This is a genomic window from Janthinobacterium sp. GW823-FHT03B06 (assembly GCF_058796955.1).
This window is the reverse complement of the sequence record NZ_JBXAJE010000005.1, coordinates 395,129-436,765: the sequence shown is the minus strand read 5'-3', so window position 1 is coordinate 436,765 and position 41,637 is coordinate 395,129. Positions and strand designations below refer to the sequence as shown.

Genomic DNA, 41,637 nt, shown 5'->3' with positions numbered 1-41,637 from the left:
CTGGCGTCCCCAAGGGGATTCGAACCCCTGTACTCACCGTGAAAGGGTGATGTCCTAGGCCTCTAGACGATGGGGACCGCGGAACTTCCAAACAACATCTGCACCACTTCAACAAGCAACATCATTGCTGCTGGTGGAGGTAAGCGGGATCGAACCGCTGACCTCTTGCATGCCATGCAAGCGCTCTCCCAGCTGAGCTATACCCCCGTTGGTGCAGAAACAAGAGTATAGCAAAGAAGTTTCACTCTGCAAATACCCTTTTTCGTCTATGAGCAACTTTTCATAGGGGCGGTTTCCGCACGCTATTTTTACGGCTATTCCAGCGCTTATTTCAGAACAGCGATTACAGCCACTTTGCCAGGCGCGCCAGCACGGTGTCGCGGCCGAAAATGACCACCACCTGATCGATGGCCGGCGTCTGCAGCTGGCCCGTCAGAATCAGGCGCAAAGGCATGGCCAGCAGCGGCATCTTGATGGTGTTGGCGGCCAGCACTTCCTTGATCATGGCGGCCACGGCTTCCTTGCTCCACTCCACCGTGGCGATGCGCTCGGCAAACTGCGCCAGCACGGGCTTGATGGCATCCGTGATGTGCTGCGCTGCCAGTTCCGCTTCCGGCTGCGGCTCGCGGAAGAACAGCATCGAAGCGTCAGCCAGTTCATTGACCGTGTTGGCGCGCTCTTTCATCATGCCCAGCACTTGCGCCAGATCCGGCGCGCCTTCGAAGACGGCGCCGGCGGCGACCATGTGCGGACGCGCCAGGTCGGCCAGGCGGGTATTGTCGGCCTGCTTGATGTATTGGTTATTGAGCCACTTGAGCTTTTCCAGGTCGAACTGCGCGGCCGACTTGGTCAGGTGCTCGAGGTTGAACCACTCGCAGAACTGCGCCACCGAGAAGACCTCATCGTCGCCATGGCTCCAGCCCAGGCGCGCCAGGTAATTCAGCATCGATTCAGGCAGGAAGCCCTGCGCCGGGTAATCCATCACGCTGACGGCATCGCGGCGCTTCGACATCTTCTGACCGTCCGAACCCAAAATCATCGGCAGGTGGCCATACAGCGGCAGCGGTGCACCGATGGCGCGCAGGATGTTGATCTGGCGCGGGGTGTTGTTGACGTGGTCGTCGCCGCGCAGCACGTGGCTGATCTGCATGTCCCAGTCGTCAACGGCCACGCAGAAGTTATACGTTGGCGTGCCGTCCGGGCGCGCGATCACCAGGTCGTCCAGCTCGCGATTCGAGATCGTGATCGTGCCCTTGACCACGTCGTCCCACGTCACGTCGCCATCGAGCGGATTCTTGAAGCGCACGACGGGCTTGCGGTCCGCCGGCACGGCAGGCAGTGTCTTGCCCGGTTCCGGACGCCAGGTGCCGTCGTAGCGCGGCTTTTCGCCGGCGGCGCGCATGCGCTCGCGCATCGCTTCGACTTCTTCCGGCGACGAGTAGCAATGGTAGGCCGTGCCTTCGGCCAGCATCTGCGCCACCACTTCGCGGTAGCGGTCCATGCGCTGCATCTGATAGAACGGGCCTTCGTCGTGATCCAGGCCCAGCCACTTCATGCCTTCGATGATGGCTTGCACGGCTTCCGGCGTGGAACGCTCCACGTCCGTGTCCTCGATGCGCAGCACGAAAGTGCCGCCGAAGTGGCGGGCATACGCCCAGCTGTATAAAGCGGTGCGGGCGCCGCCCAGGTGCAGATAGCCGGTCGGGCTGGGAGCGAAACGGGTACGGACGGGAGTAGCGTTTGTGGTCATCGAAGTAATCAGGCTTGAATAAGTAAAACGCCATTTTACTCTGTTGACCGCCGCCGCTCCACAAGCGCCGTCACAGCTGCAGCAAGCGCCTTTTCACCTCGTCCGCCTGCGCATGCAGCGCCTGCTCGAACAGCGCCACCAGCTGCGACAGGGGCCGGTGCAAAGGTTTCACGAGATTCACCGTGAACGGCAGGGACACGGCAAAGCGGCGGATCTGCAAGCCCTGCCCCGCGTAGTCCAGCGCCGTGAGCGGATTGACGATGGCCAGGCCCACGCCTTCGCACACCATGGCGCACACGGAAGCGGCGCTGTGCGTGTCGAGCGCCATGCGCCGCTCCACGCCGGCCTGCGCGAAGATGGCGTCGATCTGCTGGCGGTAGGGGTCGACGGCGGCCAGGCTGATGAAAGGCTGGCCCGCGAAGTCCGCCGGCGCCAAGGTCATCTTGCCTGCCAATGGATGGCCGTCGGGCAGCACGCACACTTCATCGACGGACATCAGGGGATCGAGCGCGGTGCCCGGCGGCGCATTGCCCACTTCCGTCAGGCCGATATCGTGGCGCTGCGCCGACAGCCACTCTTCCAGCAGCGGCGATTCCTGCGGCGTGATACTGATGCTCACCTTGGGAAAATCGGCGACGAAACGCTTGCAGGCCTGCGGCAGCAAGGATTGGGAAAACACGGGCAGGCAGGCGATCGACAGCTGCCCCTGGTCGAACTGGCGCAGGGCCGCCGCCGTACTGACGATGCGCTCCAGGCCGAAATACGCGCGCTGTACTTCTTCGAACAGCTGCAGCGCCTGGGCCGTGGGGCGCAGCCGCCCCCGTTCGCGCTCGAACAGGGTCAGGCCCGTCAAATGCTCGAGGCGCGCCAGCTCGCGGCTGACGGTGGGTTGCGAGGTGTGCAGCATCGTGGCGGCGGCCGTCACGCTGCCCGTCGTCATGATGGCGCGGAAAACCTCGATATGGCGCAATGAGATGGTCATGCGCATATCATAAATGAATAAGGTCGCCTTAAATGGATATTTTATGTTTACACAGAAAAGCCGCATCATGGCCAGCATCGTAGGTCGGATTAGCGGGCAAAGCCCGCGTAATCCGACGCCACCTCCGACACCACCCATCACACGACAAAGACCACCACCATGAAACCAGTGCCAGACGCCACCCTCGCCCAACTCGCCCAGGAACACGGCACGCCCCTATGGGTGTATGACGCGGCCACCATCCGCGCGCGGATCGCGCAGCTGGCGCAATTTGACACCGTGCGCTTCGCGCAAAAGGCCAACTCGAACATCCATTTGCTCACCCTGATGCGCGAAGCGGGCGTGCACGTGGACGCCGTCTCGCTGGGCGAGATCGAGCGCGCGCTGCAGGCAGGCTTTACGCCGGCGCAAACGAACGGCGCCGCCGGCGTGGTGTTCACCTGCGACCTGTTCGACCGCGCCACCCTGGCGCGCGTGGCGGCGGCAAAAATTGAAGTCAATTGCGGCTCCGTCGACATGCTGCGCCAGCTGGGCCCCGTGTCGCCCGGTCACCGCGTCTGGCTGCGCATCAATCCCGGCTATGGGCATGGCCACAGCAACAAGACCAATACGGGCGGCGAAAACAGCAAGCACGGCATCTGGTACGAAGAGCTGCCGGAGGCGCTGGCCGTCATTCGCGCCCACGGACTGCACCTGGTGGGCCTGCACATGCACATCGGCTCGGGCGTCGATTACAGCCACCTGGAAACCGTCTGCGGCACCATGGTCGACCTGGTCAAGAACATGGGCCACGACATCGAAGCCATTTCCACGGGCGGCGGCCTGTCCGTGCCGTACCGCGAAGGCGAGCAGCCAGTCGACACGGACCACTACTTCCAGCTGTGGGATGCGGCGCGCAAGCAGATCGAGGCGCACCTGGGTCACCCCGTGCATCTGGAAATCGAACCTGGCCGCTTCCTCGTGGCCGATGCGGGCCTGCTGGTGGCCGAAGTGCGCGCCACCAAGCAAATGGGCGGCAAGCACTTCACCTTGCTCGATACGGGCTTCAATGAACTGATGCGCCCCGCCATGTACGGCAGCTACCATGAAATGTCGGTGATCGCGCACGACGGCCGCGCTCTCGATGAGCAGCACGCCACCGTCGTCGGCGGCCCCCTGTGCGAATCGGGCGACGTCTTCACCCAGCGCGATGGCGGCGTGGTGGAAACCCGGCAGCTGCCGGCAGCGCAGGTGGGCGACTATGTGGTCTTCGAAGGCGCGGGCGCGTATGGCGCGTCGATGTCGTCGAACTACAACAGCCGCCCGCATGCAGCCGAATACCTGGTCGATGGCGCCGATGATCAACACCCGTCGCGCCTGATCCGCCGCCGCCAGACGGTGGCCGAGCTGATCGCGCTGGAACAACTGTAAATCCTCGCCCGCGTGCGGGCATGCGCATCTGCTAACATCGGGGCAACTCGATGAAAGCCCGCCATGCCCGCCCAAGCACTTCCCTTCCGCAGCGCCACCCGGCTGCTTCTGCCGCTGCTGCTGTCCGCCGTCCTCGCCGGCTGCGCTTCCCTGCCCTCGCTGGACGGCCGCATCCCCTCCAGCGTCATCGCCGACACACAGCACACCCAATTGGCCACGGCCATTGCGCCCATGGTGGCGCAGCATCCCGGCGTGTCCGGCATCTATCCGCTGGTCGACGGGCGCGACGCCTTTGCTGCGCGCGCCCTGCTGGCCGCCGCCGCCCAGCGCAGCCTGGACGTGCAGTACTACATCTGGCACAAGGACATCACGGGCACCCTGCTGTTCGATGCCTTGCGCCAGGCGGCCGAACGAGGCGTGCGCGTGCGCCTGCTGCTCGACGATAACAACACGGCGGGCCTGGACCAGACCCTGTCCATGCTGGGCAAGCAGCGGAACCTGGAAATCCGCCTGTTCAATCCCTTCGTGCCCCGCGCGCCGCGCGCGCTGGCCTTCGCCACCGATTTTTCGCGCCTCAACCGGCGCATGCACAACAAATCGTTCACGGCCGACAACCACGCCACCATCGTGGGCGGGCGCAACGTGGGCGATGAATACTTCGGCGCGGCCGGCGACGTGCTGTTCGCCGACCTGGACGTGCTGGCCATCGGCCCCGTCGTCGGCGAGGTCTCGCAGGATTTCGACCGTTACTGGAACAGCGCCTCGGCCTACCCGGCCGCACTGCTGCTGACCAGCCCTGTCGATGGCGACGCGGCCACCATCGCCGCCGAGGCGGACCGCATCGACGACACCAGGGCGGCCGAAGAATACGTGCAGGCGCTGCGCACCTCGCCCTTCGTCAAGCAAATGATGGAACGCACCCTGCCCTTCGAATGGGCAAGGACGCGCATGGTCAGCGACGACCCGGCCAAGGTGCTGGACCAGGCCAGGCCCGGCACGGGCGTGGCGGAAAACCTGCAAAACCTGCTCGGTGTGCCAGAAAAGGAAGTGGACCTGGTGTCGCCGTATTTCGTGCCCGGCAAGACCGGCACGCAAGCCTTTGCCGACCTGGCGAAAAAAGGCGTGGGCGTGCGCATCCTGACGAACGCGCTGGAAGCGACCGACGTGGCGGCCGTGCATGCGGGCTATGCAAAATGGCGTAAACCGCTGCTGGAAGCGGGCGTGCTGCTGTACGAGTCGCGCCGCTCGTGGGAGGCCGGCGACGCGCGCGAACAGACGGGCCGCTTCGGCAGCTCCGCATCGAGCCTGCATGCGAAGACCTTTGCCGTCGACGACAAGCGCATCTTTGTCGGCTCGTTCAATTTCGATCCGCGCTCGATCGAATTGAATACGGAAATGGGCCTCGTCATCGACAGCCCCGCGCTGGCCAGCCAGCTGGGGCTAGCCATGCGCACCACCATCCCGCAGCGCGCCTACCAGGTGCTGCTTGACGACGACGGCGCGCTGTACTGGATCGCCCGCGACGCCAGCGGCGCCGCCACGCGCTACGACACGGAACCGGGCACCAGCGTGTGGAAGCGCATGGGGGTGGCGATTCTGTCGGTGCTGCCGATTGATTGGCTGCTGTAAGCGGTTTTGCCGACGATGTTGTCGGATGACGCGTGGCTGCGCCCCGCGTCATCCGACCTACGAGGTCATCGTAGGTCGGGTTAGCGCAAAGCGCGTAAGCCGACAAGCGCGCAGCACCGCCCTTAGCGCACCGCCTCCGTCAACACCCGCCCTTCCGACGCCGATGGCTGGCGTATGCGCAGCAGATGCGCCAGGGTCGGGGCGATGTCGACCACTTCCGCGTACTGGCCATAGGCGCCCGGCTTGATCCAGCGGGGGCCGAACACCATCAGCGGCACGTTGGTGTCATACGTGTACGGCGTGCCGTGCGAAGTGCCGCCGCTGCCCTTGCCGAAGTACCAGGCCGGTTTTGTGACGACCATCAGGTCGCCCGACAGCTGGCGGTTCCAGGCGCGGCGCATCAGGGTATCCATGCGCGTGGCCACGGCGCCTGTTTCCATCTGCGTGCGCGTATAGACTTGCGCCAGGCCGTCCTGCTGCAGCAGGAAGCGGGCCGCCGCGTCTTCCAGGGCGGCGCGATGGACGCCGCTCTTTTCCGCCAGCGCGTAATCGAGATAGATATTCGGCAGCGACGACGTCGTCACCAGTTTATCGATGCCCAGGCTTGTCGCCAGGTGCTGGTTCAGGCTTGCGACCAGCTTGTCGCCGTCGATGCGCTTGGCCGTAAAGCCGCCGCGCGCTTCCGTAAATTCCGGCACATTGGCAAAGCCATGGTCGGCCGTCAGCACCACCAGCACGTTGTCCATGCCGACTTTTTTATCGAGATCAAGAAAGAAGCCGGCCAGCATGCGGTCCAGGCGCTGCAGGTGGTCGTGCGACATCTTGCTTTCCGGGCCGTAGGCATGGTTCACGTAGTCGTGCGCGGACAGGCTCACGCCCAGGATGTCGGGCACGCCGGCCGGGTTGCGGCCCAGGTTCTCGCCGTCGATGGCGGCACGGGCAAATTCCAGGGTCAGTTCATCGAGGAAGGGACCGGACTTCAAGCGGCTGTAGTACTCGCCATCGAGCTTGCCGCTGTCGCTGTAATAGGCGAACGGGAAGGTGTTGCGCGTGCCCGGCTTGGCCGCCACCAGATCATCGCGCGCATCGTTGACATATGCCCCGTCGGCCAGCAGCGGCGTCCAGCTCTTGCCGTAATAACGGTCCTGCGGCCTGGCCGCCTGGTAGCGCTGCACCCATTGCGGATGCTGCTGCATGTAATAGGTGCTGCTGGCGAAATTGCCCGTCTTTTCCATGTACATATAGGCCGTGCCCGTTTTCCCGGCCAGCAGGATGGCGCCGCGGTCCTTGCCCGACACGGTGACGACCTTGGACTTGTCGCCCGTGGCATAGCGCAGCTCGTCACCGAGGGTGCTCACGCGCAGCTTGGTCGGCGCGGTACCGTCGTCCGGCTTCGTCTCTTCGCCGATGTAATGGAAATTGCCATCCTCGGTGCAGTACACGGACTTTTTCGTGAGGGGATCGATCCAGTTATTGCCGATCACGCCATGCTGGTAAGGATAAGCGCCCGACAGCACGGCCGAGTGGCCGATGGCGGTAACCGTGATGCCATGCGCCTGGTGCGCATCGCTGAACCACGCGCCCTGCTCCAGCAGGCGGCGGAAACCGCCCTGGCCGAACTGCTCGCGGTAGCGCGTCACCTGTTCCTGCGGCAAACCGTCGACCACCAGCACCACGACCAGCTTGGGCTGCGCCGCAGCCGAGGGTACGGCCTTGGCCGCATATGCCTGGCAAGCCGCCACGCTCGTCACCAGCAGCAGCGCATGCGCCAGTTGCCGGGAAAGGGAGAAATGTTTCGTCATATCCACTCATCAAAAGTTAGGCCACCGGGCAGCATACGCCGACTATATGACACAACAATGACAAGAAGCAACAATATGAAAAGGCCGGGCGCCATCGCTGGAACCCGGCCTTTGCCGACACAGACAATATATCTGACTTACTTGACCGTCACTTTGATGCTTTTGCTTAACTCCGGCCCATACGACTGGTGCGCGCCATTGGCGAACTGCATGGTGAGCGTGTACTGGCCCGGCGGCAAGGTGACGTCCGTTTCCGTTTGACCTTTACCGAAATGCAAATGCTTGTCATCCATGGGTATCATCTCGCCCGCCTTCATCGGCCCCGTATTGATGAGCAGATGATGGTGCCCCGTCTTGGCCGTCATGTCGCCGGCCGGCTTGACGTCCATGCCGCTGACGGCAAATTTCACTTTGAACGGGCTCGTCACCGTCGCACCATCGGCTGGCTCGACGAAGGAAACGGATTGGGCGAAGGCGCTGGCGGCCAGCAGGCTGCCGGCAAGCAGGACTGCGGCCTGGCGCAGAAATACGGTAGTCAATTGCATGATGTCTCCTCTTGTTAATAACAACACGGACTGCATGAAACCATATTCCTGCTGATACTGGCGCATGGGAGCGCGAAGTCCAACGTTTAATCGTTCTTGATGACGATGCTAGGGAACTTGCTGGTCATATCCTTCGCCTTTTCCGCCACCTTGATGGCGATGGTGCGGGCGATCTGCTTGTAGATCACGGCGACGGGGCCTTCCGGCTCGGCCACGACGGTGGGCGTGCCCGAATCCGTCTGCTGGCGAATCGCCATGGTCAGCGGCAAGGCGCCGAGGAATTCCACGCCGAAGTCCGCGCACATCTTCGCGCCGCCGCCGGCACCGAAGATTTCTTCCGCATGGCCGCAGTTCGAGCAGATGTGCGTGCTCATGTTTTCCACCACGCCGAGGATCGGAATGCCGACCTTCTCGAACATTTTGAGACCCTTGCGCGCGTCCAGCAGCGCGATGTCCTGCGGCGTCGTGACGATGACGGCGCCCGTGACGGGCACTTTCTGCGACAGGGTCAATTGAATGTCGCCCGTGCCTGGCGGCATGTCGACGATCAGATAATCGAGGTCGCGCCAGTTGGTCTGGTCCAGCAATTGCTGCAAGGCTTGCGTGACCATGGGGCCGCGCCACACCATCGGCTCGTCCGGATCGATCATGAAGCCGATCGACGACACTTGCAGGCCGTGGTTTTCCATCGGCTCCATGCTCTTGCCGTCCAGCGTCTTCGGCTGGCCGCTGATGCCCAGCATCATCGGCTGCGACGGGCCATAGATATCGGCGTCCAGCATGCCGACGGCGGCGCCTTCGGCCGCCAGGGCCAGGGCCAGGTTGACGGCCGTGGTCGATTTGCCAACACCACCCTTGCCGGAAGCGACGGCAATGATGTTTTTCACGTTGCTCATCGGCTTCAAGCCGCGCTGCACCGTGTGCGAAATGATTTTCGACGACACGCCCACGCTGACGTTGCCCACGCCCGGCAGCACGCGCAGGGCGGCCAGCACGGATTTGCGGATCAGATCGATCTGGCTCTTGGCGGGGTAGCCCAGTTCGATGTCGAGCGAAATGTCGCTGCCATCGACCTTCAGATTCTTGACGGTTTTGCTGGAAACGAAATCTTTATGTGTATTTGGATCAATAACCTGGGCCAGCGCGGCCTTGACGTCTTCTACTGTGATGCTCATGTAAATCTCCGTGTGTACTACATATGTGCAATACGCGCAGTCTAGCGCAAATTTGCATGGTGCGATGGCGGCAAAAGCATCACTTGCCGGCGCTGCATCTGCTCATATTGCCTTTCCGCTGTTAAAATGTCCTATTATCCATCCCAAAAGTGCATCAATCATGACTCGCAAGCTGTTCGTCACCACTGCCCTGCCTTACGCAAACGCCGCTTTTCACATTGGCCACATCATGGAATACATCCAGGCCGATATCTGGGTCCGGTTCCAGCGAATGCAACGCGATGGCGCAGCCGGCCGTGAAGTGCACTTTGTGGGCGCCGACGATACGCATGGTACGCCCATCATGATCGCCGCCGAAAAGGAAGGCATCACGCCGCAGCAATTCGTCGCCAACATCGCCGCCGGCCGCGCCCAGTACCTCGATGGCTTCCATATCGCCTTCGACAACTGGTATTCGACCGATTCGCCGGAAAACGTCGACCTGTCGCAATCGATCTACCGCAAGCTGCGCGATACGGGCCTGATCGTCACGAAAACCGTCGACCGCTTCTTCGACCCGGTCAAGGGCATGTTTCTGGCCGACCGCAACATCAAGGGCGAATGCCCGAAATGCGGCGCCAAGAACCAGTACGGCGACAATTGCGAAGTGTGCGGCGCGGCCTACCAGCCGACCGACCTGGTCAACCCGTTCTCCGTGTTTACCAACGCGACGCCCGTGATGAAGCCGTCGGAGCAGTATTTCTTCAAGCTGTCCGACCCGCGCTGCTTCGAATTCCTCAAGGATTGGCTCAACACGCCAGGCCGCCTGCAGCCTGAAATGGTCAACAAGGTCAGCGAATGGCTGGGCGAAGCGGGTGAAAAGCTGGCCGACTGGGATATCTCGCGCGACGCGCCCTACTTCGGCATTCCGATTCCCGATGCACCGGGCAAGTTCTTCTATGTATGGATGGACGCGCCCGTCGGCTACCTGGCCAGCCTGAAAAACTATTGCGACAAGAAAGGCATCGATTTCGACGCCTTCCTGAACGACCCGACGACGGAACAGATCCATTTCATCGGCAAGGACATCGTGTCTTTCCATTTGCTGTTCTGGCCTGCCATGCTGAAGTTCGCCGATCACCCGGTGATCGACAAACTGAAAGTCAATGTGCACGGCTTCCTGACGGTCAACAACGAAAAGATGTCGAAGTCGCGCGGCACCGGTATTTCGCCGCTGCGCTACCTGGACCTGGGCATGAACCCGGAATGGCTGCGCTACTACATCGCGTTTAAGCTGAACTCGAAAGTGGAAGACCTGGATTTCAACGGCGAAGATTTCGTCGCCCGCGTGAACAGCGACCTGATCGGCAAGTACGTGAACATCGCCAGCCGCTGCGCCGGCTTCATTGCCAAGCGCTTCGACGGCAAGCTGGCATCCACACTGTCGGAAGGCGCGCAAAGCTGGATCAACCGCGCGCTGACGGTGGACGTCAACGGCGTCATCGTCGAGCGCCAGGCCAGCATCGCCGCGCACTTCGAGAACCGCGAATTCGGCAAGGCCTTGCGCGAAATCATGGAAATCGCCGACATCACGAACCAGTATGTCGATGAAAACAAGCCATGGATCCTCGCCAAGGATGCGGACAAGACGTTTGACCTGCACGACGTGTGCACCACGGCCCTGATCCTGTTCCGCCAGCTGACGATTTTGCTGTCGCCGGTGCTGCCAGGCGTGGCCAAGAACGTGGCCTCCTTCCTCAACGACGCCGAGTTCACCTGGGCCGATACGCAAGTGTTCGGCGACGCCGTCTCGAACAGCATGCTGGGCCGCACCATCGGTGCCTACAGCCACTTGATGACGCGCATGGATGCAAAGATGATCGAAGCGCTGTTTGACGCGCCGCAAACAGCCGCCGCCATCGCCGCACCGGCTGGCGACGCCGCGAACGACGCCGCGGCCCCTGCTGCCGCCGCTGCCGCCATCGAGGAACTGGCGCCCGAGATCAAGATCGACGACTTCCTCAAGGTCGACCTGCGCATCGCGAAAATCGTCAATTGCGAACTGGTGGACGGCTCGGACAAGCTGCTGCGCCTGACCCTGGATGCGGGCGAAGGCCGCTTGCGCAATGTCTTCTCGGGCATCCGCTCGGCGTACCAGCCGGAAGAACTGATCGGCAAGCTGACGGTGCTGGTGGCCAACCTGGCGCCGCGCAAGATGAAGTTCGGCATTTCCGAAGGCATGGTCATGGCTGCCTCTGCCGCCGACGAGAAGGCCAATCCGGGCATCTACATCCTGAACCCGTGGCCGGGCGCCGAACCTGGCATGCGCATCCGTTAAGCCACCACAAGGACCGATGATGAATATCGTGGTGCGCGAAGCAACAAATGCCGATGCACAACTAATGGCCGAGCTGACCCGCGCCGCGTGGGCCGGCAAGGTGGCGGCCTCGTCCAGCGGGCACCACGAGACGGCACAGCAGGTGGAAGCGCAGTTGCGCCACGGCGGCGGTTTTCTGTTGTTGATCGACGACATTCCAGCCGGCTCGCTGCGCTGGATGCCGCTCGACAGCGACCCCGCCATCTGGAAGATTTCACGCATGGGCGTGCTGCCCGCCTACCGGGGCAGCCACGTCTCGCAGCACTTGCTGGAAGCCATCATTCATCACGGCCTGTCGTGCCAGGCCGAGGAATTGCGCCTGGCCGTGCGGCGCGACCAGCGCAAGCTGATCGATTTTTATGCGGCCTTCGAATTCGAGCTGGCCGAAGAACTGGAATATTCGCACGCCAACCCCGCCGAACCGGCGCCGATGGTGATGCGGCGCCTGCTGCGTTATTGATTTTTAGCAATTTCGCCCCGGACTTGCCGATACAACAACCCGCCAAGCGGCACGGCGCGGTAAAATACGGCCGGCTGACCTTACCCATAAGACACTCAGAAGAGAATATGAAACTGCCTGCAAAACACAACAACTACGTATCCGACCACACCTTGTTCATCGCCGAACTGAAGGCCAAGAACCCTGGCATGGAAGCGGGCCAGCAAGCGGGCCGCGCCCTGCTGTGGGACAAGCCGGCCGTCAGCATCGATGAGCAGGAACGCCAACTGGCGTCGGCCGTCAAGCAACAGGCTTACGTTTACCAGAACAAGAACTAAGATCTGGAACCGGCACGATGTTGCCTGAAGAGTCTGCAGTCACGCCGGAAGCCGACGCTTCCGGTGCCGGCGCAGTCATCGAGTCGCCCGCACCTGTCGCCGATGGCGACGGCAGCGGTGACCCTGCAGCATCTGCAACGACGGTAACGGAGGCGGCGCCCGCCGCTGACCCGCTGGGCATCGCCCGCCTGTATGGCGAGCCCATGATGCGCATGCCGACGGATTTGTACATTCCGCCGGACGCGCTGGAAATCTTCCTCGAAGCCTTCGAAGGCCCGCTCGACTTGCTGCTCTACCTGATCCGCAAGCAAAACTTCAACATTCTCGATATTCCGATGGCGCAGGTGACCCTGCAATATCTGAAATATGTCGACCAGATCCGCGTGCGCAACCTGGAACTGGCCGCCGAGTATCTGCTGATGGCGGCCATGCTGATCGAGATCAAGTCGCGCATGCTCTTACCTTCGCGCAAGAGCGACGTCGAGGAAGATGGCGGCGACCCCCGCGCCGAACTGGTGCGCCGCCTGCTCGAGTACGAGCAGATCAAGCTGGCCGCCTACGACCTGAACGCCATTCCCCAGTTCGAGCGCGATTTCGTGCGCACGCAGATTTTCATCGAGCAAAGCCTGACGCCCACCTGGCCCGACGTGGAACCGGTGGACCTGCAGCAGGCGTGGCTCGACGTGCTGAAGCGCGCCAAGCTGACCCAGCATCACCGCATCAGCCGCCAGGAACTGTCCGTGCGCGAGCACATGTCGAGCATTTTGCGCCATTTGCAATCGTCGCGCTTCGTCGAATTCAGCGATCTGTTCGACATTGCCGGCGGCGTACCCGTGGTGGTGGTCAACTTCGTGGCCCTGCTGGAACTGGCCAAGGAAACCCTGATCGAAATCACGCAGGCAGAACCGTTTGCCCCCATCTACGTCCGGCTGGCGTATTCGCCCGCCTGACCCCTTCCCTTTGTCACTGACCACCGTACAACGGGGTTTTAGCGAAAGCAATCCATGAAAATTATTTCCGACATTGAAGAATTGCGCGACCAGCTCAGCGGACAGCTGCGCACGGCGTTCGTCCCCACCATGGGCAACCTGCATGAAGGCCATCTGTCGCTGATGCGCCTGGCGCGCAAGCATGGCGATCCTGTCGTCGCCTCGATCTTCGTGAACCGCCTGCAATTCGGGCCGAATGAAGACTTCGAAAAATATCCGCGCACCATGGCGGCCGACATCGCCAAGCTGGAAAAGGAAGGCGTGTACGTGCTGTTCGCGCCGACGGAAAAGGAACTGTACCCGGAACCGCAGGAATACCGCGTGCGCCCGCCCGATGACCTGGGCAACACCCTGGAAGGCGAATTCCGCCCCGGCTTTTTCGAAGGCGTGTGCACGGTCGTCACCAAGCTGTTTTCGTGCGTGGGTCCGCGCGTGGCCGTGTTCGGCAAGAAGGATTACCAGCAACTGATGATCATCCGCAATATGGCGCGCCAGTTCGCGCTGCCGACGGAAATCATCGCCGCCGAAACCTATCGCGCCGACGATGGCCTGGCCTTGTCCTCGCGCAATATGTACCTGTCGGAAAGCGAACGCGCGGAAGCGCCGGAACTGTTCAAGGGTCTTAATTTCGTGGCCGAGGAAGTGCGCAAGGGCAACCTGGCCGTCGGCGAACTGGAACAGGCCAGCATGCAGCTATTGAACAGCCGCGGCTGGAAATCGGACTACATCGCCGTGCGCAAGCGCGCCAACCTGCAGGCGCCGAGCGCCGCCGAACTGGCCGCGGGCGAACCGCTGGTGGTGCTGGCCGCCGCCAAGCTGGGGCAGACCAGACTCATCGACAACCTGGAAATTTAACATACAACAAAACCTGCTGCGCGTCGCGATTTGCGGCCTGCGATGCTCACTGCGCTAAAGCACAGCTCCGCTTCTCGGCCACAACTCACTGCCGCTCGCTACGGTTTTGTCAGATGTTTTAAACGCAGTCACAGCGGGGCCATTCGGCCCCGTTGCTTTACCTACTTCTCCATCCCTACCAGCTTGAGCTCGGCAAACAGCGGCTTGTTGCTGCCGCGTGCCGCTTGCAACATGTCATAGCTTGCCGCGTCGAGCACGATTTCCTCGCCCGCCCACAGCTTGCGCTGGTTCGCAGGCAGCCTCAGGCTGCGCAGGATGGCCCGCACCTGGGCCGGATCGGCCGCCAGCAGGCGGATGGCGCGCGCATGGCGCTGCGTGCCCGTGAGGATCGGCAAGCCGCCCTCAGAGCCGTGCTGGCTCAGGCTGACATAATCCTGGCCGCCCACGCGGTGCAGATAGGCATGCCGGCCATCCGCTTCGGCAGGCGACTGCGCGGGCGGCTCCTGCATTTCGACAGACGCGACAGGCGCAACGGCGGTTTGTTCAAGGCTCACGCCACAGGCCGCCAACAGGGCCGTGCTCAAGGCGAAAAATAATACGGGTGCTCGGCGCATCGTGCGCTCCTTCTTGTCGGGGTCGGGGACAAAGGGGGAATACTGCAGCGATCATGGGCCAAATCATTTGACGTGTAAAGTTAACTATGGGAAATATTTCATTCCCTTGCGCAATTTCATCCGGTCAGAGCGAAGGACACGCGGGATGAGCTGGAGGTAAGCACGGCGCAAGCCGACGAAAAAAACGCCGCCGGTTTGCACGGGCAGCGTTTTTCTTGATCGGTATCAAGCCGTGATCAGGCGCCGGCTTTTTCCAGCTTCTCGAAAATCTTGTTCAGCTTTTCATCGAGGGTCGCTGCCGTGAACGGCTTGACGACATAACCGCTGGCGCCAGCTTGCGCGGCGGCGATGATGTTTTCCTTCTTCGCTTCGGCGGTGACCATCAGCACGGGCAGCTTGGCCAGTGCGGGATCGGCGCGGATATGCTGCAGCATCGTCAGGCCATCCATGTTTGGCATGTTCCAGTCCGACACGACGAAATCGAACGATTCCGCGCGCAGCTTGGCCAGGCCCATCACGCCGTCTTCCGCCTCATCGACGTTGGCATAACCCAGTTCCTTCAACAGATTCCGGACAATGCGGCGCATCGTCGAAAAATCGTCAACGACTAAAAATTTCATCTTTGGATCAGCCATGAATAACTCCGTTGTTTCTGTAGCGGTTTGTTAATAATATCGACATGAATGCCGACATTATGGTCGACACTACGGCAGCAAGTTGTAGGATAGCATTTTCGTTGCTTTTAGGCGAACAAACTTGCCTCAGATCATATAAAACGTGGCTTACACGCGCAAAGCACGCATACCATGCGCCGCCAGGTGTCCCAGTACCATGCCAGGCAGCGCCGTCAGAGCACCGACCTCATGCGTAGCGCCGACAGCGATTGCCTCGCGCGGCATGCCGAACACCACGCAACTGGCTTCGTCCTGCGCAAAATTATACGCTCCTGCGGCCTTCATCTCCAACATGCCTTGTGCGCCGTCCTTACCCATGCCGGTGAGGATCACGCCGACGGCATTTTTACCGGCCGATTGCGCGGCCGAACGGAACAGCACATCGACCGACGGACGGTGGCGGTTGACCGGTTCACCCTGGTCGATCTTGGTCATGTAGTTGGCGCCGCTGCGCGTCAGGGTCAGGTGCGAATGGCCGGGCGCGATGTAGGCGTGGCCAGGCAGCACGCGTTCGCCGCCCGCCGCTTCCTGCACCGAGATTTTGCACAGCGAATCGAGGCGGCGCGCGAACGAACGCGTAAAGCCTTCCGGCATGTGCTGCGTGATCAGGATGCCGGGACAATCGGACGGCATCTGCATGAGAAATTCGCGGATCGCTTCCGTGCCGCCCGTCGAGGCGCCCACGATGATCAGCTTTTCGCTCGACGTCAATGGGCTGCGCAGCGCAGGCAGCGGCGCGGCCACCTTGTCGCCGGCCGACGGCAGGGTGCGCGCGCGGATGCGCGCCTTCGAGGCGGCGCGGATCTTGTCGGCGATCATGTCCGTGTACTCGCGCATGCCGCTCTGGATGGAAATCTTCGGCTTGGTGACGAAATCGACGGCGCCCAGTTCCAGCGCGCGCATGGTGATTTCCGAACCGCGCTCGGTCAGCGACGACACCATCAGCACCGGCATCGGGCGCAAGCGCATCAGCTTTTCCAGGAAGTCCAGGCCGTCCATCTTCGGCATCTCGACATCGAGGGTCAGCACGTCGGGGTTGGTCTGCTTGATCATCTCGCGCGCCACCAGCGGATCGGGCGCCGCGCCCACCACTTCCATGTCGGGCTGGCTGTTTACGATTTCCGTCATGACGCTGCGAATCAGCGCCGAATCATCCACGATCAATACTTTGATCTTCATAGTTATCCTTCCAGGCCTTGCGGCCCTTGTTTCTTATTAAATTAGTACCCGGACCACACTGCCGCAAGCCGCACAACGCGGTGCGCAGCAGGTTTGGTCCGATATGTATCAGAACAGCTCGACCTCGCCGCCCACCGGCGCGACCTTGAGGCGGCTGGCGTAATCGAGTTCGCGGCGTACCAGCGTATCGTTATGCGTCTGCATCAGCTTTTTCACCAGCACCTTGCCGCTGCGGGGGAAAAAATACACCTTGCGCGGGTGGATGTCGTTGAGGTCTTCCGCCACCACGCGCATCTTTTCCGCCTTCAGATAATTGATGACGAAAGCCGCGTTGCGCTCACCGACGTTGATCGCCGTGAAGCCGCGCAGCACGGCGCCGCCGCCGAACACTTTCGCTTCCATGTTCTCGCGCCGCGCGCCCGCCTTCAGCAAATCGTTGATCAGGATTTCCATGGCGTAGGTGCCATAGCGCATCGACGCGGAAATCGGGCTGTTCGGATCGCTGCCGCCATCGGGCAGCATGAAGTGATTCATGCCGCCCAGGCCCGTGACACGGTCGCGGATGCAGGCCGAGACGCAGGAGCCGAGCACGGTGACGATCAGCATGTCCTTGTTGGTAAAGTAATACTCACCAGGCAAGATCTTGGCGGCGTCACAGTTGAACGTCCTGTCGTAATAGACGTTAGTGGCGAATTGCTCTTTGGATTCCAGGCTCATATTTCACTCTCATGTACGATGCGACGGTGCCTTGGGCGCGGCGCCCCGAGGCTGGTCGAGCTCATAGACTGTTTTACCGCGCAGCTTCAGTGAATCCGACACGTACAGAAAATTCTCCGAATGGCCCGCGAACAGCAGGGCATCGGGTTTCATCAACGGCACAAAGCGCGAGAGGATCTTGCGCTGCGTCGCCTTGTCAAAATAAATCATCACGTTACGGCAAAAGATGACGTCGAACTGGCCCGTCAATGGCCAGCCGTCGGCCAGCAGGTTGAGCGGCTTGAAGGTGATCATCTGGCGCAGTTCAGGACGCACCCGCACCTGCCCTTCACGGTCGCCCTTGCCGCGCAAGAAAAAGCGCCGCGCACGGTCGGCCGGCATCTTGTCGAGCCGGTCCAGGTTGTAGACGCCATTGGCGGCCGTGGCCAGCACATTCGTGTCGATGTCCGTGGCGATGATGGTGACGGGCGGCGTGAGCGTATTGAACGCCTCGCACACCGTCATGGCGATCGAATACGGCTCCTCGCCGGTGGAACTGGCCGAACACCAGATGGTGATCGGCCCGCTCAGTTTTTTCACATGCTCGGCCAGCAGCGGGAAGTGATGCGCCTCGCGGAAGAACGACGTCAGGTTGGTCGTCAGCGCATTCGTGAACGCTTCCCACTCGTCGCCCATGCGGCCCGCTTCCAGGTCGTCCAGGTAGCGGACGAACGAGGAGATGCCGGTCGCGCGCAGCCGCCTGGCCAGGCGGCTGTAGACCATCTCCTGCTTGCTGTCGGCCAGCGCGATGCCGGCCCGCTTGTAAATCATGGCGCGGACCCGTTCGAAGTCCTTGCCAGTGAAATCAAATTCCTTGACCGAATCCGTTTTAGTTTGCGGCATTTTGTTTTTACCTCTCTATGACTACTCTGACCAATGCCTTTGCAAGTATAACTAGCGGGACCGGGTTGGCGTCAGAACTCTTCCCAATCGTCGCCGCCGGCCGCCGCCAGCTTTTTCGCGGGCGGTGGCGTGCCGGCCTGCGCCGCCGTTGCCACCCGCCGTGTAGTTGCCGCCACACCCGGTACCGGCCGTGCCGCCGCCTTGACCACGGGCGCGGACGCGGGCATGGCTGCCTGCGCCGCGCTCTCGCCGTCCAGCTTGAAGATGCTGACGGCGTCGGCCAGTTTCTGCGCCTGGTCCTGCATGCTTTCGGCGGCCGCCGCCGCTTCCTCGACCAGCGCCGCATTTTGCTGCGTCATCTGGTCCATCTGCGCGATGGCCTGGTTCACTTCCTCGATGCCGTGGCTCTGCTCCTGCGTCGCCGCCGTGATCTCGCCCATGATGTCGGCCACCTGCCGGATCGACGTGACGATCAGACCCATGGTCTGCCCCGCCTCGTCCACCAGGCGGCTGCCGGCATCGACCTTGTCGACCGAGTCGCCGATCAAACCCTTGATTTCCTTCGCCGCGCCGGCCGATCGTTGCGCCAGATTGCGCACTTCCGACGCCACCACCGCAAAACCGCGTCCCTGCTCGCCTGCGCGCGCCGCTTCGACGGCCGCATTCAGCGCCAGGATATTCGTCTGGAACGCAATGCCGTCGATGACGCCGATGATGTCGACGATCTTGCGCGAACTGTCCTTGATGGAACCCATGGTGTCGACCACTTGCGACACCACCTTGCCGCCCTGCTCCGCCACCGACGACGCCGACACTGCCAGCTGGTTGGCCTGGCGCGCGTTGTCCGCGTTCTGCTTCACGGTCGACGTCAGCTCTTCCATCGACGACGCCGTCTCTTCGAGCGAACTGGCCTGCGTTTCCGTGCGCGCCGACAGGTCCGCATTGCCGCTGGCGATCTCGCGCGACGCCACGGTGATGGTGTCCGTCCCGGTGCGCACGTCGCTGACCGTCTGCACCAGGCTCTCGTTCATGTCCTTGAGCGCCTGCTGCAGCGCGCTCGTTTCATCCTTGCCTTCGACCACCACGCGCGAGGTCAGCTCGCCGGCCGCCACCTTCTGCGCCACGGCCACTGCGCCGGACAATGGCACCGTGATCGAGCGCGTGATGAAGATGGCACACCAGGCGCCGATCGCCACGGCCGCGCCGCCCAGGATGAACAGTACCATCATCAGGCGCGCATCGGCCGCCAGCGAGTCGTCCATGAAGCTTTGCTGCGCCACGTGCTGCAAATCGAGCAGCTTGTTGATATCGGCCAGGGTCGTCTTGTTCAAGGGATCGATGCGGGTGGCGATCACCTTCGCCGCGCCCTCGCTGTTAAACGCCAGCACCTGTCCCATCGCTTCCTTGAAGGCGGCATCGACTTCGCCGTCGATCTTGGCGATATTGGCCAGCAGCGCCTTCTCGCCATCGGACAGGCCCAAGGTGGCCAGCTTGCCGCGGGCGCCGTCGTACAGCTTGCGCTGCTCGCGCACCTTGCCCTCTTCCGCCTGCATCAGGCTCACATCGCCCTGCAGGCCGATATTGCGCATGGCGATACCGGTTTCCAGCATCGCGCTTTTCATCTGCGACGCCTGCGTATTCTTTTCGCTTGCCAGCTCCAGTCCCGTGAGCAGCTGGGCCTTGTTACGGTAATTCAGTGCATTCGCCGAAACGATCACCACCACCAGGATGGCGAGGATGCTGCCAAAACCTATCCCCAGCCGGGTGCCTATCTTGAAATCGCGCAAACTCATTACAGTCTCCAATATTTATGTGAACGGCGCCCGTTCAACCGGACGGCGCCGTGTTGTGGCCGGGTCTCTGTCGGACCTTGCAGCCTGCCGGCGCGCCTCTGGCAAGTAACCCCCAATAAATTATTATGATTTCTGACTTCCATAACCGGCGCTGTGCGGTGTTGCCCGCAGCTAGCAGTGCTCGCACTGCGTCGCTGCGGGCGCCTTGCACAGCATCCGGTTCTGTTCGTCATAAATTCACAATAATTTCCAGAGGATTACTTTCCCGCGCCGGTACATGCATATCTGTAGTGATTCTTTGCGTGGTAAAACTGCCGCTTAAGCCGCCAGCTTGTCGATCAGGCCCATCTCGCTGCTCGACATCAGCTTGTCGATGTCGACCAGGATCAGCATGCGCTCGTCGATGGTGCCCAGGCCGATCATGTAGTCGGTCGAGAAGGCTGTGCCCATTTCCGGCGCCGGCTTGACCTGCTCCGGCGTCAGGGTGGTGACGTCGGAAACGCTGTCGACCACCATGCCGACGATACGGCCGCCGATGTTCAGGATGATCACCACCGTGAACTGGTCGTACACGGGCGTGCCCAGGTTGAACTTGATGCGCATGTCGACCACCGGGATGATGATGCCGCGCAGGTTGATCACGCCCTTGATGAATTCAGGCGCGTTGGCGATGCGGGTGACCGCTTCGTAACCACGAATCTCCTGGACCTTCAGGATATCGATGCCGTACTCTTCGGAGCCCAGGGTGAAGGCCAGGAATTCACGGCCGGCGATGTCCTTGCCGTCGCCCGCATTGCTTCCGGATGTTTGTTGAGTATCTGACATGGTGCGTTTTCCTATCTTTATCTATCGGTATTACGAAAAAATGGACTCGTCGGCCAGCTGGCGAGAGGAACGGATGAGGGCGGCGACATCGAGAATCAGCGACACGCCGCCATCACCCAGGATGGTGGCGCCGGAAATGCCCACCACCTTGCGGTAATTCGATTCGAGGTTTTTCACCACGACCTGCTGCTGCCCCACCAGGTCGTCGACAAACAGGGCCGCCTTGCGCCCTTCCGTCTCGAGGATCACGCAGATGCCTTCCGAGGGACTGGTAAAGCGCGGCGCGATGTCGAACATCTGGTACAGCGGAATCAAGGGCAGATATTCGCCGCGCACTTTCACCACCTGCCCCTTGCCGCTGATGTCCTTGATGTCCTCAACGGCTGGCTGCAGCGATTCGATGACAAAGCCCAGCGGTAAAATATACACCTCGTCGCCAACGCGGATCGACATGCCGTCCAGGATGGCCAGGGTCAGCGGCAGCGAAATGGAAATCGTCGTGCCGAAACCCTTGGCCGAACGGATGTCGACGACGCCGCCCATGGCGCTGATATTGCGCTTGACGACATCCATGCCCACGCCGCGGCCCGACACGTCGGTGACCGCTTCGGCGGTGGAAAAGCCGGGTGCAAAAATCAGCTGCCACACGTCGGCGTCGCTCATCGACTCGGACACGTCCAGGCCCTGCTGCGCAGCCTTGGCCAGGATGCGCTCGCGGTTCAATCCCGCGCCGTCATCGGATACCTCGATGATGATGTTGCCGCCCTGGTGGCTGGCCGAGAGGAACAGACGTCCCGCCTCGGTCTTGCCGGCGGCCACGCGGGCGGCCGGCATTTCCACGCCATGGTCGATACTGTTGCGCACCAGGTGCGTGAGCGGATCGACGATGCGCTCGATGAGGCCCTTGTCCAGTTCCGTGGCGGCGCCATTGGTGATGAAGTCGACCTTCTTGCCCAGTTTCGTCGCCAGGTCGCGCACCATGCGCGGGAAGCGCGAGAAGACGAAATCCATCGGCATCATGCGGATCGACATCACCGCTTCCTGCAAGTCGCGCGTGTTGCGCGTCAGGTGGCTGACGCTGTCGAGCAGTTTTTCATGCAGCATCGGATCGAGCGCGCTGGCGCGCTGCTCGATCATCGCCTGCGTGATCACCAGTTCGCCCACCAGGTTGATCAGCTGGTCGACTTTTTCGATCGAGACGCGGATCGACGACGATTCGGCGCCGGCCTTGTCGCCCTCCTTCTTGGCCGGTTTCTTTTCCTGCTCCGCTTCGGCCACGGCGTTCGCCACGGCCGGCGCGGCGGCAGCGCTGGCGTTGCCCGCCTTGGCCGCGTCTGCGCGAATCTGTTCGAGGGGCTGGAAGAATCCGTAACCCTGTTCGGCGTCGCTCTGCACGCCGGCGGCGGCGCGGATATCCTCGATCGGCTGGAAGAAGCCGTAACCGGGATCGGCCGCGCCCGGCGCGCCAGGAGTGCCTGGCAGCGGGTCGAAGAAACCGTAACCTTGCGCCTTTTCCTGCGCCGCGCGGGCCGCTTCGGCCTCGCCTGGCGCCAGTGGCGGCGCCTGCGTGATCACCATGTCGTCGGGATTGAGCACGAACGAGCAGATGGCCAGGATATCGTCCAGGCTTTCATGCGTCGTCACTTCCAGCACCTTGCGCGCGTCGGGCAGGCTCGTTACGGCGACGTCGCCCAGCAAGCCCAGTTCGGCCGCCAGCGCATCGACTTCGCGCGGCTCCATGGCCGGCAGTTCCAGGCGGATGCGGTGGCCGCCGGCATGGCTGACGGCGGCCTTTTCCGCCGTGTGGAAGGCCGGCGCGACGGGCGTGAGCGCGGCCACGGGCACGTCCTGCGAGAACGACTGCAGCATCATGCGCACGTTGGCCACGGCATCCTGGTCGACGGCGCTGCCCAGGCGATGGCCGTCGAGCTGCATCTTGAGGATGTCCTTGGCCGCCAAAAAGGCGTCGACGTGTTCCGCCGTCAGGGCCATCTGGCCCTGGCGGATGCGGTCGAGCAGCGACTCGAGGATGTGCGTCACCTCGCTCATGTCGGAGAGGCCGAACGTCGATGCGCCGCCCTTGATCGAGTGGGCGGTGCGGAAAATGGCATTCAGATCTTCGGCGTCGGGCGCCGCAATATCAACGGCCAGCAGCAGCCGTTCTTTTTCAGCCAGCAGTTCTTCGGCCTCATCGAAAAAGACCTGAAAAAACTGGCTAATATCGATGGTCATAGGGTGACTCCGTCAATTGCATCATTGCGCTGCGCGGCTGGCATCAGCCGATCACCTTCTTGACCACTTCGATCAGGCGTTGCGGATCGAACGGCTTGACCAGCCAGCCATTGGCGCCGGCGGCACGGCCTTTCGATTTCATCTCGTCCGACGACTCCGTCGTCAGCATCAGGATGGGCACCTTCTGGTAGGTCGGCAATTCACGCAGCAGCTTGATCAGTTCCAGGCCATCCATACGCGGCATGTTCTGGTCCGTCAATACCAGGTCTACGGTTTGCAGCTTGGCTTTTTCCAGTCCGTCCTGGCCGTCCACGGCCTCCACCACCTGGTAACCGGCGGCTTTCAGGCTGAACGCCACCATCTGGCGCAATGAGCTGGAATCGTCCACTGCAAGTATCGTTTTGGCCATCTTTGCTCCCACTTATTCCGGGCATCCTGCCCGAGTATTTGATTAATCAATCCATGCGACCACAAGCGCTCCGCACTGGCATGCTAGAACAGCTCGATGTCGCCGCTTTCCAAATGCTGTTGACTGACAGCCTTGCGCAGCACGCTGCGCAACTCCAGGCTTTGAATCGCCAGCGCCATGCTGACCCGACCCAGCAAGGCGACAATTTCTTCATTGTCGCTCTCCGGCAACATCTCCGCGCCATGCTCGCCCAGAGTCCCGAGGAACTCGCGCAAGCCCGTCACGCGCTTCAGGGTGCGCTCGATCAGCTGGCTGGTCATGTCCTGAAACTGCATGCTGGTGATGGCGGCATTCACATAGCCCCCCACCTCATCCTGCAACGCCAGCAGTTTTTCGCGCTGCTGCTCGGCCGGAATACCGCCGTCGAGCAGCAGCGCGATAGTGTCTTGCTGCGCAGCGACGGCTGCGTGTATCGCCATGAAATTGAAGGACAGCTTCTCGATCGCCTCTTCCAGCAAGATGCCGGTCTGCACCAGGTCGGTTTCCACCTCCGTCAAGTGCTTGCGGCCATGGTCCGACACGCCAGACAGCAGGCGTTTTACATGCGAGCCAAGTATTTTCTTTCTTGTCATAAAGGTCTCATTGTTTCAATACACCACGCGTCGACAGCCTTGCGTGTTATTTTTTCGCCGCTGCCGGGGCCGGGACTGGCGCCGCCGCGGGCGGCGCACCGGCAGCCAGCCCTGAAGCGACAGCGGCGGAAGCGGCATCGGTCACCGGCAGCTCGATCGCCGAACCATCGCGCAAGACATTTTCTTCCGTGCGCTTGTTCATGACGATGATGCTGATGCGCCGGTTGATCGGATTGAAGGGATCGAGCTTGTCCAGGTGGGCGGCCGAGCCCAGTCCCACCACGCGCAAGACTTTTTCTTCCTTCATGCCGCCGATCACCAGTTCGCGCCGCGACGCATTCGCGCGGTCGGCCGACAATTCCCAGTTGCTGTAGCCTGCATCGCTCATATAGGGCGTCGAATCCGTATGGCCGGACAGGCCGATGCGGTTCGGCACTTCATTGAGCACGGAGCCGATGGCGTGCAGGATTTCCTTGGTGTACGGTTGCAGGTTCGCATTGGCGAGCGCAAACATCGGACGGTTCTGCTCGTCGACGATCTGGATGCGCAAGCCTTCGCTGGTAATATCGAGCAGCAACTGGTTCTTGTATTTTTTCAGCAGGGGATTGGCGTCGATGGTCGCTTCGATGCGCGCCTTGAGCGCCTGCAGGCGCTTGCCTTCCTCGCGTTCGAGCGCCGCCTTGGCGGAATTGAGGTCGAACGATTTGCGCTGCTGCTCTTCCTGCGCCTTGCGCACCTGCCCATCCTGGCGCGACAGGTCCTGGCCGCCGCCCTGGATCACGGAATTGCTTTCGCCGCTGCCGGAGCCGCCCGCCATGGCCACTTTCAACGGCGTCTTGAAGAATTCGGAAATGCCGTTCAAGTCGCCCTTCGAGGTGGAGCCGAGCAGCCACATCAGCAGGAAGAAGGCCATCATGGCCGTGACAAAGTCGGCGTAGGCGATTTTCCACGCCCCGCCATGGTGTCCGCCAGCCGTCTTCTTGATACGTTTGACGATAATCGGGCGCATGCCTTCATCGGCCATGGCGTCCCCCTTCCGTGTGCTGCAAATGACTCATGGTGTCCAGGCGTATATTCACTGCTTACTTCGTTTTCGATTTCTTGATGTGGTCTTCCAGCTCATTGAACGTCGGGCGCTCGGTCGAGAACAGCACCTTGCGGCCGAACTCCACGGCCAGCGCCGGCGCATAGCCGTTCAGGCTGGCCAGCAGCGTCACTTTCACGCACTGGAACATCTTGCTCGACTCTTCCAGCTTCTGCTCCAGCAGGCTGGCCAGCGGGCCGACGAAACCATAGGCCAGCAAGATGCCGAGGAAGGTGCCGACCAGCGCGTGCGCGATCAGCATGCCCAGCTCGGCCGGCGGTATGCCCACCGACTCCATCGTGTGCACCACGCCCATCACGGCGGCGACGATACCGAACGCGGGCAAGCCGTCGCCCACCTTGGCGATCACGTGGGCCGGCACGGCGCCTTCGTGATGGTGCGTCTCGATTTCGTTGTCCATCAGGTTTTCAATCTGGAAGGCATCCATATTGCCCGATACCATCAGGCGCAGGTAATCGGTCATGAATTCGACGATGTGGTGGTCGGCCAGCACCGCCGGATACTTGGAAAACAGCGGGCTCTCTTCCGGCTTGTCGATATCGCCTTCGATCGACATCAAGCCTTCCTTGCGCACCTTGCTGAGCACTTCAAACAACAGCGACATCAGTTCCATGTACAGGTCTTTGGTATAGCGCGATCCCTTGAACAGGCTGGGCAAGGCGGCGATCGTTGCCTTGATGGCCTTGTTATTGTTACCAACAAGGAAGGCGCCCAGGGCGGCGCCGCCGATCATCAGCAACTCCAGCGGCTGGAACAGCGCCGCCAGATGGCCGCCGGCCATTGCGAAGCCGCCAAAGACCGAGGCGCAGACGATGATGTATCCGATTATGACTAACAAGTGCCCTGACTCCCAATAATGGCCGCGGCTGTATGCACGGCATGTTCAAACCTGTTCCTGTCTTTTGGCGGCTGCGCCGACGGTAAAGACTGCGGCAAAAAAGCAACCGGAAGTTAATTGAAATGTGCTGCTTTTCAATGCAAATCCGAGAAAATGCCGTGTGGAACTACAATAACGTGAGATTGCCCCACGGGCAAGCAAATAACGCAGACAATTGCTTAAAAGCACCATATGTAAAGCAAAGGACCACCCTCTGTGGCGGCGATGGTCTTATCGGGCTCGCGTGCCGCAATCCGGAATTCGTAACTAAGAAGCATGCTACCGGGCAACATTTCCTTTTCCGCCTTATTCCACAGGGCCGCCATCGCCGCCGGCGACAGGTAGGCAAACACGGCATCGTAGCGGCCGAAGTCGAGCGCTTCGTAATCGCCGCGCAGGAAGCGCGCGCGGCTGCCCGCCATCCGCGCGCGCAAGCGGCTGGCCAGCCAGGGCAGCGGCGCCAGCTCGATGCCGGAAAACTGCCCGTCGGGCCGGCGCCGCGCCAGGTCCAGCACCAGGCCGCCCAGGCCGCTGCCGATATCGACCAGGCGCACGCCGGGACGGTCCGCGATCAGCTCGGCCACGGCCTGCCACACCTTCGGCCCCGACGGATAAAACGGCACTTGCGTGCGGAACGTGGACCAGTACAGGCTCAACAGGAAAACAAAGGCCGCCAGGAACACGGCCGGAGGCCATTCGAGCAGGCTGGCGCCCAGCAAGGCGGGCGCAAACAGCAGGCCGATGGCGCACCACCAGCGGGCCAGGCCCGCGCGCCAGGTAATAAGCGCCGCCAGCACGCCCTGCACCAGCGCCACGGCCGGCAGCGACATGGCCGCGCCCGCGCGCGCCAGGCCATATACCAATAGCAACATCAAGGGAAAGGCCAGCACCTGGATCAGGATGGCCTTGAGCGCGGGCGCGCGCAGGATTTGTTGCAGCATGGGGTAGTCAGAGAAGGAAAACGCCAGTGTAAGCGATGACGACATGAAAAAGCCGGAGTGCGGTCAGGCGACCGGCTCCGGCTTATTTACTGTCTTATGCAGGGCTCAGGCAGCCGCGCCCGGCGCAACAGCGGCCGCTTCATCGCGCGCCTTCTTGGTCTTGCCGGCGCGCGAAGGCATGTGGCACAGGCCGCACACATAATCGGCGTTCAGGTCGAGGCAGTTGACGACAAACTTGCCGCCGCACTTGCCGCAGGGCGCCATGTCCAGCATCTTGCTGCTGAAAAAGCGCACCAGGGTCCAGGCCCGCGTCAGCGACAGCAGGGGCTCTTCGCCCGCTTCAGGCGGCATCTGTTCCAGATACAGCTTATACGCCTTCATCACGGCTTCGATGCCCGTGGCGCCCGCGTGGTCGACGAGGAATTTATGGATGTTGATGAACAGCGAGGAATGGATATTCGGTTGCCAGGTGAGGAACCAGTCGGTGGAAAACGGCAGCATGCCCTTGGGCGGCGAGACGCCCTTCAATTCCTTGTACAGATTCAGCAGGCGCTCGCGCGACAGCGAGACTTCCGTCTCCAGCAGTTGCAGGCGTGCGCCCAGCTGTATCAATTCGATGGCCAGCTGGATTTCCTGCGCTTCCGATACGACACTTTTCTTGGCCATGCTGTGTACTCCGCGACTGACTGATACTGACTAACTGATACTGACTGATAAGGTTGCCGGCAAAATGTTCAGGGCAATGCAACGCCGCCATGGACGTTTGATGGCAACCTTAAGCGATTTCTTCGACGCCTTGGCCGGCCATGAGGATGGCAGCGTGCGACTGGGCCAGCGAGCGGTCTTTATTGTAGTTCGTCAGCATGCCCAGGATGGCGCTGTCGTCGAAGCGGAAGCGGGCCAGCATCATGTTGCCGCCAGCGAGCTTGAGGATCTGCGCATTGCTCATGCCTTCGATCAATTCGGCGATGTCGGCGGCGATGCCCAAACGGAAGATGGCCGTTACCTTGTCCGCACGAATCATTTGCTGGGCCAGCATCAGGTAGCTCAGGTTAGCGTCGCGAATCTCAGCCATCATGTCGTTAGCAGTCATTTCCATCTCCTCAATCCGTTGAATTCAGCTGGCGTTGTGTGTTGCCAGTGAGATACATTCTGCAGGAGCAACATTAAATGCAACAGAGGCGCAGCGCTGTATTTTTGGTCGGGCAATAGCGGATGGGATCGTAGGTGTTTGTCTGACAAACACTGCTCGATCATGGTCGCACGCCAGCAACGGCGCGGATGTGGGAGGTTGGCTCTGCGGCGGGTTTACCCGACTTTGGGCCTGTAAAAAATATCACTTTTTTACAACAACTTGATCGGAATCAAGCCTGTCTACCTAGATAACGGCCGCCTTGGCAGGAACTTTAGGGCTTTTTCGAAAAATATTTCAAAGACCCGCATTCTTTTTTGGCCGGTTTGACACCGTTCATGTAATCGTTGACGGCGGCGTCTGGCGAAACTTTAGGGTGATTTGAAAATATTTTTAAAAATCGTGATTTTTTTCGTTGACGCCCCGCAGGCAGGCTCTTTTCACGCTGCAGCCAGGGTGGAAATTCCGCTTTCCGGCGCGGATTTGCTACACTGCCTGCTCCCGCACAATACTTTAAGCTTCAAACAATATTGCGCCATTGAGACAAGTATCAACATGAAAGCCACCATGATTTCTCGACATGACTGCAGCGCGCGCGACCTCGACGATCCCCTGGCGCCCCTGCGCCAGCAATTCGACTTGCCGCAAGGCGTGATTTACCTCGACGGCAATTCCCTGGGCGCGCGGCCGAAAGCGGCGCTGGCCCGCGCCCAGCACGTCATCACGGCCGAATGGGGCACGGACCTGATCCGCAGCTGGAATACGGCCGGCTGGTTCGACCTGCCCAAGCGCCTGGGCGACCGCCTGGCCCCGCTGCTCGGCGCGCAGACTGGCGAAGTGGTGATCACCGATACCACCTCCGTCAACTTGTTCAAGGCCCTGGCCGCCGCCCTGCAGATGCAGGCCAGCGACCCCGCGCAGGCCGCGCGGCGTATCATCGTCAGCGAACGCAGCAACTTCCCCACCGACCTGTACATGGCGCAAGGCCTGGCCGCCTGGCTCGACCGGGGCTACCAGCTGCGCCTGGTCGACAGCCCGGACGAACTGGCGCAAGCCATCGATGCCGATTGCGCCGTCGCCATGCTCACGCACGTCAATTACCGCACCGGCTACCAGCACGACATGGCCGCCATCAGCAGCCATTGCCACGCGCAAGGCGCGCTGGCGCTGTGGGACCTGGCCCATTCGGCCGGCGCCGTGCCGCTGGACCTGAACGGCGCCGGCGCCGACCTGGCCGTCGGCTGCACCTATAAATACCTGAACGGCGGCCCCGGCTCGCCCGCCTTCATCTGGGTGCCGGCAAAACACCAGGTGCGCTTCCGCCAGCCCTTGTCCGGCTGGTGGGGCCACGCCACGCCGTTTGCCATGGACCCGGGCTACACGCCGGCCGACGGCATCGCGCGCGCCCTGTGCGGCACGCAGCCGATTGTCTCGCTGGCACTCGTCGAATGCGGCCTCGATATCTTTGCGCAAACGAGCATGGAAGCCATCCGCCGCAAGTCGCTGGCCCTGACGGATGTGTTCATCGCACTGGTGGAACAGCGCTGCGCCAGCCATCCGCTGGGCCTCGTCACGCCGCGCGAGCATGCACGGCGCGGCAGCCAGGTCAGCTTCACGCACCCGCACGGCTATGCCGTGATGCAGGCGCTGATCGCGCGCGGCGTAATCGGTGACTACCGCGAGCCGGCCATCATGCGCTTCGGTTTTACGCCCCTGTACACGAGCTTTGCCGACGTGTGGGACGCGGTGGAAATCCTGCGCGACATCCTCGACACCCAAGACTACGACATCGCCGCCAAGCGCGATGCCGTCACCTGACCCCGGACCAAGAGAACACCATGAGCAAAGAAGAAAACAGCAGCGGCTGCCCCATGCATGCCGGCGGCCAGGATGCGCAGTGGCATGGCGCGCAGATGGATTTCAGCGAGTCGATGAGCTACGGTAACTATCTGGCGCTGGACCGCATCCTGACGGCCCAGCATCCGCTGTCGCCGAACCACAACGAAATGCTGTTCATCGTGCAGCACCAGACCAGCGAATTGTGGATGAAGCTGATGCTGCACGAAATGCACGCCGTGCGCGCCAACCTGCAAAGCGGCGACCTGGCGCCCGCGTTTAAAATGCTGGCCCGCGTGGCGCGCATCATGGACCAGCTGGTCCATGCCTGGGACGTGCTGGCCACCATGACGCCGCCCGAATACACGGCGATCCGGCCCTACCTGGGCGCCTCGTCCGGCTTCCAGTCCTTCCAGTACCGTGAAATCGAGTTCATTTTGGGGAACAAGAACGCCGCCCTGCTCAACGTGCACACGACGGCGCCCGATACCTACACGGTGCTCGACGCCGCCCTGCGCACGCCGTCCGTCTACGACGAAGCCATCAAGCTGCTGGCGCGCAGCGGCTTGCATATCGCTCCCGAGCGCCTGGACGCCGACTGGACCCTTCCCACCGCCTCCGACGCCTCGGTCAAGGCGGCGTGGCTGGAAGTCTACCGCGACCCGTCGAAACACTGGGCCCTGTACGAACTGGCCGAAAAGCTGGTCGACCTGGAAACGGCCTTCCGCTTCTGGCGCTTCCGCCACGTGACGACGGTCGAGCGCATCATCGGCTTCAAGACGGGCACGGGCGGCACGGCGGGCGTGAGCTATTTGCGCAAGATGCTCGACGTGGTATTGTTCCCGGAACTATTCGCCCTGCGCACTGAGTTATAACTTAAGGAGCCTCGATGTCGCCTCTCGTCCTGACCCTGGCCGGCCTGTGGAATTCCGGGCCGCAGCACTGGCAAACCCATTGGGAAGCGCGCCACCCGCAATGGTCGCGCGTGCCGCACCGGGAATGGCAGACGCCGGACAAGGACGAATGGGTGGCGGAGCTCGACCGGGCCATCGCCGCCTGCGAGCGGGCGCCCGTGCTGGCCGCGCACAGCCTGGCCTGCACGCTGGTGGCCCATTGGGCGGCCAGCGGCTCGCCGCACAGGATCGCCGGCGCCTTCCTCGTCGCCCCCAGCGATGTGGAAGCGCCGTCCTACCCGTCCGGCACCACGGGGTTCTCTCCCATGCCGCTGCAAGCCTTGCCGTTTCCCAGCCTGGTAGCGGCCAGCGGCGATGATCCCTACGTCAGCTTCGCGCGGGCACGCGCGTTTGCCGCCGCCTGGGGCAGCGACTTCACCATGATCGGCGACGCCGGCCATATCAATGGCGACGCCGGCTACGGCCCCTGGCCGGACGGCGAACAGCTGCTGCTGGACTTCTGCGCCGCGCACCAGCCCTGAACCGGGGCACGCACGCGCGCACGATAGACGCGCCCGCATTTGCCCACAAGTAAGAACGCAGGCAGAATCGTGGCCTTTCCATTGCGGCGCCCCGGCGCCAGCCTCACGATGAAACGTCCGCTCTTGCCAGTCCTCCTGCCCTTGCTGCTTTGCTCCGCCCTCGCCCACGGCGCGCCCTTCTACGAAGGCAAGACCCTCGCCCATCCCGCCATCACGGCATCGCAGGACAGCGGCCTCGACATCGCTTTTCTCAAGGAAAAAGAGGGCGTCAACGGCTATTACTGCGAGTGCACGAACAGCGCTTCGAAAACCTTCCTGCTCGACCAGTTCGGCAACGCCGTCATCCGCTCCGTCTTCTATGCATCGCTGGACAAGGAATCGGACACCAGCGTGCAAACCATGCTGGTGCTGTTCCGCCAGGGCGACAGGAACGGCCTGCGCGCCTACCGCTACCACCGCAGCTCCGGCAAGTACCGGCGCCTCGACGGCTTGCAGCCGGCCCTGAACCGCATCGTGGCGCAAAGCGCCGCTCCCAACGCGGGCCAGGTCAAGGCCGCGCTGGCCAAGCTGGCGCCGATGGACTACAGCGTCGCGCGCGGCAAGAGCGGCAATGCGGACTTTGACGCCATCGACCATACGCAAGGCACGATCGTCGGCTACTACAGCGATGACGGCAAGCCCGTGGCGCCCGGCGGCAAGGATGCCATCACCTACAAGAAAACCTTCCTGAAAAAAGGCGAGCGTTTTCTCACCGCCAGCTACACGCTGTACAGCGACGCGGGCGCCGGCATCCTGCCCAATTACCGCCTGTGGCAAGTGACATGGGAGACGGCGCCGCAGCAGTTCACGGGCAGCGAAGACGGTCCGTCCGTCATCTACAGCCTGGCCTGGGACGACGGCTCGGTGGTGGAGCGGGGCCAGTACGCGAAGGGCAAGCGCCAGGGACTGTGGGTGCGCGAAGGCATGCACGAAGGCAGCGAAAAAGGCCATTTCGTCAACGGGCTGCAGGAAGGCATGTGGTACTTCAATTATCCCAAACAGAGCGAGAGCGGCATGTACCGGGCCGGCAAGCGCGAAGGCCGCTGGACGGTCGTCAACTATGCCGATGAAGAGGAAGTGACGGGCTTCGATACCTACGCGGACGGCCAGCTGAACGGCCCGCACGAACGCCGCATGGGCGGCAAAGTGCGCACGCGCGGCAACTACGTCAACGGCGCGCGCCACGGCGCGTGGATCACGGAAGACGGCGACGGCAGCTTTATCGACGGCTTGCGCGACGGGCCATGGAAGCTCAAGCTCAAGGACGGTGTCACGCAAAGCGTCACTTTCGTGAAAGGCAAAAAACAGGGCGAAGCCATCGACACGGATGCGCAAGGCGCGCTGCGCGTGCGCGACCATTACCAGGCCGGCGTGCTCGATGGCAGCCGCACGCGCTACCTGGGTCCGGCCGGCAAGGAATACGTGGTCTACACGGCCACCTACCGCAACGGCCAGCTGGACGGGCGCGAACAGGCGTTCGACGACAGCGGCAAGATCCTGCGCCTCGACACCTTGTGGGACAACGGCAAGAAGCAGGGCCTCGATGCGCGCTACTACCCGAACGGCAAGCCGGAACGCCTGGCCGTCATCGACCAGGGCAGGCTGCTCACGCACCTGCGCGAATACTATGAAGACGGCCAGCTGCTCAACGACATCCACCGCTGCACCTTCAAGGAGTACGGCAGCACGCGCGACGACGTGTGCGAGTACCACCACATGTACTACCCGGACGGCAAGCCGCAGTACTACTATGCCTTCCAGTACGGCCAGCGCCAGGAAGGCTATTCGAACTACCCGAACGGCAAGCGCAAGGATGAACTGCTGGTCGACCGCGCGGCCGACACCTCCGTCGTCAACGCATACTATGAAAGCGGCCAGCTCAAATGCACGGAACCGCGCAGCGGTCACAGCACGCGCACGGTGAATGGCCAGACTATGATCAGCTACGCTTCTGCCGACCGCGATGGCGACAATATCTGCTACCACCCGAACGGCAAGGTGGCCAGCATCTACACCTTCCGCAAGCGCGTGCTCGTCGAGTGCGGCAAGCGCTACGACGACACGGGCAAGCAGACGTTCCCGGGACCGGAAGGCTGCCCTCCTCCCAGGAAAGTCGACTACCCGATAGGACTGTGACAATGACGCAAGCAAGACAGCCGCAGTGCATCCAGAACCCCGAGCGCATCGATGCCGGGGCGATCCGCGCCGCCATCGCGGGCGGCCAAGAGGTGCTGGTGCAGTTCAATACCCTGGGCGAGCCAACGCCGCTGCTGGCCGACCTCGACGCCCTGGCCGCCACTTGCGGCACGGCGCTGACCATCCGCATCTACGGCTACGACCCGAGGGTGTTCGATACCCGCATCCTGCGCGCGCTGCCGCATGTGGCCAGCCTGTCCATCGACTGCCACCGCAACGCCCTGTATCTGGAAACCCTGGGCGAGCTGCGCCACCTGAAGCGCCTGAGCCTGGGCGTGTACGAACTAGGGCAAGCCGACATCCTGCAGCTGGACAATTTGCGCGCCCTCGAATACCTGAACCTGGGCGAATCTGCCAGGAACAATATCGACCTGGCGCCCCTGCGCCAGTATGCGCACCTGGCCAGCCTCGTCATCGAAGGCCACAGCCAGCATATCGAGACCCTGGCCAGCCTGCCGGCGCTGCATGACCTGTCGCTGTACCGCATCAAGAACACCGTGCCGCTGGCTTTCATCTCGGAGATGAGCCGCTTGGACAGGCTGCTGCTGCAACTGGGCGGCCGCGAATCGCTCGCCCACATCGAGGCGCCGCTGTTGAGGAAACTGGAAGTGATACGCGTGCGCGGTCTGGAAACGCTGGGCGATATCGGCCGTTTCCCGCTGCTGCAGGCGCTATGGGTGGAAGACCAGATCAAGCTGCGGCAGATCGCGCTGGGGCCCAATCCCTTGCTCGAACGCCTGAACCTGCACACCTGCAAGACGCTCGACAGCCTGCCCGGCCTCGCCGCCTTGCCCGCCCTGCACCAGTTGTCGGCATCCGGGACCATGCTCGACATCGACGCGTTGCTGGCGCTTGGCTTGCCCGCGTCCCTGACGCATGCGCGCCTGCGCACCGGCAGGAAAACACGCGATGACGCCATCGCCGCGCAGCTGGCGGAGCTAGGCTACACCTCAGCGCCCTATTGTTAAAAGCGGCGCTGAAATCAGCGGCCCGCCGCCAGCCTGCGCTGCCACAGCGCCACGTCGATCATCACGCCGTCCGCGCCCGTATTGCGGATGTAGACGCGGTAGCTGCCCTGTCCCATGTCGCCATCGAGGTAGGCCGTGCGCTCGTTGCGCTGCAGCCTGGCGCCCTTGGCCAGCTGGCGGTAGCGCTCGACCACCGTGTCGAAACTGGCATAGCTGCGCAGCGCCACTTCCAGGTCGCGCGGCGGACGGCCTTCCGCATGGTCCAGCACATTGTTCTGCTTCTTGCCCTTGAGCGTGAGCGGATAGGCAAACACGCCGGCACCGGCCGACGTCAGCACCGTGGATTTATCGAGCAGCAGCGGCAGCAGCGCCGGCGGATACGCGGGCGGCAGCTGGGCGCGGTTCCAGCCCGGCAGGGCCGGCTGCGCCAGCACGTATTCGACGCTGGCGATCTTCTGCCCATCGGCGCCCGCTTCCTTGTCGCCCGCGATCAGCGCCAGCATGGGCGGCAATTGCCGGGCCCAGGCCAGCAAGGGCGCAGCGTCGCCAACCAGCATGCCCTTGCGGTGGAACACCGTCAGCACGGCATTCGGATCGGGATTGCAGACTTTCGCCAGCGGCTGGCCCTCGAGGCGGCAATGCCCGTTCACCAGGCCAAAGGCGATGATGACGCCGCGCTTGTCGAGCAGCATGGCGCCCCGTTCGCGGCCCTGCTTGCGGTCATTCATCGACGCCAGCAACTGGCGGCCATCGGCCAGCACGGCGCGCGTGGCGTCGCGCTTTTCGCTGATCGCTTCGAGCGCCTGCGCCAGCAGCAATTCATCGTTTTCCGTGTAGCTGCCGCGCGCGTAACCGAAGAAATCGAACAGGGCCGCGCGCACTTGCGGGTCTTCGCTCAGGCGCGGCAAGGGACCGCCGGCCAGCAGGGACGACAGGCTTTTCCCGGCCGGTGCCAAGGGCGCCGCCGTGGCGCGGGCAGGCTGGGAAAGGAGGCAGGCCGCCGCCAGCAAGGCACCGCCCAGGGTGCGGTAATTCGAAAAGATGATATGCATGATTCTGTCTGTCGGGGGATTTGGCCGCTACCAGTGGCCACTGGCCACGCATGGCGCGCCGGCGATTCTAGCATGATGCCAGTGCCCATGCCGTGCGGCAGGCGGACGGCAGGTGCGCCGGTGCGGCTGTTATGATGGCAGCAATGACGACACCAACCCACGCCTCGACACTGCTTGTCCTCCTGCCCGGCATGGATGGCACGGCCCGGCTCTTCCACCGTTTTGACGCCGCCTTGCGCGCGCAGAGCGCCATCGACACCCAGGCCATCGCCTACCCGGCCGCGCCGCTCGATTACGCGGCGCTGGAAGCATTCGTGCGCGAGCGCTTGCCGCGGGACCGCCCTTTCATCGTGCTGGCAGAATCGTTTTCGGGACCGCTGGGGTCAGCTTTGCGCGCCGATCCGCCGCCCGGCATGCGCGCCCTGATCCTGTGCTGTTCGTTCGTGCGCAATCCGCGCCCGATGCTCGCGCCGCTGCGCCATCTGCTCGGCCTGGTGCCCTTTGGCACCCTGCCCGGCTTCGCCCTGCGCCAGGCGCTGCTGGCGCCCCACTCCACGCCGCAGCTGCAGAATGAACTGGCAGCGGCGCTGGCGCAAGTGCCGCCCAGCGTGCTGCGCCAGCGCCTGCGCGCCGTGCTGGAAACCGACGCCTCGCGCAGCTTCGCGCGCGGCAGCCTGCCCGTGCTGTATCTGCGCGCCCGCCACGACCGCCTGGTGCCGCCGGCGAACGCCGTGCAGATACTGCGGCAGGCAGCGGGCGCGCAGCTGGTCGACATCGCCGCGCCGCACATGCTGCTGCAGGCGGCACCGGAAGCGGCCGCCGGCGCCGTCGCCGCTTTCATTGCGGGCCTGTCAGCCGCGCAAATATCTGCTTAAACGCGCACTGGCCAGCACGGCCAGCCAGCTCAAGCCGCCCGACAGCACGCTGAAGTAGATGGCCCGCAGCGGATGCTGGGGCAGCAGATACGCGAGCACGGCCGCGCCCAGCAAGGCGCACAGCGCAGGCTTCCACCTGCCGGGCGGCAGCAGCGCCAGCAGCAGATTCGTACCCGCATACACGTAAAACACGAGCAGCAGGGCCAGGCCGCCGGCCACACCGCGCGAGCCGAGGCTGCCGAACAGCTGCGTGTACAGGTAAAACCCCAGCCAGCTCAACACAATAAACAGCAGGCAGCCCAGCGCGTGCGCGCCCAGGCCGGCCATCAGGCGGATTTTCACGGTTGCTTGAGTACAGGAATGAAGCGGTGGCCGCAGGCATGGCACATGAAGGTACGCGCATATTTATCCTGCAAGGCGGCGGCCTCCTTGTCCCAATTGGCGACGAAGGACGTTTGCGACAAGGCGACGGAGACGACACCCCCTGCCACGAAGATCCAGAACAGGCCATTTGCGCCAGCCTGGTAAAAGATGACGGCGGCGATGACAAAAATGATCACGCCCAACACGATCAGCCCCACTTTCTGGTGGGTCTGCATCGTCGGCCCGGCGGCCTGGCGCGACAACAAGGTCTGGCTGCGCGTATGCGCATGACCGTGGATGAAATCACCATCGATCCTGCCCGAGATATGGGTAGAGGTGCCGGAAATGCCGGAGGCATGCACCATGGAGAGACGTTGAATATTGGAACTGTCACATGCCGGGCAATGCGCCATTTCTATTTCCATAAAATAAAATAATCGCGCACTGTAGCATAAAAAAAGCCGGCCCTTTCATGACGAAAGGACCGGCTTCGTTGCATCAGTCGCCGCTGCGGCTGTCGGATTACGCTTGGCCTCGGCGGCCCAGCTACTCCGACCTACGCAGCGGTGGCGATTACTTCGCCGAATTGAGCAGCAACTCGTTCAGGCGCTTGACGAAACTGGCCGGGTCGGCCAGCGAACCGCCTTCGGCCAGCATGGCCTGGTCGAACAGGATGTTGGCCCAGTCGCCGAACTTGCCGCCTTCCGCGTCCTCGTATTTCAGACGCGTCACCAGCGGGTGGTTCGGGTTGATTTCCAAAATCGGCTTCGATTCCGGCGCGCTCTGGCCCGCCGCCTTCAGCATGCGCAGCAGGTTGCCCGACAATTCGTTTTCATCGGCCACCAGGCAGGCTGGCGAATCGGTCAGACGGAACGTCACGCGCACGTCCTTGGCCTTGTCGGCCAGCACGGTCTTCATCTTGCCCACCAGGTCGGCGTATGAAGTTTCCGTTTCTTCGTGCTCTTTCTTTTCCGCCTCGTCTTCCAGCGCGCCCAGGTCCAGGCCGCCCTTGGCGACGGAGACCAGTTCCTTGCCTTCGAAATCCTGCAGGAAGGACAGCATCCATTCATCGACGCGGTCCGTCAGCAGCAGCACTTCGACGCCCTTCTTGCGGAAGATTTCCAGGTGCGGGCTGTTCTTGGCGGCGGCGTAGTTGTCGGCCGTGACGTAATAGATCTTGTCCTGGCCTTCCTTCATGCGCGCCACGTAGTCGGCGAACGAAGTGATTTGCTCGTCGCTGTCGTTGGCCGTCGAGGCAAAGCGCAGCAGCTTGGCCAGGCGTTCCTTGTTGGCCGCGTCTTCGCCGATGCCTTCCTTCAGCACCTGGCCGAATTCCTTCCAGAAGACGGCGTACTTGTCCTTCTTGTCCTGCTCGTCCGCGTTCGCCAGTTCTTCCAGCATGCCCAGCACGCGTTTGGTCGAGCCTTCGCGGATGACCTTGACGTCGCGCGATTCCTGCAGGATTTCACGCGATACGTTCAGCGGCAAATCGGCCGAGTCGATCACCCCGCGCACGAAGCGCAGGTAGGTCGGCATCAGCTGCTCGGCATCGTCCATGATGAAGACGCGCTTGACGTACAGCTTGATGCCGCCGCGCTTGTTGCGGTCCCACATGTCGAACGGCGCCTTGGCCGGAATATACAGCAGCTGCGTGTACTCGCTGCGGCCTTCCACGCGGTTGTGCGTGTGCGTGAGCGGCGACTGGAAGTCGTGCGACACGTGCTTGTAGAATTCGTCGTACTGTTCCGGCGTGATGTCGGCCTTGTTGCGGGCCCACAGGGCGCTGGCCTGGTTGACGGTTTCGAATTCGTCTTTCAGGACGGTTTCTTTTTTCTCGTCGTCCCACTCTTCCTTCTGCATCACGATCGGCAGCGAGATATGGTCCGAGTATTTGCGGATGATGGACTTGATCTTCCAGCTCGACAGCAATTCATCTTCGCCTTCGCGCAGGTGCAGGATGATGTCGGTGCCGCGCGACGGCTTGTCGATCGATTCGATGCTGTAATCGCCTTCGCCCGCCGACTCCCAGCGCACGCCTTCGGAAGCGTCCACGCCGGCGCGGCGCGTTTCGACGGTGATCTTGTCGGCGACGATGAAGCCGGAATAGAAGCCCACGCCGAACTGGCCGATCAGGGCCGCGTCCTGCTGCTGGTCGCCCGACAGCTTGCCGAAGAATTCCTTGGTGCCCGACTTGGCGATGGTGCCCAGGTGCGAGATCGCCTCGTCGCGGGTCATGCCGATGCCGTTGTCGGAAATGGTGATGGTGCGCGCATCCTTGTCGAAGCTGACCTTGATCTTCAATTCGTGATCGTTGCCGTACAGGGCGTCGTTATCGATCGCTTCGAAGCGCAATTTGTCGGCCGCGTCGGACGCGTTCGAGATCAATTCGCGCAGGAAGATTTCCTTGTTCGAGTACAGGGAATGGATCATCAGGTGCAGCATTTGCTTCACTTCGGTCTGAAAACCCAGGGTTTGCTTTTCGGAGACAGCCATTTTTACCTCATAGTCTTGTGGATGGGACGGATTCTACGGAGTTGGGGATGGTACAAGCGATTTCAAGAGCCCCCTTCAAATGTACAGTTTTAGCCCAGTGCGCGGCCGAAAAAATCCCAGACGCGCTCGTCCTGCACCGTGGCCAGGTTCAGGCGCATGCGGGTCGACGGCAGCTGGCGCGGCGAAAACAGGCTGCCCGGCCCCAGCACCAGGCCTTCGGCCAGCGCCTTTTCGGCCAGCACATTCGTGTCGCAGCCCGCATCGGCCCAGATGAACATGCCGGCTGGCGCGGGATCGAAACGCAGGCCGGCCCGCTCGGCGCGGCGGTACGTGCCCTCGCGCACCTTGTCGAGCCGCGCGCGCAGCCGTTCCGCATGCTTGCGGTACAGACCTTGCGAGAGGATTTTATACACCACGCGCTCGCCGATGTCGCTGGTGGTCAGGGTGGCCAGCATCTTGCGGTCGGCCAGGCGCTGCGCCCATTCCGGCGAGGTGGCGATGAAGCCCACGCGCAGGTTGGCCGACAGGCTCTTGGAAAAGCCGCCCAGGTAAATCACGCGGCGCAGCTGGTCCAGCGCGGCCAGGCGGGTGGCCGGCTGCACCTCGCCGCCCGGGTGCATGTCGCAATAGATATCGTCTTCGACGACGAGGAAATCGTGCTGTTCGGCCAGGCGCAGCACCTGGAAAGCCTTGGCCGCCGAAAGCGACGTCGAGCTGGGGTTGTGCAGCACCGAATTGATCACGTACAGCTTGGGGCGGTGCAGGGCCGCCAGCTCGGCCAGCACGGCGATATCGGGGCCGTCACCCAGGCGCGGGATGCCGATGACGTGCATGCCCATGGCGGCAAAGGCGCCGAACATCAGCCAGTACGCGGGATCGTCGACGAAAATGGTGTCGCCAGGGCGGGCAAACTCGCGCGCCACCAGGTCCAGCGCCTGCATCACGCCCACCGTGGTGACGATCTGCTCGGGCGGACAGGCGATTTCCAGGCCCGCCAGTTTCAGCTGCAACTGCTGGCGCAGCGGCAAAAAACCCTGCGGCGATCCGTAACCGAGCAGCAGGCTGCCCGGCTGGCGGCTGACATCGCGCAGGGCGCGCGCCACCAGATCGCCATCGAGCCACTCGGCGGGCAGCATGCCGGTGCCGGGCGCGGGGATGACCGGCGTCTGGCGGAACATGTTTCGGATCAGCCAAACGACATCCATCGGCTGCGCCGCCGCGTCTTGCGCGCCGGGGGGCGGCGCCGGCGTGTTCAGCGGCGAGCGCTCGCGCACGAAAAAGCCGGCGCCGCGCCGCGATTCCAGGTAGCCGCGCGCCACCAGCTTGTCGTAGCTGGCCACCACCGTGGCGCACGACACCTCCAGGCTGGCGGCGCACTGGCGGATCGAAGGCATGCGCGCGCCGCCGCGCAGCAGCTTGTCGTCGATGCGCGCCGCCAGCGAGCGCGCGATCTGGTCGATCAGGGTTTCGCCCGAGGCGCGCGACAGCAAAGGAAGTGTATTGCTCATATGACCATGACAGTATGTGAAATTATGCGTGAAAGTGTATTTGTACTGTATTGCTATTGCGCCCTAGGATAGCAGTACGGCAGAAATTAATCCACGCCTGCCGCGCACCCCGCACACCTATCAGCCAGTATCAGGAAAAACATGCCATCGACTACCAGTACCGCCCCCGCCAGCCATCCTCCCCGCCTCGGCGCCGACCGCAAAGGCCTGCTGCTGGGCCTCATCGCCGTCGCCCTCTTCAGCCTGACCCTGCCTTTTACGCGCATGGCCGTCGCCGAACTCGATCCCACCTTTGTCGCCCTGGGCCGCGCCCTGGTGGCCGCCGGCCTGGCCGGCCTGTGGCTGTGGCACCAGCGCGCGCCGTTGCCGCGCCGCGAACAATGGCTGCCGCTGGCGCTTGTGTCGCTGGGCTGCGTGCTGGGCTTTCCCTGGCTGACGTCGATCGCCATGCGCAGCCTGCCCGCCTCGCACGGCGCCGTGCTGGTGGGCATCCTGCCGCTGGCCACTGCCGTATTTGCCGTGCTGCGCGGCAAGGAGCGGCCTTCCGCAGGGTTCTGGCTGATGGCCCTGCTCGGCACGCTATTGGTGGT

General features: G+C 62.6%; 39 protein-coding genes and 2 tRNA genes (1 of these 41 running past the window's edge). 14 read left to right on the top strand and 27 right to left on the bottom strand.

Annotation, left to right across the window (positions count from 1 at the left end; all coding sequences use genetic code 11):
* Position 1 precedes the first annotated feature (1 nt).
* From AC1RBA_RS19345 to AC1RBA_RS19330, 4 genes are all read right to left on the bottom strand, one after another.
* Positions 2-77 (bottom strand) — tRNA-Glu (locus tag AC1RBA_RS19345).
* A gap of 54 nt (positions 78-131) precedes the next feature.
* Positions 132-207: transfer RNA gene (locus AC1RBA_RS19340), tRNA-Ala, on the bottom strand.
* A gap of 136 nt (positions 208-343) precedes the next feature.
* Entirely contained in the window at positions 344-1,750 is a 1,407-nt protein-coding gene (gltX, locus tag AC1RBA_RS19335; protein WP_070312355.1) for a glutamate--tRNA ligase, read from the bottom strand.
* Positions 1,751-1,820: 70 nt separating this feature from the next.
* Positions 1,821-2,732: a LysR family transcriptional regulator gene (locus AC1RBA_RS19330; RefSeq protein WP_492419609.1), complete on the bottom strand. Its 912-nt coding sequence runs from the start codon at positions 2,730-2,732 to the stop codon at positions 1,821-1,823.
* A 159-nt stretch (positions 2,733-2,891) separates the two neighbouring features.
* On the opposite strand from AC1RBA_RS19330, the gene lysA reads away from it, so the two are divergent.
* Together lysA and AC1RBA_RS19320 are read left to right on the top strand one after the other, a co-directional pair.
* Positions 2,892-4,142, top strand: a complete 1,251-nt coding sequence (gene lysA, locus AC1RBA_RS19325) for a diaminopimelate decarboxylase (RefSeq protein WP_492419608.1) — start codon at positions 2,892-2,894, stop codon at positions 4,140-4,142.
* Positions 4,143-4,205: 63 nt separating this feature from the next.
* Complete coding sequence (locus AC1RBA_RS19320) at positions 4,206-5,771, top strand: phospholipase D family protein (protein ID WP_492419607.1); 1,566 nt, start codon at positions 4,206-4,208, stop codon at positions 5,769-5,771.
* Positions 5,772-5,893: 122 nt separating this feature from the next.
* Here the strand turns inward: AC1RBA_RS19320 and AC1RBA_RS19315 are convergent, their stop codons facing one another.
* The 3 genes from AC1RBA_RS19315 to apbC all read right to left on the bottom strand — a co-directional run bounded on the left by AC1RBA_RS19315 (position 5,894) and on the right by apbC (position 9,293).
* On the bottom strand, positions 5,894-7,573 hold the full coding sequence (locus AC1RBA_RS19315) for an alkaline phosphatase family protein (RefSeq protein WP_492419606.1): 1,680 nt from the start codon (positions 7,571-7,573) through the stop codon (positions 5,894-5,896).
* Between the two features lie 137 nt (positions 7,574-7,710).
* Complete coding sequence (locus AC1RBA_RS19310; RefSeq protein WP_070312351.1) at positions 7,711-8,118, bottom strand: DUF4399 domain-containing protein; 408 nt, start codon at positions 8,116-8,118, stop codon at positions 7,711-7,713.
* A gap of 86 nt (positions 8,119-8,204) precedes the next feature.
* Entirely contained in the window at positions 8,205-9,293 is a 1,089-nt protein-coding gene (gene apbC, locus AC1RBA_RS19305; protein WP_492419605.1) for an iron-sulfur cluster carrier protein ApbC, read from the bottom strand.
* A 160-nt stretch (positions 9,294-9,453) separates the two neighbouring features.
* On the opposite strand from apbC, the gene metG reads away from it, so the two are divergent.
* From metG to panC, 5 genes are all read left to right on the top strand, one after another.
* Positions 9,454-11,610 carry a methionine--tRNA ligase gene (gene metG / locus AC1RBA_RS19300; protein WP_492405068.1) on the top strand — a complete coding sequence of 719 codons (2,157 nt, stop codon included), beginning with the start codon at positions 9,454-9,456 and terminating at the stop codon, positions 11,608-11,610.
* Positions 11,611-11,629: 19 nt separating this feature from the next.
* Complete coding sequence (locus tag AC1RBA_RS19295; protein ID WP_070219744.1) at positions 11,630-12,109, top strand: GNAT family N-acetyltransferase; 480 nt, start codon at positions 11,630-11,632, stop codon at positions 12,107-12,109.
* Between the two features lie 107 nt (positions 12,110-12,216).
* Positions 12,217-12,426 (top strand): DUF3460 family protein, encoded by a 210-nt coding sequence (locus AC1RBA_RS19290; protein ID WP_034778041.1) that lies wholly within the window; start codon positions 12,217-12,219, stop codon positions 12,424-12,426.
* Positions 12,427-12,443: 17 nt separating this feature from the next.
* Positions 12,444-13,376 carry a segregation and condensation protein A gene (locus tag AC1RBA_RS19285; RefSeq protein ID WP_492419604.1) on the top strand — a complete coding sequence of 311 codons (933 nt, stop codon included), beginning with the start codon at positions 12,444-12,446 and terminating at the stop codon, positions 13,374-13,376.
* A gap of 54 nt (positions 13,377-13,430) precedes the next feature.
* The gene (panC, locus tag AC1RBA_RS19280) at positions 13,431-14,270 is read left to right on the top strand and encodes a pantoate--beta-alanine ligase (protein WP_070219724.1); all 840 of its coding nucleotides are present in this window, start codon (positions 13,431-13,433) and stop codon (positions 14,268-14,270) included.
* 161 nt (positions 14,271-14,431) lie between these two features.
* Here the strand turns inward: panC and AC1RBA_RS19275 are convergent, their stop codons facing one another.
* The 15 genes from AC1RBA_RS19275 to flhD form a co-directional block, all read right to left on the bottom strand.
* Positions 14,432-14,884: a hypothetical protein gene (locus AC1RBA_RS19275; RefSeq protein WP_141750004.1), complete on the bottom strand. Its 453-nt coding sequence runs from the start codon at positions 14,882-14,884 to the stop codon at positions 14,432-14,434.
* A 236-nt stretch (positions 14,885-15,120) separates the two neighbouring features.
* Complete coding sequence (cheY, locus tag AC1RBA_RS19270) at positions 15,121-15,519, bottom strand: chemotaxis response regulator CheY (RefSeq protein WP_026132837.1); 399 nt, start codon at positions 15,517-15,519, stop codon at positions 15,121-15,123.
* Between the two features lie 147 nt (positions 15,520-15,666).
* Positions 15,667-16,737 carry a protein-glutamate methylesterase/protein-glutamine glutaminase gene (locus tag AC1RBA_RS19265; protein ID WP_035826603.1) on the bottom strand — a complete coding sequence of 357 codons (1,071 nt, stop codon included), beginning with the start codon at positions 16,735-16,737 and terminating at the stop codon, positions 15,667-15,669.
* A gap of 108 nt (positions 16,738-16,845) precedes the next feature.
* Positions 16,846-17,454 (bottom strand): chemoreceptor glutamine deamidase CheD, encoded by a 609-nt coding sequence (cheD, locus tag AC1RBA_RS19260; RefSeq protein ID WP_034758343.1) that lies wholly within the window; start codon positions 17,452-17,454, stop codon positions 16,846-16,848.
* A gap of 9 nt (positions 17,455-17,463) precedes the next feature.
* A complete protein-coding gene (locus AC1RBA_RS19255) occupies positions 17,464-18,336 on the bottom strand; it encodes a CheR family methyltransferase (protein WP_070219720.1) in 873 nt (290 codons plus the stop codon).
* A gap of 71 nt (positions 18,337-18,407) precedes the next feature.
* Positions 18,408-20,129, bottom strand: coding sequence for a methyl-accepting chemotaxis protein (locus tag AC1RBA_RS19250; RefSeq protein ID WP_492419603.1), 1,722 nt, complete (start codon positions 20,127-20,129; stop codon positions 18,408-18,410).
* A 318-nt stretch (positions 20,130-20,447) separates the two neighbouring features.
* Positions 20,448-20,954, bottom strand: a complete 507-nt coding sequence (locus AC1RBA_RS19245) for a chemotaxis protein CheW (RefSeq protein WP_034758356.1) — start codon at positions 20,952-20,954, stop codon at positions 20,448-20,450.
* A gap of 30 nt (positions 20,955-20,984) precedes the next feature.
* On the bottom strand, positions 20,985-23,186 hold the full coding sequence (cheA, locus tag AC1RBA_RS19240) for a chemotaxis protein CheA (protein ID WP_230506183.1): 2,202 nt from the start codon (positions 23,184-23,186) through the stop codon (positions 20,985-20,987).
* 43 nt (positions 23,187-23,229) lie between these two features.
* Complete coding sequence (locus AC1RBA_RS19235; RefSeq protein ID WP_034758362.1) at positions 23,230-23,595, bottom strand: response regulator; 366 nt, start codon at positions 23,593-23,595, stop codon at positions 23,230-23,232.
* An 83-nt stretch (positions 23,596-23,678) separates the two neighbouring features.
* Positions 23,679-24,227: a chemotaxis protein gene (locus tag AC1RBA_RS19230; RefSeq protein ID WP_070219714.1), complete on the bottom strand. Its 549-nt coding sequence runs from the start codon at positions 24,225-24,227 to the stop codon at positions 23,679-23,681.
* A 46-nt stretch (positions 24,228-24,273) separates the two neighbouring features.
* Positions 24,274-25,251, bottom strand: a complete 978-nt coding sequence (motB, locus tag AC1RBA_RS19225) for a flagellar motor protein MotB (RefSeq protein WP_046684787.1) — start codon at positions 25,249-25,251, stop codon at positions 24,274-24,276.
* A 58-nt stretch (positions 25,252-25,309) separates the two neighbouring features.
* A complete protein-coding gene (gene motA, locus AC1RBA_RS19220; protein ID WP_070219712.1) occupies positions 25,310-26,170 on the bottom strand; it encodes a flagellar motor stator protein MotA in 861 nt (286 codons plus the stop codon).
* A gap of 218 nt (positions 26,171-26,388) precedes the next feature.
* A complete protein-coding gene (locus AC1RBA_RS19215) occupies positions 26,389-27,150 on the bottom strand; it encodes a class I SAM-dependent methyltransferase (RefSeq protein WP_492419602.1) in 762 nt (253 codons plus the stop codon).
* Positions 27,151-27,255: 105 nt separating this feature from the next.
* On the bottom strand, positions 27,256-27,816 hold the full coding sequence (flhC, locus tag AC1RBA_RS19210) for a flagellar transcriptional regulator FlhC (protein ID WP_070288862.1): 561 nt from the start codon (positions 27,814-27,816) through the stop codon (positions 27,256-27,258).
* A gap of 109 nt (positions 27,817-27,925) precedes the next feature.
* The gene (gene flhD, locus AC1RBA_RS19205) at positions 27,926-28,243 is read right to left on the bottom strand and encodes a flagellar transcriptional regulator FlhD (RefSeq protein WP_010396649.1); all 318 of its coding nucleotides are present in this window, start codon (positions 28,241-28,243) and stop codon (positions 27,926-27,928) included.
* A 606-nt stretch (positions 28,244-28,849) separates the two neighbouring features.
* Here flhD and kynU point away from each other — a divergent pair.
* From kynU to AC1RBA_RS19180, 5 genes are all read left to right on the top strand, one after another.
* Positions 28,850-30,100 carry a kynureninase gene (kynU, locus tag AC1RBA_RS19200; RefSeq protein ID WP_492419601.1) on the top strand — a complete coding sequence of 417 codons (1,251 nt, stop codon included), beginning with the start codon at positions 28,850-28,852 and terminating at the stop codon, positions 30,098-30,100.
* A gap of 20 nt (positions 30,101-30,120) precedes the next feature.
* On the top strand, positions 30,121-30,993 hold the full coding sequence (kynA, locus tag AC1RBA_RS19195) for a tryptophan 2,3-dioxygenase (RefSeq protein ID WP_070312344.1): 873 nt from the start codon (positions 30,121-30,123) through the stop codon (positions 30,991-30,993).
* Positions 30,994-31,007: 14 nt separating this feature from the next.
* Positions 31,008-31,553: an RBBP9/YdeN family alpha/beta hydrolase gene (locus AC1RBA_RS19190; RefSeq protein ID WP_492419600.1), complete on the top strand. Its 546-nt coding sequence runs from the start codon at positions 31,008-31,010 to the stop codon at positions 31,551-31,553.
* Positions 31,554-31,622: 69 nt separating this feature from the next.
* Positions 31,623-33,728, top strand: a complete 2,106-nt coding sequence (locus AC1RBA_RS19185) for a toxin-antitoxin system YwqK family antitoxin (protein WP_492419599.1) — start codon at positions 31,623-31,625, stop codon at positions 33,726-33,728.
* Between the two features lie 2 nt (positions 33,729-33,730).
* On the top strand, positions 33,731-34,756 hold the full coding sequence (locus AC1RBA_RS19180) for a hypothetical protein (protein WP_492419598.1): 1,026 nt from the start codon (positions 33,731-33,733) through the stop codon (positions 34,754-34,756).
* Positions 34,757-34,770: 14 nt separating this feature from the next.
* Here AC1RBA_RS19180 and AC1RBA_RS19175 read toward each other — a convergent pair whose 3' ends face one another.
* The gene (locus AC1RBA_RS19175) at positions 34,771-35,808 is read right to left on the bottom strand and encodes a hypothetical protein (RefSeq protein ID WP_230506179.1); all 1,038 of its coding nucleotides are present in this window, start codon (positions 35,806-35,808) and stop codon (positions 34,771-34,773) included.
* A 143-nt stretch (positions 35,809-35,951) separates the two neighbouring features.
* On the opposite strand from AC1RBA_RS19175, the gene AC1RBA_RS19170 reads away from it, so the two are divergent.
* On the top strand, positions 35,952-36,683 hold the full coding sequence (locus AC1RBA_RS19170; protein ID WP_492419597.1) for an alpha/beta fold hydrolase: 732 nt from the start codon (positions 35,952-35,954) through the stop codon (positions 36,681-36,683).
* Here the strand turns inward: AC1RBA_RS19170 and AC1RBA_RS19165 are convergent.
* The 4 genes from AC1RBA_RS19165 to AC1RBA_RS19150 all read right to left on the bottom strand — a co-directional run bounded on the left by AC1RBA_RS19165 (position 36,660) and on the right by AC1RBA_RS19150 (position 41,047).
* Positions 36,660-37,025, bottom strand: coding sequence for a hypothetical protein (locus AC1RBA_RS19165; protein WP_492419596.1), 366 nt, complete (start codon positions 37,023-37,025; stop codon positions 36,660-36,662). The two genes, AC1RBA_RS19170 and AC1RBA_RS19165, sit on opposite strands and share 24 nt — an antisense overlap.
* Complete coding sequence (locus AC1RBA_RS19160) at positions 37,022-37,411, bottom strand: hypothetical protein (RefSeq protein WP_070219819.1); 390 nt, start codon at positions 37,409-37,411, stop codon at positions 37,022-37,024. Before AC1RBA_RS19160 ends, AC1RBA_RS19165 begins: the two co-directional genes overlap by 4 nt.
* A gap of 208 nt (positions 37,412-37,619) precedes the next feature.
* Positions 37,620-39,539: a molecular chaperone HtpG gene (gene htpG / locus AC1RBA_RS19155; protein WP_076570740.1), complete on the bottom strand. Its 1,920-nt coding sequence runs from the start codon at positions 39,537-39,539 to the stop codon at positions 37,620-37,622.
* A gap of 89 nt (positions 39,540-39,628) precedes the next feature.
* Entirely contained in the window at positions 39,629-41,047 is a 1,419-nt protein-coding gene (locus AC1RBA_RS19150; RefSeq protein WP_240453584.1) for an aminotransferase-like domain-containing protein, read from the bottom strand.
* A 141-nt stretch (positions 41,048-41,188) separates the two neighbouring features.
* Between AC1RBA_RS19150 and AC1RBA_RS19145 the strand changes: the two genes are divergently transcribed.
* Positions 41,189-41,637: the 5' portion of a DMT family transporter gene (locus tag AC1RBA_RS19145; protein WP_099410643.1), read on the top strand. 466 nt of this gene lie beyond the right edge of the window; 449 of the gene's 915 nt are visible here — the first part of the coding sequence; the start codon lies at positions 41,189-41,191; its stop codon lies beyond the right edge, outside the window.

Excerpts from the sequence above, each read along its gene's own strand:
- gltX (WP_070312355.1), bottom strand. The coding sequence starts at position 1,750 with ATGACCACAAACGCTACTCCCGTCCGTACCCGTTTCGCTCCCAGCCCG.
- AC1RBA_RS19330 (WP_492419609.1), bottom strand. The coding sequence starts at position 2,732 with ATGACCATCTCATTGCGCCATATCGAGGTTTTCCGCGCCATCATGACG.
- lysA (WP_492419608.1), top strand. The coding sequence starts at position 2,892 with ATGAAACCAGTGCCAGACGCCACCCTCGCCCAACTCGCCCAGGAACAC.
- AC1RBA_RS19320 (WP_492419607.1), top strand. The coding sequence starts at position 4,206 with ATGCCCGCCCAAGCACTTCCCTTCCGCAGCGCCACCCGGCTGCTTCTG.
- AC1RBA_RS19315 (WP_492419606.1), bottom strand. The coding sequence starts at position 7,573 with ATGACGAAACATTTCTCCCTTTCCCGGCAACTGGCGCATGCGCTGCTG.
- AC1RBA_RS19310 (WP_070312351.1), bottom strand. The coding sequence starts at position 8,118 with ATGCAATTGACTACCGTATTTCTGCGCCAGGCCGCAGTCCTGCTTGCC.
- apbC (WP_492419605.1), bottom strand. The coding sequence starts at position 9,293 with ATGAGCATCACAGTAGAAGACGTCAAGGCCGCGCTGGCCCAGGTTATT.
- metG (WP_492405068.1), top strand. The coding sequence starts at position 9,454 with ATGACTCGCAAGCTGTTCGTCACCACTGCCCTGCCTTACGCAAACGCC.
- AC1RBA_RS19295 (WP_070219744.1), top strand. The coding sequence starts at position 11,630 with ATGAATATCGTGGTGCGCGAAGCAACAAATGCCGATGCACAACTAATG.
- AC1RBA_RS19290 (WP_034778041.1), top strand. The coding sequence starts at position 12,217 with ATGAAACTGCCTGCAAAACACAACAACTACGTATCCGACCACACCTTG.
- AC1RBA_RS19285 (WP_492419604.1), top strand. The coding sequence starts at position 12,444 with ATGTTGCCTGAAGAGTCTGCAGTCACGCCGGAAGCCGACGCTTCCGGT.
- panC (WP_070219724.1), top strand. The coding sequence starts at position 13,431 with ATGAAAATTATTTCCGACATTGAAGAATTGCGCGACCAGCTCAGCGGA.
- AC1RBA_RS19275 (WP_141750004.1), bottom strand. The coding sequence starts at position 14,884 with ATGCGCCGAGCACCCGTATTATTTTTCGCCTTGAGCACGGCCCTGTTG.
- cheY (WP_026132837.1), bottom strand. The coding sequence starts at position 15,519 with ATGGCTGATCCAAAGATGAAATTTTTAGTCGTTGACGATTTTTCGACG.
- AC1RBA_RS19265 (WP_035826603.1), bottom strand. The coding sequence starts at position 16,737 with ATGAAGATCAAAGTATTGATCGTGGATGATTCGGCGCTGATTCGCAGC.
- cheD (WP_034758343.1), bottom strand. The coding sequence starts at position 17,454 with ATGAGCCTGGAATCCAAAGAGCAATTCGCCACTAACGTCTATTACGAC.
- AC1RBA_RS19255 (WP_070219720.1), bottom strand. The coding sequence starts at position 18,336 with ATGCCGCAAACTAAAACGGATTCGGTCAAGGAATTTGATTTCACTGGC.
- AC1RBA_RS19250 (WP_492419603.1), bottom strand. The coding sequence starts at position 20,129 with ATGAGTTTGCGCGATTTCAAGATAGGCACCCGGCTGGGGATAGGTTTT.
- AC1RBA_RS19245 (WP_034758356.1), bottom strand. The coding sequence starts at position 20,954 with ATGTCAGATACTCAACAAACATCCGGAAGCAATGCGGGCGACGGCAAG.
- cheA (WP_230506183.1), bottom strand. The coding sequence starts at position 23,186 with ATGACCATCGATATTAGCCAGTTTTTTCAGGTCTTTTTCGATGAGGCC.
- AC1RBA_RS19235 (WP_034758362.1), bottom strand. The coding sequence starts at position 23,595 with ATGGCCAAAACGATACTTGCAGTGGACGATTCCAGCTCATTGCGCCAG.
- AC1RBA_RS19230 (WP_070219714.1), bottom strand. The coding sequence starts at position 24,227 with ATGACAAGAAAGAAAATACTTGGCTCGCATGTAAAACGCCTGCTGTCT.
- motB (WP_046684787.1), bottom strand. The coding sequence starts at position 25,251 with ATGGCCGATGAAGGCATGCGCCCGATTATCGTCAAACGTATCAAGAAG.
- AC1RBA_RS19215 (WP_492419602.1), bottom strand. The coding sequence starts at position 27,150 with ATGCTGCAACAAATCCTGCGCGCGCCCGCGCTCAAGGCCATCCTGATC.
- flhC (WP_070288862.1), bottom strand. The coding sequence starts at position 27,816 with ATGGCCAAGAAAAGTGTCGTATCGGAAGCGCAGGAAATCCAGCTGGCC.
- flhD (WP_010396649.1), bottom strand. The coding sequence starts at position 28,243 with ATGACTGCTAACGACATGATGGCTGAGATTCGCGACGCTAACCTGAGC.
- kynU (WP_492419601.1), top strand. The coding sequence starts at position 28,850 with ATGATTTCTCGACATGACTGCAGCGCGCGCGACCTCGACGATCCCCTG.
- kynA (WP_070312344.1), top strand. The coding sequence starts at position 30,121 with ATGAGCAAAGAAGAAAACAGCAGCGGCTGCCCCATGCATGCCGGCGGC.
- AC1RBA_RS19190 (WP_492419600.1), top strand. The coding sequence starts at position 31,008 with ATGTCGCCTCTCGTCCTGACCCTGGCCGGCCTGTGGAATTCCGGGCCG.
- AC1RBA_RS19180 (WP_492419598.1), top strand. The coding sequence starts at position 33,731 with ATGACGCAAGCAAGACAGCCGCAGTGCATCCAGAACCCCGAGCGCATC.
- AC1RBA_RS19175 (WP_230506179.1), bottom strand. The coding sequence starts at position 35,808 with ATGCATATCATCTTTTCGAATTACCGCACCCTGGGCGGTGCCTTGCTG.
- AC1RBA_RS19170 (WP_492419597.1), top strand. The coding sequence starts at position 35,952 with ATGACGACACCAACCCACGCCTCGACACTGCTTGTCCTCCTGCCCGGC.
- AC1RBA_RS19160 (WP_070219819.1), bottom strand. The coding sequence starts at position 37,411 with ATGGTGCATGCCTCCGGCATTTCCGGCACCTCTACCCATATCTCGGGC.
- htpG (WP_076570740.1), bottom strand. The coding sequence starts at position 39,539 with ATGGCTGTCTCCGAAAAGCAAACCCTGGGTTTTCAGACCGAAGTGAAG.
- AC1RBA_RS19150 (WP_240453584.1), bottom strand. The coding sequence starts at position 41,047 with ATGAGCAATACACTTCCTTTGCTGTCGCGCGCCTCGGGCGAAACCCTG.